A 57115-nucleotide genomic window follows, 5' to 3' on the forward strand; every position below is an offset into this window, starting at 1 on the left:
GCTCTTGCACCACCTCCACTCCTCTTGCTACACCACACCCAGCTCTTGCACTCCGGCACTGTACACATCAAAAAAAAGCGAGCCCGTCTACAATAGACGGGCTCACTTTGAATAGGCACGATTAATGGATCGTTTTTTTAAGTTCATATCCTAAATTTGAAAAAGCATCTGCTAGATTCTGAACGTAACCGACTTCTAATTCAAACAACCGATTGTTAATGTACGAGTGTTCAGCAAGGCTAACAGGTACGCCGGACAACATCACTTGGACACCCATTAGCTTTAATGCATTTACGATTCTCTCAAGTAAATTTATAAACGATTGATCGGTCCGATTCATTTGCGACAAGTCGATGGCGATGTATTGAACCTTTTCGCGGGCAACGTAAGTAAGTGTTTCTTCAATAATCATCAGTTCGCGCTTTTCATTAATGTTCCCTTGTAATGCTAATACGGCCAATTGATTTGACACAGGGATGATTGGTGCGCTAAGAAGTTTCATATCTTCATACGCTTCATCCAATTCAATCATATAACTTAGAACACCTGCGACCGTTTTCATAAACTCCACTTGTTCATTCGAGAAACTTTTTTTCACCGCGATCCATTACACATAATGTGCCAAAGGGTTGACCATTTTTACGAGTTAATGAAACACCAAGGAATGCTTTCACTTGAAACTGCTCAGTTACCGTTCGATCCTTCGTTTCAACATCAGTGAACAAATTAGAAACTGAGCGTACTTGATCAGGGTTCTCTAACACAAGTTTACAATTCGAGTCTTCATAATTTACGACGACATCTGAAGGGACAATTTCTTCTGTCTTGTTATGAGAATTAAGCACCGTCATCACATTGTCATCTCTTCTAGCGACATAAGCTGTGTTTACTCCGAGCTCATCGACAATTAACTCAAACAATTGATTGGAAACATCTACAAGTGATTCATGTGGATTTGGGATCATACTACAGTCGAACTCCTTAGAATAAGTTACACACAGTATAACACTTTATACTTCAACTGCCTTTTTAAACGATTTGTTTTTTTTCTTCATTCTTGAAAAATCATACCGAACTCTAGATCAAAATAAAGAAAGGCTAATGATCAACTTCCCACCACTAGCCTCTTTTTTTACCCTTGTGCATCAACATTCGACCTCTTTTGCTTATCCCAATACGACTTTTTCCATTGTGGTTTTATAATTCGGTAAAAACCTATTGTTAGTAATGGTAAGCCGAAGATGGCAATCATTGCGTAAGCCATGAACGTATAGCCGTAAGCAATGAGATCAATAATCCCAACTTGCGCGAGCAAAAAAGCTGACACGAGTGTTCCAACTGACACAATCGCGCGCTTTTTCCCAGAGAGTGGTGCCTTCCCAAACTCCTCGAATTGCTGGTCAACTCTCGTAATAAAAGCATGAATCATTCCAGTAGCCGTTTCGATCAATGTCCATCCGACGATAAAACCAAAGAGTATCATGACCCATAACCCATATCCATCAAGCATCACGAGCCACGGAACAGAAGAACCGAGTACCGCTTCATCTGGGTAGAATCCGAGCAATGCAAAATATGTGAGAAACCACGGGCTTGTCATTAAAAAACCTGCAAATAAACCAGAGACAACCGTTTCTTTCAGTGATTTCTGACGTTTTATTGTAAAGAGGGCTGCAGGATAAACGGCTAAATTGTACCCGACGTAAATAACCCCTGTCCACAACACCATCCAAATGCTAATTTCACCCGGGATAAAGCTCGTATCACCAGTCCGCAATACTTCAGCTGCGTTTTCCCACGTCGAGGAAATAACGAGAATGCTAAAGAATACGTAACCTACCATTAGCGAGATCGTTCCAATTGTTTTGAACTTCTCAATGAGGCGATCACCATAGAAGTTCAACCAACCGACGAGCACCATCATAATGACGATTCCAATCCAATTCGGAATTCCCATCGTCTGATTCAGAATTTCTCCTGTTGCTGATGCAACAATTGAAATGATTAATACGGCAAGTAAGAGATAGACGATATCAAACAAAAACCAAAAGGGTCCGATCAATTGCTTTAGAAGCGACCGATAATCAAAGACTTGGAATTTTCTTGCCATTTCAAATGTAAGTATGGCCATTACAGAAAACCCGATAAAAATCATGATGCCCGTAATCCAACCGAGTGCCCCAAATCCTGCACCGTACTGCACAATTTCTCGACCGGTTGCGTAACCGCCACCGATCAATACACTTTGAAGTAAGATGGCCGGTAAAAAAATAACGGCCAAATCCCCCATCCATAAATGAAGCTCTCTCTTTTTTTCTGAGCCAACGGGCTCTCCCCCTTATGATGTCTTACGTCCTGTTGTTAGTCTAGCTCAATGGTTGAACAATTCACCGTAAATTCTTCAAGTGCTTCTTCATTAATGTCATAACCAATTCCCGCTCCTGTCGGAACTTGAATAACCCCATTTTCAGCAACGACTTCTGGTGAAATGATGTCCTTATGCCAATAATTTGCTGAACTAGCTGTATCCCCAGGTAAAATAAATTGTGGCAACGTCGTCAATGCAATGTTGTGAGCACGCCCGATTCCTGACTCTAACATCCCCCGCACCAGACTGGAATATCTTGTTCTTTGCAGTAGTCATGAATTCGCTTCGCTTCAGTTAACCCGCCAACTCGACCAATTTTTATATTAATAATTTTGCAGCTTCCGAGTGCGATTGCCTTTTTCGCATCCGCTAAAGAGTGAATGCTTTCGTCTAAGCAAATCGGCGTTGTCATCGCTTCTTGCAGTAGACGATGATCAATAATATCATCGTGTTCAAGCGGCTGTTCAACCATCGTTAAGTTCAATTCATCCAGTTGTTTCAAATGATCCAGATCTTCAAGCGTGTATGCTGAGTTTGCATCTCCCATCATTTGAATGGTAGGAAATTGCTTCCTTACTTCACGAAGCACATCGATGTCCCAGCCTGGCTTGATTTTAATTTTTATTCGCTTATACCCTGCATCAACATGGGATTGGACCGTTTCAATTAAGTCCTCAACTGAATCTTTAATTCCGATACTCACGCCAACGTCGATTTGCTTCGCAACGCCTCCTAGCACTTCTGCTAACGGTTTATTTTGTTGCTTTGCATACAAGTCCCAAATGGCCCCTTCTACCGCTGACTTCGCCATGTTATTACGTCTAATAAACGCAAATCGCTCACTTACTTCTTCTGGATGAGTGATCGGTTTTTCTTGTAATGCTGGCACGAGAAATTTCTCGATCATATGAACGTTCGTATCAACGGTTTCTTCGTTGTACCACGGGCTTGCAAACGCAACCGACTCCCCGTAGCCAACCTTTCCATCGCCATCACGTACTTCTATAATTAGAAATTCACGATCCGTGAATGTTCCAAAGCTCGTCGTAAACGGAGCTTTTAAGGCCATGTTAAGTCGTCTAATTGTTACTTGTTTAAGATTCATTGTATCGCCTCTATTTCGTCAGTTTGTAGTAGGTCGTCTCGTTGTTAAGATCATTTTTAACACCGGTTGCAACGTAGCCCGCTTGAAACAATTCCACAAAGCGCTGTTGTGTTTCAAACCGCCACGCTTTTGCAAGTTCAAAGTTCTCTTCTTTAATTTGTTGGAAGTTACTCGGGACGGCGATGTAGTACGGTTCATTCGACTCTCGGTCAAAAGAGTTGTGCTTTTTTTTGGATGGCCGTTGTTATTCCGTAGCAGAAGATGAGTGTCGTTGATCACGACTTCTTCAACAGCCGTTGACTTCGTTAAATCCCACTCAATAATCATTCGATCTGTCGGAAGGCCTGTATTAAATTCATCTGCCATCTCACCATAATGATTGACCTTATAATAAGCACCGATTGCTCGTAGCTTTTGGATGTTTAAGTACGCATTTGGTGTTTCCAACGGGTCAAACGTCCACGTAATTTTTGATAGCCTCGATCCTTGGCAAGCTCGGCTTGTCTTTGCTTCATTAAGACGCCAATGCCACGCTTACGATAGTCCGGAAGAAAACCTAACATATGAGAACATAAGTACACGTCCCCTTCGACAAACCCTGGAAAGCTATACAAAAACCCAATCATTTTCTCATCATCATAAGCACCGAGAATAATCCCACCATTTTTAAGTACCGTGAACGTTTGATGGACTTGTAACGGCTCCATTTGCCAGACCGCTTCTTCTACGTCCATCATCTCTTCTAATTCTTCCATCGTCGTAAGTTCTCGGATGGTAATCATGCTTGTTCCTCCTAAATATCTACCGTAGTCATCGCTTCTGTTAGGATCTTAATTGCTGGCTCCATTTGTTTATGATCGAATGTCATATGAGGGTGATGTAACCCTGGAGATAAATCGCAACCAACTCCTAACATCGTCGCTTGTAATTCGGGATTTTTTTATCGTGTAAAAATGAAAATCATCGCCCCCCGTAGTCACAAGACGTGGCTTCAATGATTCTTGTCCAACAGTTGATACAATCGCTTCTGATAATGCTTGCTCCGCATGAGTAGAAATGACAGCTGCTGCGACATTTGCGCTCGTTGTTAATTCTATCTGTACGTTATGTAGCGTTTCAAGTGAAGATCTAAATCGTTCGATATGAGCGATCACTTCTTCCATTGTCTCATTCGTCTGTGCACGAACGTCGATTGAGAACGTTGCGCTTCCCGGAATTATGTTCGGGCTTTTCCCACCTGCATGGAACGTCGTTAACTTCGCTGAGTACGGGTGCATCGGATTAATCTGCATTGAATTTAGCTGATGAAACAAATCCATACCAACTTGAATGCTGTTTGCCGTCAAGTGTGGCCTCGCACCGTGAGCGTCTTCTCCACGAATCGTGCCGTTTATAAAACGAGCTGCTCCGTGCTGAATGGCTGGTGCGAACTCCCCTGCACGCAACTCTTGAATTGGTCTAAGGTGCATACCGAACAAGATATCTACGTCATCGACGACACCTCTCTCAATCAATGCTAATGCTCCTGTGCCTTTTTCTTCTGCTGGTTGGAAAATAAACCGGTACGTTCGATCAAGGGATTTTCGTTCAAGAAGCTCAAATAGCACCCCTAACACCATTGTCATATGAGCGTCGTGCCCACACGAATGATTTGGTCTCCACTCACCGTCAACTTCTTGATAAACCGCATCGATGTCAGCTCGCAGTGCGACAACGGGTCCGCCACTGCCTACATCGACAACAAGACCTGTAAGATCATCAAACGTCTTCACCTTAATGCCCGCTTCTTCAATAACTTTCTTCAAAAACGCTGTCGTATTTACTTCCTCATTACTCATTTCAGGATTTTGATGCAAATATTCAAACATCTCTTGCAGTCGAGTTTTACGTTGTTCACCCATGATCGTCACATACCCTTCTCAACTTTCACTTTTTTTCTGATAAAGATAATGTCTATCTTACCTCAATTATTAATTCTGGTAAATACAGTGCTATACTTTTGTTGAATAATAGTTTACTGGGCACACTTTTGATATGAATTCATAAGGAGGAAACATCGCAATGACTAAATTAATGGAAAACAAAGTTGGAATCGTTACTGCAGGAGGAAACGGCATCGGTCATGCAAGTGCACTTCTTTTCGCAAAAGAAGGAGCAACTGTCGTCGTTTCGGACATTAACGAAGAGATGGGGAAAGAAACGGTACAGTTAATTAAAGACGCCGGTGGCGAAGCAACTTTCTTCCCATGCAATGTGGCAAATGAAAAAGAAGTAATTCAACTCGTTCAGACGACGGTTGACACCTACGGAAGGCTAGATTTCGCTCATAACAATGCTGGTATTGGAGTGCCTCAAGCGAAAATTGTTGATTCAAAAGGCGAAGACTGGGACCGCGCGATGGACGTGACAGCAAAAGGCACGTATTACTCGATGAAACATGAGATTCCAGCGATGTTAAAGTCTGGAGGTGGCGCAATCGTAAACACCGCTTCTACTGCTGGTCTACTAGGCGTTGAAAACATGGGTGGCTATAGCGCGTCAAAATGGGCGGTCAATGGACTTACGAAATCAATTGCACTAGAGTACGGCAAACAAGGCATTCGAGTGAACTCCATCTGTCCGGGAATGACGATGACTGCAAGTGTCAAACAATGGGAAGAAGCGGCTCCCGAACAAGCCGAACATGTAAAGAACGCCATTCCACTTGGCAGAATTGGAGAAGCAGAAGACCAAGCTCAAGCAGCAGTCTGGCTCTGTTCAGACCGCGCTGCTTACATCACCGGCGTAAACTTAGCTGTTGACGGTGGACAAACTGCGCAATAAACAGACCAAAAAATCCCTTCTACGTAGAGCACAACTACGTTGGAGGGATTTATCATCTAACTTGAATCATGTAACGAGTCCGTTCAATTTATGATTGAAGCGGCTTAGCATTCGTCACAGTAATGGATCGTGGATAAAAAAACGATAAAAATCACAACGATCAGAAGCAAGTAAAGAATAAAAGACCAAAACGGCAAGGACATCCATAAATTCAATAGACCGTAAACGATTAACATGATGAGAGGGAAAAAGATCCACACCTTGTTGCGTTTGAGTGACTTCGCATCCAAAAATTGTAATTCATCACAATAAGGACAGTTCATTCCTAAATCCACATCAATGGCACTCGTTTTGACGATCGTTTGTTTAAGACGCCAACGCTTGTTGCACGATTCACAACGGGGCACACCGCTCACCACCTCTTTTTGTTGCCTCAAAACTTAGCGATTTGCTTTATGAATGATCTCTTCCACAACTTCAGATTTTGCATCCGCGTAATGTTGAACATGTCGCCATGTACGCGTTGATAATTCTTGCTTTTTCTCTTTATACTTTATGAAATCTTCTTCATTTGTCCGTAAATGATCACGAAAAGTGAGCATTCGTCCGGTTTCCTCACAACCCTCACTAAAGACATGAAGATTTACACCTTCGTCGTTTCGTTTTAACAGGCGATGTTCATACCAATCGGGTTCACGTATGACAAGTTTATAACCGATGGATTCGAGTGCCTGTACATAACGTGATTCATTCGCTGAGTCATGAACGACCAATAGGATATCAATAATCGGCTTGGCACTCATCCTTGGAATTGACGTTGAACCGACGTGTTCAAGCTGAACAACCACGCTCTGAAGCGCACGATAAATCTTCTCTTCTTCTGCTTGATACTGCGTGGACCATGTAGGGTCGTATTCATGTAACTCAATCGTGTTATTGTGAGGCTTCCGCTCACCAACTGTTACCGCTTGTAACTCCTCATCGCTTCTTACTTGGTCACTCATCACGAACCTACGATTTTATGTTTTACGTTTCGCATTCTTCATAGGTTTCGCGTCGAAATTAAATTCAACTTTTCCTTCTTTTAACGTCAGCCCTGCTCGGAATGATTTACCTGCCTTGCTTTTAAATCCCCTCAGCTGACTCGTGCTACCTTTTGTTAGTAATCGCTTGGCGCTCGCTTCACTTAATGTTTTCTTCGCAATCATTTTTGGTAATACGAACTTACACTTCGTTTCGCGATAGCCAGAACATCCGTACACACGACCTTTACTAATGACTGGTGAGCCACATAATGGACACGGTCCGATCCCTTCTGATTTCGCCTCTTGCATGAGTGATTCCTTTTTAAACTTCACTTCTTTTAATGACGCAGGGGCATTATGGATCAATTGATCGATGAATTGATGGATATTTGCGATGAACGTTGTGCCTTCTTTTTCTCCTTTTCCAATTTGTCGCAAGAACAACTCCCATTCCGCAGTCATATCAGCTTTACTTAATAAATTCCCCTCTACCGCCTGGCAAAGGATTTTTCCTTTTTCAGTAACGTTGACTCGGTTTTTTTGAAACGGTAATGTACGTGCGACTTTTAAGCGTTTCAATAATACTTGCTCGTGTCGCACCTGTACCGATCCCTGTTACTTCGTCGAGTATTGCTGTATTTTCTTCATCTTCAACATGCTTGCCCGCAGACTTCATTAACGGAATTAATTGACCCTCCGTGTACAGTGACGGTGGCTTTGTCTCGTCGGCTACGGTTTTCATGACTGTATCGACTCGTTCACCGACTTCCATCACTGGTAGAGATGGCTCTTCTTGTTTTTGTCGTGGTGAAAGTAACGCTTTCCAGCCCTTCTCACGATCAACTTTCCCCTTCGCATGTAAACGCAGTCCACATAGATCGACTTCAACGTTCGTTTCTTCAAATTTATAAAGCGGCGCGAACATCGCAAGTGTTGTAAGGACAACTTCTTTATAAATGTTCTGTTCTTCTGTTCGCAATGACGCAAGCCTTTTCTCTGTAGGAATCGTCTTTGTAGGAATAATTGCGTAGTGTTCCTGCACTTTCTGATTGTCCACATACCGCTTGCGCGGTTGAAGAAAAGCCGGTTCAAAGTTGACACCGACCGCATTCATGTACGCAGACAACTTCGACTTTAAGTACGAGAATTCAGCAGTCGTAATATGATTACTTTCCGTCCTTGGGTATGATAGTAACTTTTTCTCGTAAAGGCTTTGCATCACCTTAAGAACCTTAGACGGACTGTACTTCCATTTACGGTTAGCTGTTGCTTGAAGTGTCGCTAGGCTGTGTAACACAGGTGAGGGTAGTTGCTTGTCCTTTTTATTTAGTACAGCAATACTTCCTTCGTTCTCACGCTCAATGCCATGTTTTTCGTACAATGCCAACACTTCTTGTTTCGTCTTTAAGCGCTCTTTATACTTCGCTTTAAATGTTCCGTTTTTGGCAGTAACGTCCGCTGTAATTTCAAAATACGGTTCTGGCTTGAAGTTCTCAATCTCACGTTGACGTAAGTAAATTAAATACAACGTTGGCGTTTGTACACGCCCAACAGAAAACGTGTCATGAACACCTTGTTCTTGCAGTAACAGTGAGTACAAAGGGCTGGCATTCATTCCGACGAGCCAATCACCAATTTGACGAGCTTTCGCTTCTTCGTACAATGACACGTACTTTTCGCCAGGTTGCAAGTTTTTAAATCCTTCTCGAACGACGTCATTTTCTTGTGAATTGATCCACAACCGTTTAATCGGTACCGAGCGTTTCACAGCTGCTTTATCGATGATTAGCCGCGCAATGTTTTCCCCTTCTCGGTCTGGGTCGGTCGCAATGACAATCTCAGACGCCTTCTTTAACCATTGCTTTACGATTTGAAACTGCTCTTGCTTACTACGTGGTACTTGAAACTCTATTTTCTCTGGGCGAATCGGTAAGCTTGCTAAACTCCAACGCTTCCATTCTTTCTTGTAATAGCCTGGCAAACAAAGTTCAACGAGGTGACCGACTCCCCACGTTAAAATCGCTTCTCCTTTAAAAAAACGTTCATCTTCGATGATGATGTACCCTTTTTTTCTTAGTTGTCTTTGAAAATACCGCCGCATAACTTCGTGCTTGGTCTGGTTTCTCTGCCAAAATTACCGTCGTCAAACATATTCCTCCCTGACGTGACTCTATTGTTGTCATTATACTAGACAGCTAGACGTTGAAACATCTAAATTCAAAAACAAACGGTGGTAACTCATGGGTCACCACCGCATTAATGCTTTATGCAAAATTCATATACTGTGCAACCATTAAAAACACGACCGCTAGCAAGTACCAGACGAGTAGCAGTGGCCAAATGAACTTCACCCATTTGTCCCAGCCGACTTTAGCAATCGCCAAGGTTGCCATAAAATAACCTGACGTTGGGTACAAAATGTTAGCGAATCCATCTCCAAATTGAAAAGCTAACACCGCGGTCTGACGAGTAATGCCAACAAGATCTGAAAGGCCACTCATAATCGGCATCGTAATAACCGCTTGTCCACTACCTGACGGAACGAGGAAATTAAATCCACCTTGTACGATCATCATAAATACTGCAGTTAGCGCACCAGGCATTGCACTCACAACTTGACTCGTTCCATTTACAATTGTATCTAGAATCTGACCGTCTTCTAAAATGACGGACACTGCTCTCGCAAAGCCAATTACCATCGCCCCGAGCAAGATCGTCTTAAATCCATCATTAAACGTCTCAGCAATTTTACTTACGTTTAGACCAGTAATTAATCCAATCACGATACCAATCGTTAAGTACAATCCTCCAAGTTCACGGAAGTACCAACCCCATTGAATAAGTCCAAAAATCATCAGCAATATACCAGCGAACAATACAACGATTGCGACCATTTGTCGCTTCGTCGCTTTCACTTCAGTAATGTCATCACGACCGACAAACGTCTCATCGATGCCGTCACCGTATACGAGACTTTTTGTTTTATCTTGCTTAATTTTACGTGCATAACGACTTACGAAGATAATTCCAATTGTCGTAATGATAAGAAAAATGAGCGCACGATACTCATACCCAGAATATAAAGGCAACTCACTTACTTCATGGGCCACACCCACTGTCGCTGGCCCCGTAATCGCTGCTGTAAATCCTGCTACGGTACTTACTAAGACAGCTGCAAGTGCGGTTAATCGATCAAAGCCTAATCGAACCATAAGGGGGATGACGGCTGGTGCAAATACGATCGATAACTCTATTGCACTCGTAAATGTTGTTAAAAGCGCTAATGGAAACATTAATACGGCAATAATCATAACAGGTCGATCGTGGAACGTTCTCCCTAATTTACTAACCCCAATATCAACGAGTCCACTACGTTCTAAAACGGCAAACATTCCGCCAATCATAAGAACACCAAAGATAATTTCGCCAGCAGCAATCAATCCTGACGGAACAGCAAACATTAAATCAAAGAAAGATAAGTACGTTTTGTCTACTTCCGTAAACGTGCCGGGAATTAACACTTCTGTGCCGTTTTCATTTACTTCTCGGTCAAACTGACCTGACGGTACAATAAATGTTGCAACAAATGCCAATAGTAAAATCGTGAGTAAGATCACATAAATATGTGGGATCTTCAGTCTACCTTTTGACTTGTCTTCATTTTGCTCACTCATTGTCTCCTACCTCTTTTCTGTAAACGATCTTCTTGATGTTCCTGCGCTTTATTGCAACTTTCTAAAAAAACATAGTATTTACTATACCAGTAAATTGAGGTTGTTAACATACGACAAAAAGAACTACTCGTATCAATTTAACGAGTAGTTCTTTAGAATACCTATGCTCTTTGCGTTGCAATCCCATATAGTTCTAGTGTTTCACGAATTTCTTTTTGCAAAGCTTCTGTCGGTAAATCCATCGGCAATCTTAAGACGGGCTCAATTTTACCCATCATGCCAAGTGCCGCTTTTACTGGAGCTGGGTTTGTATCTTTGAATAGCACATCGTTTAACTGCATTAGCTCAAAGTGTAGATCTTGTGCACGCTTTAAATCCCCTTCTTGCCATGCATCGTGCATTTCTGCAACTTTACTTGGTAACACGTTTGCGGTTGCGCTAATTGATCCTGCTCCCCCAATCGCTAGCATTGGGTAACAGAGAAGCTCAATACCAGAGAAGAGTAGGAAATCACGTCCACACCTTTGCAATACACGATTCACATGTTCAAAGTCTTTGTTCGACTCTTTTGCACCGATGATATTCGGACAATCTTGCACAAGCCTTGCCATCGTATCAACTTCCATATTCACCGCGGTTCGTCCTGGAATGTTATAAATGATAATTGGAATGGAGACAGAATCGGCAACGGTCTTGAAATGTTTGTATAGCGCATGTTGATTCGGTTTATTGTAATACGGGACGATGACCATCGCTGCGTCTGCACCCATCTCTTCCGCTCGCCTCGTTAAATACATCGTTTCATCGTGGTTCGTCGAACAGTTCCTGGAGCAAATGGCACCCTGCATGAATCGTACGCATGGCATTCTCCATCACTTGGACTCGCTCCTCAATCGTAAGAGAGCTCGGTTCACCAGACGTGCCTGTGACAGAAATAGCATGTGTACCATTGTCGAGCTGGAATTCAATTAGTTCGGATTGTTTTTCGAAATCAATGTCATAGTTTTGCTTAAATGGTGTGACAACGGGAGTGATTGAACCTCTTAACCTTTGTTTAATGTCCGTATAATCCTTCATTTGATACGCCTCCTATGTCAGAAAAATTAAACTTTAAAGTGATTATATATATAATCATATATGATTTCAATGGCTTTTCGTCAGAAATGATTGAAATCATATATGATCTTCTATACAATTTAAGCTATGAAACGAGAAAAAAGCTCAAAGAGCACTCAAGCATATGAAGTTATGAAAATGAGAATTTTAGATGGAACGTATGCTCCAAAGGAACGAATTATCATCGATCAAATTGCAAAGGAAATTGGCTCAAGTCACATCCCTGTCAGAGAAGCAATACGTCGCCTCGAAGCTGATCAATTGATTGAATACCGAGCGAATGTGGGCGCTGTCGTTCAATCATTAAACGATGATGCGTACAAAGAAACATTAGAATTCCTCTCTGTACTTGAAGGCTATGCAACCGCAATGAGTGCTTCATCATTAACAAAAGAAGACCTCTCACAGCTTCATGACTTGAACAGTCAAATGAAAGAAGCATTGCACACGTTTGATTTGCAACGGTTTGGACAGTTGAACAAAGCCTTTCACTATGTCATTTATGATGCTTGTACGAATGAACTACTCGTCAAATCGATCAAAGATGCGTGGGACAAATTAGATACTGTGCGTACGCGAGGATTTCATTCCTTCCCGTTGCGCGCAAATGATTCTGTTCTTGAACATGATCAATTACTTGAAATGCTTGAACAAAAGCAACCCATTGATCGTATTGAGAAATTCGCACGACAACACAAACAAAATACGTTACGTGCTTCTAAACAAACGTAGAGAACCGCTCTACGTTTGTTTGGAAACGTCGAACACAAAGGAGCGGGTCACTTTGGTTAACGCATACGGTCGTATTCAAGGAACAGCTCAAGTTCAAAACCTTTGGCTTCAATCGTCTTCGTACACGGGAATTTTTGCTACAACGACTGCACCTTTTGATTGCCCTGTCGAAGGCTGTGTTTATGGAACAGCACTAAACTATCAAGGAGAGCTAACTAAACTCGGTCCGAAGCTCCACGAAAAACCTTACCTTGCCCCACCGAACGCACCGATCCTGTACATTAAACCAAAAAAATACATTCATCGCGCACGAAACACCAATACCGTTTCCAGAAGATTCGAACTACCTAGAAGTTGGTGCTGCACTTGGAGTTGTATTCAAAGAGCATGTTACAAATGTCTCTGTGGAAGAAGCGTGGGGTACAATTCTCGGATTTACAATCGTAAATGACTTATGTATTCCCCACGACAATATGCACCGCCCTGCTGTGAAATACAATGCTCGTGACGGCTATTGTCCAATCGGCCCATGGATTGTTGATCGTGACGATGCTCCAAATCCCGATCAAGTCGTCATTCGCGTCTATGTAAACGATGAGCTACAACAGACCGGTCATACGAAACAGCTTGTTCGTAACGTCCGCCAACTCATTTCAGATGTGAGCGCCTTTCTCTCATTCAATCCTGGGGATGTATTGCTCGTCGGCACGCCTGAAAATCGACCACTCATTCAACACGGCGACACGGTTTCAATTGAAATTGAAGGAATTGGGAAGTTGACGAATACGACTGTCTCTTTGAAGGAGGGTGTACGATGAAACGAGCTAGAGTCGTCGTTGACGGCGCCATTCATGAAGCTGTTAAACACGGAGAACAATTGCAATTACCTAGCGGTCGAATTGTGGCAACAAAAGAGGTTCAGTGGCTTCCCCCAGTCGTTCCAGGAACGGTTTTTGCACTTGGTCTAAATTACGCAGATCATGCCAAAGAACTTGCTTTTCAGGCACCTGAAGAACCTCTCGTTTTCCTAAAAGGACCAAATACGTTCATTGGACATCATGGGAAAACCGTGCGACCTGACGAAGCGGAACATATGCATTATGAATGTGAACTTGCCGTTATCATCGGCAAACAAGGAAAGAACATCCCCCGCTCAAAAGCGTATGATTATGTTGCTGGTTATACAATTGCAAATGATTACGCCATTCGTGATTACCTAGAAAATTATTATCGTCCGAATTTACGTGTGAAGAGTCGAGATACGTGTACACCAATTGGACCGTATCTCGTTGATGCGTCTGACATTCCAGATCCAATGAACTTAACACTCAAGACAACTGTTAACGGGACTGTGACACAAAGCGGTACGACCGAGGATATGGTCTTTTCAGTACCTGTATTAATCGAGTATCTGAGTAGTTTCATGACCTTAAACAAAAACGACATCATCCTCACTGGAACACCAGAAGGACTCGCAAAAGTATATGAAGGTGATCATGTAATCACAGAAATTGAAGGTCTCGGACAGTTGCACAATACGATTATAAGCGATCGTTTAGAAAGGTAAGGTGCTCATGCCACACTTTATCGTTGAGTATACGGATAACCTTAAAGAAACGGGTCAAATTCGCGAATTATTAATGAAAGTGAATAGCGTACTTCGAAACCGTTCAAATCTTTTCCCAATCGGGGGCATTCGCTGTCGAGCAATGATGGTTGAGGATTATGTGATTGCTGATGGTCTAGAAGACGATGCATTTGTGCATGCAACATTAAAGATTGGCAGTGGACGGACGAACGAAGAGAAAACCGCAGTTAGCGAAGCGATTTTCAAAGAATTAAGCGACCACTTTCAGCCGTTATTAGACACCCGTTACCTCGCCCTCTCTTTTGAACTACAAGAATTTACTGGTACAGGCACGTACAAGCTGAACAACATTCATACTCGATTTAACCGCCCAGACTGAACAACACGTTCAGTCTTTTTTTTATGGTTACATGTAGCAAATTCAATGCCACAATATTTAATTGACGACTCTCTCCTAAATGAAAACCCTTCTGGAACACTGGTTTACTACTATCTATATTCTTTTCGTATGTAACACGAAGTTTAATAATATTTAACCTATGATTATCCACATGCTATATTGAAAGCGTTTACAAGATATTGTAGGTAAAGGAGGCCATTTATGTCTACGCTACGAAATGATGTAAGTGAAGACGGAAACAAAGTCATCCAGAATATATCAACGATTCAACAGTATATAAACGGTGAATTTGTCAATTCATCAAGTCATCAAACGTTTACGAATTACAACCCTTATACGAACGAACCGATTAACGAAGTCGCTTCTGGAAATGATCGCGATATCGACATCGCTGTTGCTGCAGCAAAGAAAGCTTTCAACGGTGAATGGGGACGTTTATCGATTCAAAAACGAATGGTCTATTTAAATAAGATTGCCGACCTCATCGATGAGCATATTGAAGAAATTGCTCCCCTTGAATCCTATGACACTGGTTTACCATTAAAGCAAACGAAAAAAAATGGTCGCACGCGCGGCACAGAACTTTAGATTTTATGCAGAGATGGTGTCATCGAGGCTTGTCGGTGAAGTCTACCAAGTCGATGATGAGTTTCTAAATTATACGATTCATAAGCCCGTTGGTGTTGCTGGCTCATTACGCCTTGGAACGCGCCGTTCATGCTTGAGACGTGGAAGATCGCCCCTGCCCTTGCAACAGGCAATACCGTCGTATTAAAACCAGCAGAATGGTCACCACTTACTGCAAATCGTCTCGCTGAAATTATTCATAAAGCGGACCTTCCAAAAGGTGTCTTCAACGTCGTCCACGGCTACGGCGAAACTGCAGGTGCGGCACTCGTAAGGCACCCCGACGCCCCGCTCATTTCATTTACTGGTGAGACGAAGACGGGTGTAGAGATTCAAAAAAATGGTGCGGAAGCGATGAAACAATTCTCGATGGAGCTTGGCGGTAAGTCACCGATTATCGTTTTCGAAGATGCGGATCTAGACCGAGCACTCGATGCGTGTACGTGGGGTATCTTTTCCTTTAATGGTGAGCGTTGCACAGCTAATTCACGTCTATATATCCATGAATCTGTTGCAGAAGAATTTATCGAACGGCTCAAAACACGCGTTGATCACATTCAAGTTGGCGATCCACTAGATCTTAAAACCGAAGTCGGTCCACTCATTCACCGTGAACACTACAACAATGTGAAACAGTATTTGAAAATCGCCACAGAAGAAGGAGCAGAACTCTACCAGACGACGGTTCCTGATGAACTACGACAAGGATGTTACGTTCCCCCAACACTACTCTTAAATGTTGAGCAAGATATGCGTGTCGTTCAAGAAGAAATCTTCGGCCCTGTTCTTTCTGTCATGACTTTTCGTGATGAAGCCGATGTGATTGAGAAAGCAAATGCGGTTCGGTACGGCTTAGCCGGTTACGTCTGGACGAAAGATTTACAACGGGGGCACCGAGTTGCTCATGCCGTTGATGCTGGAATGCTTTGGGTGAATTCACAAAATGTTCGGGATTTACGCACCCCATTTGGTGGGTCCAAGCATAGTGGAATCGGCAGAGAAGGCGGACATTACGCTTTTGAATTTTATACTGAAGTTCAAATCATACACGTTGCCATGGGCGACCACCACATTCCGCAATTCGGAAAACCAACGACAAGGAGCTGAATCAAATGCCTGCCAAAACTGGAGCACAATATAAAGAACGATTAAAAAAAGCTCGCAACAACGTTTTTATCGATGGGGCACGCGTCGAAGATCCAACGACACATCCAGCGTTCAAGAATGTCATCCAATCGATGGCCAATTTATACGATCTCCAATATGACCAACAAGAGACACTTCTTTACACATCACCAACGTCCGGAACGCAAGTAGGCATGACATTCTTGCAGCCAACGTCGATCGATGACCTCATTCGCCGTCGTGAAGCAATTCAAGCTTGGGCGAAAACATCTGGAGGCATGATGGGACGCTCACCAGATTATTTGAATGCTGAAGTAATGGCAATGGGCATGAACAATGAGCTATTTAAAGAAGCGGACCCAATGTTTGCAGACAATGCCCGTGCTTATTATGAATACGCAAGAGAAAACGACATTAGCCTCACCCATACACTCATTCATCCCCAGGTGAATCGAGAAAAGGCGCAACACGAACAAAAAGATGCCAACATGGCCCTTCACCTCGTCGAAAAGAAATCTGACGGAATTGTCGTTGATGGCGTACGATTGCTCGCAACTCAAGGGGGAATCACAGATGAGATTCTCGTTTTCCCTTCAACGGTCAAACCAGCAGGCGAGTTGGATGATCCGTATTCACTCGCATTCGTCGTTCCAAACAATACCGAAGGGTTATCATTTATAAGCCGAGAATCGTTCGACCAAGACAAGTCGACGTACGACCATCCATTAAGCAGTCGCTTTGAAGAAGGTGACGCGATTGTTCATTTTGACAACGTGTTTGTTCCTTGGGAAAAAGTGTTTGTATGTGGCAATTCGTCCATTTGCAACCGTACGTTTAAAGAGACAAATGCAGTCGTTCATATGTCTCATCAAGTCGTTGCCAAAAATGTTATTAAAACCGAATTCCTTCTCGGAACAGTGTTAAACATTATGGACTCGATTGGCATTGATGGCTTCCAACACGTGAAAGATAAAGGGACCGAAATTATGCTCACACTTGAGACGATGAAGTCTCACTTGTACCGCTCTGAACAAAATGCAACACTCGATCGTTCAGGTACGATGACTCCCGACTTTGAGGCTTTAAACGCTGCGAGAAACTACTATCCAAGAGTGTACCCTCGTCTCGTAGAAATCCTACGTATTCTTGGGGCCTCTGGTTTAATGGGAATTCCAAGTGAAGCCGATTTCCAAAGCCCTGAAATCGGAATGATAGTGAATCGCGCACTCCAATCCAAAAACCTTCAAGGTTACGAGCGCGTGCAATTGTTCCGTCTCGCTTGGGATATGACATTAAGTGCATTCGGCAGTCGTCAGATGCATTATGAATATTACTTCTTTGGAGATCCAATAAAGATGGGCATGGCTTACTTCGATCAATATGACAAAGAACCTTACAAACAGTATGTTCAAGACTTTTTACAGCAAACGACCGCTGTGAAGCCTAACTTTTCTTAACGGGGAGTGATCTAATGATGAATCCAAACATTATCCGTGCGAGCCGTGCCGTGCTGCATGTCACAGACTTAGAGCAATCCTTTGCGTTTTACGATGCACTTGGATTTATCGAAACCGCTCGAGATGAAAACCACCTCTACTTGCGAGGACTTGAAGAACATAATCATCATAGCCTTTGTCTAAAAAAAAGGCACGGAGCCCTTGGTTGAAGCGATTAGTTACAAAGTAGAAGCTGAAAATGATTTAGAAACACTCGCAAAGCTTTTTAAAAAGCATAACCGAGACGTCCGTTGGCTGCAAAAGGGAGAGCAAACCGCGATGGGGCGCGCCCTTCGTGTGACTGATCCTAGTGGACTAACCGTTGAATTCTATCATGAAATGGAAACGGTCGATCGATTATTGCAGCGATATGACCTTTATAAAGGAGCAAAGGTGCAACGAATCGATCATTTCAATTGCATGGTCGAAGACGTAGAAGCGGCTCACAACTTCTACCTTCGTGAGCTCGGCTTCCGTTGTTCTGAATACACCGCAACTGAAAACGAGAACATTTGGGCTGCATGGTTACATCGTAAACCGAGTGTACACGACGTGGCGTTTATGAACGGATTAGGACCTAGACTTCATCACGTTGGTTACTGGTTGAAAGATCCGATGAGCCTCATTGATGCGTGTGACGTTCTTGCTTCGATCGGCTATGGTCCGAACATCGAACGTGGTCCTGGTCGTCACGGACTATCTAATGCCTTTTTCTTGTACTTGCGCGACCCTGATGGTCACCGAATTGAACTATATAACGGCGATTATTTAACGTCTGATCCTGACTTCAAACCGATTCGCTGGGACCTTGACGATCCAAGACGTGCAACGTTTTGGGGGCATGAAGCCCCGGATAGTTGGTTTGAAGAAGCGTCCCACTTCCTTACATTGCAAGGCGATCAAACAGTATCCCTTACGGAGCCTAAATTAGAAAAGAAGAAACCGACGTTTATCATCTAATCCAAACCCACCCACTTAGAAAGGAGCACTCGCTATGATGGACGATCATCAATTTCGTACAGCAATGAGCAAGTTTGCGACAGGTGTGACCGTCATTGCTGCTGAACATGATGGTGAAATTCATGGCATGACGGCAAACGCCTTTATGTCTGTGTCACTTGATCCAAAACTTATTCTTATTTCGATCGGTCACCACGCAAGATGCGTAAAATGATTGAGTCGTCAGGAACATTCTCAGTGAATGTATTGTCTCGAGAACAAAAGGATACTTCCATGCTTTTCGCAGGCCAAAAGCAAGCGACACAGCCATACTCGTTTAATACGTTCGCAAATTTGCCTATTGTGCAAGAATCGCTCGTTTCGTTAGCATGTACCGTTCATAACACCCATCGTGAAGGTGATCATACGCTCTTTGTCGGGAATGTCTACAACTTACTCATTAATGATCATGCCGAACCTCTTACATTCTACAACGGTCATTATAAGAACCTACAGTTTGAAGGAGTATAAATCAGCAGTTAACTTTTTTTTGGGAAATCAGGAGGAAATAAGGCATTTTTATAGAACGAAAAGAAATAGACGTTGTGATCACAGCGTCTATTTTTAATGAGGTGATCGATGGTGAATGTCATTCAGGCTTACTACATATTAAACATGAAGATTTTACTAAAAGAAAAGCTGCCGTTACTCTGGTCAACGGCACTCCCTGTCATCTTTCTTTTCATCAATGGTCAGTACGTACAAGATACGATGTTTTTAAATTACTTTTGGGCAATCATTATTTTTGCCTGTTACATCTTTGGAGTTGGACTTCAAGCGGTACGGCTTCGAGAAGCAGGACTACTCAAAACGTATTTTTCAATGAACCTTCACGGATGCTGTTTTTTATTTCGCTCGTTCTCACACAAATGACGTCTGCTTTCTTTAGCATGGTCATTCTTAATAGCGTTGCTGCAATGTTTTTTTCACGTAAACTTTTTGGAAGCGATGATGTATTCAACCTTACTGATCTTTCTTGCTTTGCCTGTTGCGTTTTTATCAGCGAATTTGACGATGCTTCATAAGAGCAGCTATCAAACACTTAGCACAGTCATTGCGATCATTTTCTTCATCTCATTGTTTACGTTAACGTTTGAGCACATGATTAACTATGTAAATCCGCTCGTATACCTTTCTCAAATTTTATTTATGCAAGGCGTTTTCGACTATCTTATTTATGTCATTGGGTCGGCGCTTTGTATTATTACAGGAGTGTATAGCTTACGAAACTACCGAGTAAATTCTATCATGAGAAGGTGAACCGCATGATTACCATTCAGAATTTATCCTATGCATCGATGATCGAGAATACGAACGTGAGCTTTCAACTTGGATTGAACTATATCTACGGGAAAAATGGATCTGGGAAGTCGACCTTCCTCGATTGCCTATCTGGCATTATTCACAATTATTCTGGAACGATTACCGGTAACGATGATCTGGTTTATATGAACCAAAACTTATATTTCTCGATGAAACTTAAAGTAAAAGACTACGTTCAATTTGTTTTAACTCTTGATCGTGTAAAACATACATACAATGATTATTTCGCTTATATTAAAAGCATCGGCCTGAAAACGTTTCTTGATGAAGCGTGGAACAAAGAAGTATCTATGTTGTCTGGTGGGGAACGCCGCAAGCTGTTTTTCGTTACTACGTGTTATCTTGATCGTGAATGGTACGTATTTGATGAACCGTTTGCAGGTGTTGATGATGAAGGGAAACAGCTATTAACTACAATCTTAGAGCGTTTAGTCGCCTCTAAAAAAGGTGTACTCTTTACTTCTCATGAGCGAATCTCGTTTGAAAACATGGATGCGACCATGTATACGCTTGAGAACAAACAGATTTATACACCGTTTGAGCAGAAACAAACCGCTACTTCCAATCACTAAAAAGAAGCGTAGGCACATTGAACTCGTCTTTCTTAGTTAGTAAACCTTCCCAAGTTGACATCATTCGTTTCAGTCCATACAATTTAAGTAATTGAAATGGAGGTTTTTGTTTGTATAACTTATGTTCATTACTGGGGTGTAAACGTTCTTAATACGCTTTTTTTATTAAGAACGGATGTTATCTTATTTCCACTCAACGTAAAGGAGAATCATTGTGACGATTTCCATACGAGAGGAACGCCCTTCTGACTATAAAGACAATGAATGTGTCATTGAACAAGCTTTTCGACACGCAGAGCATACGGATCACCAAGAGCATAAGCTCGTCGAGAAAATTCGTGAGACCGATGCGTATCAACCTGATTTAACGTTTGTTGCAGTTGATGACGAACGTATTGTAGGACACATCGTACTATCTAAGATTATAATTAAAAACAACAATGGTCGTGCTGACTCCTTAGCACTCGCACCTGTATCTGTCATACCTGATTATCAAGGTAGGGGTATTGGTAGCCAGTTAATTCAGCATGCATTATCAAAAGCAACTGAAACTGGTCATGAATCGGTGATCGTTCTTGGGCACGAGGCGTACTACCCAAAGTTTGGGTTTACACGTGCAAGTGAATGGCAGATTACAGCACCGTTTGACGTGCCTGATGAGTCCTTTATGGCAATTGAATTACAACCAAACGCACTACAACATGTGCACGGAATTGTTCATTACTCACGTGCATTTAACGAATAGAAACGATAAGGGGAATATTTATGTTACTGGCGGTTCTTAACTAATCCAGCAATTGGATACGAAGCATACGTTTAAAATTGCGTCTACTAGGCGCTTCTTTGTTGTGCGTATGTTTCTTGTTAAGAACTCGTTCTAAAACTAGCGTACCCATCATCAGACTGCGGGAAGACCCGTAAGTCTATTTGATCGCTGTGAACGATTGTTCACAGCGATTTTTGTTTATACTGTGTTCAACCGTTCCGGCGATCTTCAACAAGATCTTAGGAGGATATAACATGAACAACCAAACACTAGACGTCTTAGGCTATAACAAAGTCATTCAAGATATTAAGGACTATGCAAGAACAGAGCGCGGGAAAGAAACGATTCACCAATTAAAGCCAATGGTTAACGAACGACGAATCTCTCAGTTACTCACTGAAATTGAAGAAGCGATTGAAATCTTAAAAATCAGCAGTAGTGTACCGATTCACACGGTCGATGACATTGAACAACTCATCACCCAAGGAAAGAAAGGTTTATTCATACGAGCAGATCAGTTCTCACGTGTCCTTTCTTTTCTTGATCATTGCACGAAGTTAAAACGATTTATGAAGGATAAAGAATATGCTGCACCTACAGTAAGTGCATATGCCTTTTCGATCGAAGATGTCTCACAACTTGAAGAGACCCTTTCGTCTGCACTTCGAAATGGACGTGTTGATGATTACGCATCGAAGTCATTAACGGACTTAAGAAGACAAATTAGTGAACTTGAGGACCGCATGAAAGCACGAGTGCAAGACCTTGCCCGTGGCAAGAAATACGCCACCTATTTGCAAGATACCGTCGTGTCAGAACGACAAGGACGATTTGTTTTGCAAGTTAAAAAGGAATACAAAGGCAAAGTTCCAGGGAGCGTCATGGACACGTCCGCTTCTGGTTCTACCGTCTTCGTTGAACCTGCTGAGATTTCTTCCATTCAAGAAGAGCTCAACCTATACAAAATGATGGAAGAAGCTGAAGTTGAACGGATCCTTTTTGAACTGACTGCTGAGTTCTTGGATTATGAGCATACGCTCATGCTTGCACTAGACGTGATGCACAACTATGATGTTCTCTTTGCGAAAGCAAAGTATTGCCAATCGATTCAAGGAACAAGACCAATTCTAACTGACGACAAAACGATGAACCTCATTGAGGCTCGTCATCCTGAACTAAAAGACAACGCCGTCCCCCTTTCGATTGAATTCGGCGAAGAAGAACGGGCACTCGTTATCACAGGACCGAACACGGGCGGTAAAACCGTGACTCTTAAGACCGTAGGTCTGCTCACGTTAATGGCTCAAGCAGGATTATTAATCCCAGCAAAGAGCGGTAGCAAAACGGGAATTTTCCAGCAAGTCTTCATCGACATTGGTGATGGACAGAGCATCGAAGACAATTTGAGTACGTTCAGCTCGAGACTCGTCTCGATTATTCAAATTCTCGAGCAGGCAAACGACCACTCTCTCGTCTTCCTCGATGAGCTTGGTTCAGGGACAGATCCAGCTGAAGGAATGGGCCTTGCGATTGCGATTTTAGAGCAACTATATAAAAAAGGTGCGACGCTATTCGCAACGACTCATTATAATGAAATGAAATCCTTTGCAGAGGAGTCCGAGGGCTTTCTAAACGGCTCAATGGAGTTCGATTTAGAAACCTTAAAACCGACGTATCGCTTACTACTTGGAGAAAGCGGCAAAAGCCAAGCATTTGAAATCGCCTTAAAACTCGGTTTGCACCCACAAATCGTCGAACAAGCACACGAACGAGCATACAAGGAAAGTGGCAATTATAAAGAACGCTTTACGTCTGAGTCATTAAATAAAGACGCATTAAAACGGCAAATTACGATTAACCGCTACGCCGATTATAAGAAAAAGAAATCCGTTGGCGACGTGAAACAATTCGATCAAGGTGACAATGTAAAAATCCAAGCGTCAGATGAGATTGGCATCGTCTATACAGGACCGGATGAACGTGGCAATTACGTCATTCAAGTTAAAGGTGGAAAGAAAACGTACAATCATAAACGATTAACGCTTTATATCCAAGCTGAAGATTTGTATCCCGAAGACTACGATTTTGATATTATCTTCAAAAGCAAGTCGTATCGGAAAATCAAAAATGACTTGTCACGAAAACATGTGGATGGATTAATTCTCGAAGACGAAGAATAATCATTCAAAAAGACGAAACGGCATTAATTGAGCCGTTTCGTCTTTTTTAGTTTAGTCTTTATCGGTTGTGGAAGGTTCGTCTTCGTCGTCCTCTCTGGATTGTTTACGAACAACAAGTTGTGGCTGGTTCGTAGAAAACTGGCTTCGTTCTGACCTAAGTGATTTGATTAGTGAAAAGACCATCATGAGTAAGATAATTGAGAAAGGAAAAGCCGCGATGATCATCACATTCTGTAAGGCTTGTAGACCCCCGCTATAAAGAAGGGCAATTGCTGTAACTGAGAGTACCATCCCCAAACGAACTTAATTCCATTCGGTGGATTATTCGAACCATTCGTTGAATGCATCCCGAGTACAAACGTTGCCGAGTCTGCAGATGTAATAAAGAACACGGCAATCAGCACAATCGTAACAATCGACGTAATCGTACTAATCGGCATCGTACTTAACATCCCGAACATCATTTCTTCATTTGTTAATGCACTCAAAGTGATGACTTCATTCAATTCTAATGACATTGCTGTTCCCCCGACGAATGAAAACCAGATAAATCCTACAATCGACGGAACGATTAAGACTGCAATTGTAAACTCTCGTAATGTACGCCCCCGTGAAACCCGGGCGATAAACGTCCCAACATAAGGAGACCACGCAATCCACCACGCCCAATAGAAGATTGTCCAATCATTAATCCACTCCCTCGCATCTGGCTACCTGGCGCAATTCTAAAACTAAGCTCTGGCAACGTTTGCAAGTAAGTTCCTAGCGTATTCGTAAACAAGTTCAATGAAAACATCGTCGAACCAAACGTTGCGATAAACATAAGCAAAATTAATGCAAGAATCATGTTGAAATTACTAAGATTCGAATCCCTTTGTTTAACCCAGTCATTGCAGACGTTAAGAACAAGACCGTTACAATAACAATAATAATGGTTTGAATCCAAAAATTAATCGGTAGATCAAATAAAAATGAGATCCCACCATTCATCTGAACAGCACCAAATCCAAGACTCGTCACAATACCCGTTACGGTCGCGACTAACCCAAATCCGTCAATGAACTTCCCCTTTAGACCATCCGTATTCATTAAAGGAGACAACGTACCGCTAATTAACCCCGGCTTTCCTTTACGGAAGTTAAAATACGCTAAACATACGGCGATAATCGCATAGATTCCCCAAGCGTGAATGCCGTAATGAAAAAACACAAACCGCATCGATTCACGTGCTGCTTCAATCGTTCCTTCTTCAACCGTAGGTGAATTAATCGCAAAGTGTGACATCGGTTCTGCTGCACCGAAGAACACAAGTCCAATCCCCATCCCTGCACTAAACAACATCGCAAACCATGTTAAGTACCCGTACTCTGGTTTGTCATCATCTTTGCCGAGCTTAATTTTTCCGTATGGACTAATGATAATAAACAAACAGACGAGTGCGAAAAGAGTTACGGCAATCAAGTAGTACCAGCCAAATGTACTTGAAATAAACTGCTGGACCGTTGCAGTAATTTGTTCGAGTTGGGTCGGTAAAAGAACTGCGGCTAAAATGACGACGAGTAACGCACCTACAGCCCAATAAAACACTGGTTGTATTCGACCATGTGCTGTTTTCATAACAATCCCTGCTCCTTTATGTTCCATTCCTTCTGCTAGTGTGGTCGTTCTCCCCTTCGAACATGTAAGAGAACCATTATGTAACATTTACCTATCTTTACTAAGATGTGGCTTAGGATTCTTAGTAGGTTAAGTACGATTATTTATTCAACACCACATTGACCTTCTGCTCTTGTTACTATAGGCTGTATAGTGCGTTTCATTTTGTGCAACACTAAAATGGAAACTTGTCCCACCTACTACACGATCCATACGGAGTGAACAAATGCTTACATACAAAGATGCGTGGAAAGTCATCGACTTTTGCGAAGAACAAGGGTACGTTACCCATAAAGAGACGTTACAACTTGAAGTCGTGCGCTCAAAGAATGAAATTAAGAACCATCCAGACCATATTCAAGAAGACCTTCAAAGGGTAGGTGGTGTAAGCACCATCGATCCTCGAAGCTTAATTAGCACGATCTACTTATATCCCCAACAAGTGGCTGAAAATGTAAAAGCTCACGGCCACAATTCTAACGTTGGGACCGCTGTAACCGTTCAATTATTGCTCCATGAAATGCGCCACCACGTCCAACGTACGGAACTACGCGATTACGGATGGGAATTGCAACAAGATTATCAGCTTTATCACGAACACGATCGAGCCAATGATCATTGGACTGAAAAAGATGCGGATGCCTTTTCGACAAACCTTCTGTACGACCATGCAACTGAACTTGCGAAATTGCTAAAAATCCGAGAAGAGCGCATGCAGATTTATGAAAATCGCGCACACGATGCATTCCCTGATTTTGACCGCTTTAAAGAACAGTACCAACAAATTCGCGAAAAAAAATCATTGAGTTAAACAAACAGGAAAACGCCTAAAGCTAGGCGTTTTCCTGTTTTATATTTCTGCAATTGTTGCCACGTAGAAGGCACAAGCTTCATGAATTTTTTTCACTTCACAACTTTCATTGTTCATATGCGCAAGTTTGTATTCGCCAGGGCCAAAACCGATTGTCGGAATCCCCTCTGAAACTGGAGTCACCGCGTTTGTCCCAAAATCCCAAAAATCAAATGCTGGCGGTTTGGAGAATACTTTTTCATAGGCGTTTACTAAGTACTTTGTGAGCGGATGGTCATCGGCAATCTTCCACGGTTCATGTAAAGGTTCATAGTGAATATTCTCGCCTGTCCAACTTGTGCGATGCAAAGAACCGATTTCCCACGTTGCATCCAACCCGTTCACGATGTGATCCATCTCTTTTTTTGACTGTCTCTTCATTTTCTCCGAGTACTAGTCGGCGATCGAGATAAATTTCACATTCAGAAGGAACGGCATTTAACGATGCACTCGTGCTTGATATGTTTGATAAGACGAGCGTCCCTGACGCAATTTCACGATGCATCAATTGATGATTTTGCCCTTCTACTCTGCGAATGACTTCTGCCATTTTATAAACGGCATTATCTCCTTTTTCAGGAGCAGAACCATGGGCAGACGTGCCGAACGTTTTTACTCGTAATTGTGCTTTTCCCCGATGACCTAGGACAATTTTGTTGTCTGAAGGTTCGCAAATAATCATATAGTTTGGTTTCGTTTGAGGAAATTCTTTAAACAATTGTTTTAAGTTCTCACCATCACAGAACTCTTCATCAACGGTGCATGTGATATAGACGGTCTTTCCATTCAGAAGCTGTAAATCTTTCGCCAATTTTGCAGCATACATTGAAGCCGCAATTGATGATTTCATGTCAACAGACCCTCGTCCGTAAATTCTACCTTCTCTAAGCTCGCCTGCAAAAGGTGGCAACTCCCATTCGTCTTCCTCATGCACTTCTACTGTATCCATGTGTGAATCAAACATCACAACGTTTTCACCATTTCCAACTCGACCCACGACGTTTCCAAGTGAATCGATCCATACTTCATCAAAATCTAGCGATTCCATCTTAGCTTTGATCGTATGTGCGATTTCTTTCTCATCGCCTGAAAAGCTCTTAATCCGAACGAGCTGTTGTACAAATCCAACCATCTCTTGTTCATATTCACATAGCGCTTCATACAAGTTCTCCATGTAATGCTCTCCCCTTTCGTTCATCAATCGTAAGCGTCGATCTTACAATTACGACGCTTACGTTCATTTGTTATGAATGTTTCCCTTCCCAAACGACTTCACGATACGTTTGAACATCAGTGTCACCTTCCGTATTAATGAGCAACACCCGCGAAGTTTCATTAAGACCCATTTGGTCTTTGAACGATTCCAACTCCTTGTTGTGCAGAAGTCGATAAAGTAGCCCTAACGTCACTGCGCCTGATTCTCCTGATGTAATTCGTTCATCCTCTTTAAGCGGGTTAGCGTACATTCTCATCCCGAGCGCCGCCACATCGTCCGTACACGAAAAGGCACCTTCGGCAAGCTCTTGAAGCAACTCAAACGCAATCGTACTCGGCTCACCACACGCAAGCCCTGCCATAATCGTTTCCATATCTCCATTCACAATGGTACGTTCGCTTTGATTCTTGAACGATACATAATAGCAATGTGCTTGTTCCGGTTCGACGAGTATAACTTTCGGTGACTGATCACCATATGCATGATGCAAAAATGTTGCAATCGCAGCAGCGAATGATCCAACACCTGCTTGTAAAAACACGTGAGTTGGGGGGTTCTGAGCACTTCTTGCCAACTCTTCAACAATTTCATGTGCAATCGTTGCATAACCTTGCATAACCCTTAATGGAATGTCTTCATACCCTTGCCATGCGGTATCCTGCACGAGAGCATAGTTGAACTTCTCAGCAGTATGGGATGCGACTCTTACTGCCTCATCATAATTAACGTCAGTAATCTCTGCATTCGCACCTTCGGTTTGGATCGCTTTTAGACGCTCTTGCGAGGAGCCTTTAGGCATATAGACGATTGAGTTTTGACCGAGTTGACTTGCTGCAAAGGCAACACCACGCCCGTGATTTCCATCTGTAGCTGTAATAAACGTCAGTGGATGGTGCTCGTTTGCGAGTACACGTAGGTCGCTAAATGTGAGCTCACTCAAGCTTACACCAAGCGCATTAGCTAATTCTGCACTGACTGCATACAACCCACCAGTCGCCTTAAACGCATTTAAACGAAAGCGTTTCGACTCATCTTTTACGAGTATTGACTCCACACCTAGTTCTGTTGCGAGTCGTTGCAATGAACATAGCGGTGTCGGCTTATAATCAGGAAAACTAGCAAGAAATTGAGTCACTTCTTCAATAGCCTCTTTCTCGAAATATCTGCTAAATGAAGATTGTATCTCTCTTTTTTTATGATTTCGTTCATAGTGAATACCCATCGGTCCCCTCCCTTATTAATATGTAATATATTACTTTATTCGTTATTCGTCAATCACTTGACGAATAACAGCTATTACAATGTGACAATTCCTCTGAACCCTCTCGAACCATAATAAGAAGAAGCGCCGTTATGATAGACAAACACCTGACCGTAGCGATAATCGCAGAACAATGCGCCACCAAGTTCACGTACCGAAGACGGCGTTTCAATCCAACTCGACGTCTTCTGATCAAACGGTCCATATTTCTGGAGGTTTCGGTACTCTGATTCAGTTAGCAATGTAACGCCCAACTCCGCTGCTAAATCTTGTGCAGTATTCTCTGGTTGATGCTTCTTACGCGCTTCAAGACCAGCGCGATCAAAACATACACTTCTGCGACCTTTTGGGCTTTCTTGTGAACAATCGATAAAGTGAAGTGCTTCTGGTTCCTCTTCAAAAGTCACCAAATCAGGCTCGCCTTCGGTGCGTTCCATCTCATGTAAGACGTGGAGTTTTTCAGGTTGTGCTTCTAACTTCGTGACAACTTCTGACCATTGCCGTCCAGGATGACGATGCATGTTTTGTTCAAATCGACTTTTCAAACGTTCTAAAAGCTGCACTTGTTGTTCTTCAGTTAATTGCTTCTTTGACACAATCATTCCTCCTTTTTTTCTACTTATCATTATTATCTTCTATTCTGATATGGAAGGCTAGTTCACTTTTAGCATAGTATAAGACAAATCCCGTTTTGCATTCTTGCGTTTATAGCCGAGAAAGTAGACCGTACAAAACACATGTACTATGATAATAGTGAACTGAAAGAGTGGGGGTATGGTTTTGGAACAAAGGGTAAGCGATGAGCAATGGCAGGCGATTAATGAGAGTGATCAGACATATGATACGATCTTTTACTACGGGGTAACTTCTACGAAGATTTTTTTGTCGACTCTTGTCATTCTAGAACGCCAAAACGGGAAAACATTCGCATATTCACATGCACAACAACTGCAGAAAAAGTTGGTTTTAGACCTTGCAAACGTTGTAAACCCGACTTATCCGAACGACCAGAATCGGCCTTGATCAATAAGGTAACGCAACACTTAGATTTTCATTATATGAATTCAATTACGCTTGAACAATTAGGAGAGCATTTTCATGTAAGCCCCTATCACTTACAGCGAACCTTTCAAAAACGAGTCGGCCTAAGCCCGAATGAATACATTACAAAACGACGCTTAGACGAGGCGTGCAAGTTATTAACACGTACCGACAGACCAGTGAACAGCATTGCTAAGACGGTCGGGATGCCTAACGCTGCACATTTTATTACTCGTTTTCGTGACTATTACGGACTTACCCCGAAACAATACCGAGAAAAGCAAAGGTAAAGGAGCGATCCATGTTGGACACTTATACACATCAAATCCACACACCCTTTGGACGAGTCACTGTATCGAGTGACGGTCACGCACTGACAGGATTGTGGTTTGACGGCCAAAAGTATTACGGCAAGACATTAGGAGATCACACGATTGAAAACCAAGACTTAGCACTGTTTACTCAAGTTGAAGCTTGGTTAAACGACTACTTCTCAGGTAAACAACCGACACTGGATTTCGAAGTTAAACCTGCAGGTACTGAATTTCGTAAAACGGTTTGGAACGAACTTCTTTCCATTCCTTACGGAAATCTCATAACATACGGCGAAATCGCTCAACGTTTTTATGAGACTCAAGGCAAAAACATGTCCGCCCAAGCAGTCGGCGGTGCTGTTGGACACAACCCCATTTCTATTATTATCCCTTGTCATCGTGTTGTAGGTTCAAATGGTAGTCTCACAGGTTACGCTGGTGGAATTGGCGTCAAAAAGAAGCTGTTACAACTTGAAGACATCGACCTCACTCATTTACACGAACCAACCAAGGGTACAGCACTTTAAAGGTTCAATTCGACAATTTACGTTTCTTTAACGTCAACGAATAAAGAAGTAACGAACTCCAAATCAAACCGAACGCAATCCACTCCACAACGGCAACAGTGCTCTGAAAAACAAAAACACCCATTAAAAATACAATGGTCGGTGTAATGTATTGGAAAAAACCGACCGTTGTTAGCGAGACTGTTTGTACACCTTTTGAAAACCATAACAACGGCAAAACTGTAAGTAAACCCGCTAATACAAGCTTCGTAGACACTTGAATCGATGATCCGAACACCAATGAATGTTGTGTATAAAAAAACAAAAGAATGCCTATTGCCACAGGAGTAGCGATCATCGTCTCCACCGCCATCCCTACGACCGCATCGAGTTTGACCTTTTTCTTGGCAAGCCATATACTCCTGATGTTAATGCCAGCAGCAATGCGATAACGGGAAAAGTCCCGAGACCATATGTGACTAAGATCACCCCTGTGAATGCCAAAGCGATCGCCGTAACTAAACGTCGATTCACTCGGTCATGAAAGACGATCACTCCGATCAAAATACTGACAAGTGGTGTGATATAAAGACCAAGGCTCGCTTCGATTGCCGCACCATTCATCATTGCGTAGATAAAGACAAACCAGTTCATACTAATCGCTATTGAAGCGACACATAATCGAACAAGCTCCCCTCTGTTTGCATGAATTCCTTTAATGAAATGAATCAGTTTCACCCGCTTACTCGGAATCACACATGCAATGGCTATGATGACAACAAAACCCCAAACAATACGATGTGCCATCACTTCAAATTCATTGACAGGATGCAACAGATTCCAATAAATTCCGAGCATTCCCCACAATACGTAAGCAGCTAGAACGTATACGTAACCTGACACAATGGATCGATCAGGATTTACACACGAACGTCTCAATTGTGATTCATTCACACGCCTTTTCTACCTGTGGTTGATCTATCATGAATTGATAAAATGCCAAATCAAGCCAGCGCTCAAACTTATAACCAACGTTTTTCATTGTTCCTGTATGTGTAAAATTGAACTTTTGATGCAATCGAATACTTCCTTCATTTGTAGCATCAATCCCTGCAATGATTGTTTTATAGTTCTCGCTTGTTGCATCCTTAATAATTGCTTGTAGTAAATCTGTTGCGACACCCTTTTGACGATGATTTATATCTGTGTAAATTGAATGTTCAATGGTGTATTGATACGCAGGCCAATCGCGAAATGCTCCATACGTTGCAAAGCCAGCAATTTCTCCACCTCTTTCACAAACAAAAACTGGATAACCGGACTCAAGCTTTTGGTTATACACTGTTCTCTCTCTATGATTGTCTCCGGTTGATAGCTATAAACCGCTGTTGTATGCAGAATCGCATCGTTATATATCGCTAAAATCTTCTGTAAATCATCTTTACAAGCTTTTCTAATCACCTATAACACTCCTTTACGCTTTCCATCATTTTCTATTCCAAGTGTATCGCCTGCATTTATCATCGTAAAATTGAAAAAAAATCATCGCCTGTTATAGTATAAAGTTATATCAAATAGCTATAGGTGATCACTTTGACGTTACAACAATGCCGTTATCTTATTTCAATCGCAAAATATCAATCATTTAACAAAGCCGCCACTGCGCTTTATGTCACTCAACCTAGCCTTAGTAAAGCAATCCGTAACCTCGAAGAAGAACTATCCATCACAATTTTTGAGCGAACGAATAGAGGCGTCTTATTCACAGAAGAAGGACGGGAACTTCTCTTTTACGCACAAAAGTTAGTTGCACAAGCAGAATCAATCATCTACCAATTCACCCAAAAACCAGAGACTAAATTAAAATATACGATCTCTTCGCAACACTATAGCTTTGCAATTGAAGCATTCACTCATTTTATGAACCTGTTTCATCAAGACTATGAACTTTCGCTTCACGAGGGAAAAACGACAGACGTCATTGACGACGTTTACGCGAGTCGCAGTATTCTTGGTGTAATTTCCATTACAGACTTAAATGAACACTTTTTCGCACGTTACTTTACGTCCAAATCATTGACATTTCAGCAACTGGGGACCGTAAAACAACAGGTTTTCTTGCGTGAAGAACATCCTTTAGCAACCCAATCGGTCATTCAATTAGAAGACTTGGAACCTTATCCGTACCTTACGTATCAACAAAACGATATGATGCTGCATTTTGCTGAAGAAACCTTAAACTTACATAATCAGAAACAACTCATCTATGTAAACGATCGTGGTACGATGAACAACATGCTCTCTCATACAGATAGCTTTAACCTTGGCACGGGATGTATTGTAAAAGGGTATATGAATGCTAATATTACATCTCGACCTTTGATGGACGGATCTACGATACGCATTGGCTATATTAAGCGAGATGACACCGTCTTCCCAGAAGAAATTATTCAGTTTATAGAAGAGCTTAACAAGTCTTTGCACCTTTCTCTTCCTAAATAAAGTAAAGCAACTGCCCATAGACGCAGTCGCTTTAATCGAGCATTTATTACTCTTTCGCCGGGGCATCACATGGACAACAACGCACCCTAACGTGGTTCGTAATCATTTGTCCATCGCCAGATGCACCACCTGTTTCCCTGTAGCGTGCATAGAGAACGATGTCTCCAACTGTTCCTTGTGGGATGATGGTCACTTGATTGCCAAGCTCATCGAACCAACCGATAAATTCATATCCTTCGACTGGATTAGGATCCTGCAACACAATCGGGAGGTCCTCAGGTCGATAACTCGTTGGATTCGGGTTGATTGTACTTAATACGCCAACATACGTGATCGTATATTGAAGTGGTGAAGGGTTAAAAACGAGGACAACTTGATTGTTGAGAAGTTGAATCTCCCAATCTTCAAAACCAGTGACAGGTTTCAAGAATGCATCCGCATCGGATTGAGATAATACAGGATACTCTGGTGTAGGAATCGCAATAACAATAGGGCTTCGTTCTGGATCTGGAAAAACGTATTCAGAAGTATCTAGTTGAAACACTGAACCTGCAAACAAAGGGTTAATGATTCGAATCACGTTCTCGGCATCTACAATATAAACACCGTTGATATCCGTCGTTAAATCTTCAACATTCATCTCTCCAGCATTAAAAATTCCAGGTGCAATAGGCGCTTCATTAGAGCCAATTGGTCCAAAATCAACGCGATTAATTAACGTTAATGCTCCAAAATTATTAATGGCACCTGCACGTACACTAGCGTTATTATCAATAATTCTACTGTTTGTAATCATCATGCTTCCATTTGTGTTAATTGACACTGCTCCACCGATTGCCGCTTCATTACCATTCATTTCTGCATTTGAAACAGTCGCATTCGCAGTAGAATTAACATAGATTCCTCCAGCTTCATTTCCCGCTATATTTGAATCAATAAGACTGTTTTCCAACTGCAAGGTCGCCCCAATGTTCGCATACATTGCCCCTCCATTAACGGTTGCTACATTTGCACGAGATGTACACGCTGTAATCGTCGACTGCGTATTTGTATTCATAAACAAGGCTCCTGCATTATTTGATGCAACGTTATTCGTAAATGACGTGTTATCGAGATTCATCGTTGCAGCATTATTAACAAACACTCCAGCCCCATTTATTGCTTCGTTTCGCTCAAACGTGTTTCTTGATAGTAAAGAGTTGCTATCGTTGTTCAAATAAACAGCTCCACCATTAGCTCTGGCAATGTTCTCCGTGAATACGGTATCAACGATTTCTGGTGTTGTACTCGCATTAGCAAAGATCGCTCCCCCGTTACTCGCTACATTCATCATACATTGACAGTTTGTGATGGTCGTAGTTGTATTGATATTGGCAAAAAGCACTCCTCCATTTGTAGTTGCTTCATTTTCTATAAACGTAACCGCTGTACAACTTAACGTTGCGGTTTGATTTGTATAGATCGCTCCCCCATTACTACCAGAAAAGCTACCACTAATCGTGGAGTTTGTAATACTACTCGTTTATTTGTCCCCCCAACATAAATCGCTCCGCCAATTCCTACAGCGCTACAATTTGATATGATAGAGTTATTAATAACATTGACAGCGCTAGCTCCTCCGACCATTAAAGCACCGCCACGAAAAGTTGAAGATGAATTTTGCAATGTCACATTGTTAGTATTCAATGTTCCTGTCGAATTAATTAAAGAAGATCCATCTTCTAAACCAATCGTACTGCCACCATCAACAATTAAATCTTGCAACAATAACTGACCGTTTGCCGTGATATTAAAGACGTATCCTGAATGAGCTGTTGAACGTTGAAGTAGCGTCGTTCTTTCAATCCCTTGAATAGCCACAGCATAATTTATTGTAATTTGTCCCTCTATAACAATATCGTTCGTAACAATGATTACAGGTGCATTCATCGCTAAAGCGGTTAACAGCTCTTGATAACTTGAAACATTCATCCCAAATGCCCCCCCTTTTTCTTGAATGTTTGCCTTATAATTAAACTATGTCCTTATAGAAGATCGCTATTGTGTGCATGTCTACTTCTTATAAAAATGTGCTCTTTAGCCGGATTAATTGACTGCGCGCATAAAAAAAAGTGACTGCAATTGCAGTCACTTTCTCAAAAACATTCTAAGCCCAACTCTTACGCCCCAAGCGACGCCGTCTTCTGATAAATAAAACGTTAACGCTTCCCCGTTTCTTCAATTAGTAATGTGGTTGCGTTCTCCGCTCGTAAATTATGCTTACGACCGTCCATTGTTATAGTGAGCCGATCACTCTCTTCCATGATGTGCGCCTCAGCGTTTCCTTCTCTAACAAAATAAGCACCTAATAACCGCTTCTTTTCTTCATCTGCCATCGTATACTCAGTTTCTTCAATCATTGACTGTTCAAGCGGCAAATCTAACGCCACATTCGCTACCGCTCGCCAAAGGTCGTCTGCCGGTGCATCTGAACAATTGAGCAGTACGACAATGACCGTATCTTCTTCAGGAATAAATCCGAAGTACGAAGAGACGCCTGGTTGACTTCCACCATGACCAACGAGTGTTTTCCCTTCATAATTTGAGACAAGTTGTAAGGCATAACCATAGGAAGAGACATCATTCACCTCAATCAACGGACGCCACATGCTCTTAAGCACATGTTCACGAACCGGAAACCGAGCCTTTCGGAATAACGAATCTGTATAAAGACGACCATAGGTTATTAAATCAATGGCTGTCGAACGAATGCCCCCACCAACTTCATAGTTTCCAAGCTTTGGCCAAGCAACAGCTTCTTGACGTTTTTTTCTCTTTGTTGTATACGTACGGAATCGACACATTTTCTAACCGTTTAAGACGATCTACATCATAAGTTGAGCGCGTGAGACCCAATGGTTTTAGTAGCTTTTCTGTCATGTATGAGCGATATGACTGACCACTGACCTGCTCAATAATCGCTCCGAGGAGCAAAAACGTGTCGTTACAATAACTGAAATAGTCTCCCGGCTCAGCAAATGGTTCATAATCTCCATTTCGCAAATAATCAAGGTGTTCATCGAAGCCATCTAGTTGAACACAACGTCGCAATGGCGGGACACCCGTCGTATGCGATAGCAAATGGGAAATTGTAACTTTATCGGTATTTCCTCCACGTAATGAAAACTGGTGCAAGTGCTGAACAACTGGGTCCTCAATGGATAACTGCTTTTGATCGTGCATGTGCATAATCGCTAGAGCTGTAAACGATTTAGTTATCGAAGCTACACCAAAAATTGTATCTTTCGTAACGGGTAGTTTCTGATCAATATCACGATAGCCGAACCCTTTTGAATAGACTAGCTGATTGTTTTTACTTACAGCAATTGAAGCACCTGGAATTGCGTAGGCTTGCATTTGCGACTGAATGTAGGCTTCAAGTTCGTTCCACTTCCTACGTTCTTGCGGGGAGCTTGCCATACACATTCTCCTTTTTATTTTACGTCTTTAAAGATTTGCTTTTGGATGTTTTGACGCTTCTCGTAAATGTTAATGACGATCACTTTAAGAACGGCATACGTGGGGATTGCTACAATCATTCCGATAAACCCAGCGATATTTCCTGCGGCTAGTACGAGTGTGATCACGGTTAATGGATGAACACTTAGCTTCTTACCCATAATGTTCGGCGTAATGAGGTTGCTCTCAGCTTGCTGTACCGCAAGTGTGATCAGCGATACCCAAATGGTTAACACCGGATCTTGAATGAGCGCAATGACAAACGCAGGGAAAAACGCGAGCCAAGGACCGAGAAATGGAATCATATTTAGTAAAAACGCGAGCAATGCGAGTAATAATGCATATTCAAGTCCAATTAGAGAATAACCGGTAAACAACAAAACAGCGAGTATAAAAGCTGCTAAGACTTGGCCTTGAACATAGCTTTTCAGTGCAAAGTCAATCTCACTTAAAAGCTTCTTAACCCATTCTCTTCGTTCTCCATGAAATAGATTATAAAGAGCAGGAGCAAATTTCTCGTGATCTTTTAACATAAAGAAAAAGAAAAATGGTACGAGAATCAAGGTTAATGCCGCTGAAACGGCCCCACTAAGAAAAGATACGAGATAACTAGAACCAACGATAATGATATCCTCAATCGAATCCAACACCGATCCAAATGTTTGTTCTAAATCAATAGGAAACGTTCCATCATCGTTAAGAAATTGTATAACAATTGCCTCAAACTGTTGGAAAATCATCGGTACATTTTGAATAAACTTATTGGCTTCTTCGATGAGCGGATCGAGAATTAAACTTGCCATAATAGCGATAAATACCGCAACGATTCCCAAAATCGCTAGGGCACTTGCCCATTTCGGCATATATCGAACGAGACGACGTTGCAATGGCTCCGTAATGTAAAATAACAAACCAGCTAAAAGAACTGGAATCATAATCGTCGTCAAAATAATAATTACTGGTTCAAATAAACCACTGATTTCCATAAAGTTCTTCACGATCAGAATGAGCAATAGCAAGCCAATCCCTAATTGAAACCATACTTTATTTAACATTAATTTAACTCCTACCTTTATGTATCGACCATCCGGTATACTGCAATGATGTCTACTCTATCTTTCACACATCTAATCGAAAAGATCAATAGAACAGAAGCCTTCGTAACGATTTGTTCACGTGAGCAAAAATCTAGCATTACGCTCTTACTTCTTATTATTTCCCGGAAAATAATGCACATAACGATGTATTCTAGTAGGCAGTTTCTAACCTTTAGGTCTCCACCTGCCAAACCCACCTTCTGTGTTAATGATTTGCCGGGTAATCCAGCGGGCTTCTGTTGTAAGTAACCAAGCGATCAACCTTGCTGGGTCTTCAGGTTGCCCGTAACGACCAAATGGAAACATCGGCTTCAACTGCTTCCACGTTGTTTCATCCATATAGCCTGTGTCAACAGGTCCTGGGTTAACCGTATTCACTCGAATTTGTTGGTCAGCGAGCTGGTCAGCAATCGTTAACGTAATATCAGCTAACGCCCCTTTCGCCGATGCATATGCAATTTCACCTGGCATCGGTCCTAAACGTTGACCAGACGTCATAAACAAAATTGATCCTTCACGATCTTTGGTCATTTGATTCGCAAATGCTTGAGCAAGAAGAATAGAAGAGCGCGTATTGACTGCCCAATGGTTATCGAGCATTTCTGCAGTTAGCTCCCCAATGGCGCCGTCAGAACCGCTCATGGCATGATTACACACCAAACCATCCACTTGGCCAAATGCATCAACAGCTACGTTCATCACTTGGTCTGGGGTTTCTGCCTTTTGAAAGTCACCAGAAATATCAAGAAAACGCGCATCACCGATAAGTTCTGATTGAATCCCTTTAAAAACCTCACTCAGCTGGTCACTTCCCCACTCTTGTTCTTCATCGTGAGGTTGATAGTGATGGGCAATAATTGATGCCCCGAATGCCGCGCATTGCTTTGCCACAGCATGTCCTATTCCTTGACGGCGACTAACCCCGGTAATCAAAATCACACGACCTTTTAACGGATATTGATCTCTTAACAACTGACTCATCGTTTCACCTCGTCTAGTTAACATTCCATTGATATGAAAAAAAGCGGGGGTGTCTCCCCGCTTTTTCGTTACTCCAATTATAATCAACATGCATCATTCATTCAAAAACGATCCGTTGCATTCGGTTTAATGGCAACCCAAATTTCAACTTCTTCTTCAACACTTCGAATCATTTCAGGAGCTTCGTCCAATTCATACTCAGTCATTGGAATCCATTCAGAATAAACACGCTCCCACGTCTTTAACATCGCTTCAGGCATTGGTCCTTGGGCATGAAAAACTGCCCACGTTTTAGCAGGAATTGTGAAAATCTCAAACTCTTTTGTCGCTTGCTGATCTGTTGCTGTTGCAATCATATACGTAACATCATTTGATTGTTTCGCGTTAGAGATGTGCAAAATCCCAGGGAATGATGAGTGATCATACGGTTTGAGCTGCTTTTCAATCGTCTCAAGCTGTTCCCAGAGCATTGGCTCAAACTCTCCTCCTTCTCCCATTGCAACGTTCTCTTTTTTTCCGACGACTGTAAACGATTCTTTTTCAACAATCCGATATTCCATTTCAACCGCTCCCTTAATCATAAATTGGAAGGTCATTCGCGGAAAAGCCCTTAATGATGCATCTGAATAATAAACTTCACTAGGGGTTATACCGTGTAAAGATTGAAACGCCCTTGAAAATGCATCTGGAGAATCATACCCGTACTTCATTGCTACATCGATGACTCGCACATGATGATGTTTTAAATCAAATGCCGCTGACGTCAAGCGCCTCCTGCGAACATATTCCGCAATCGAAACACCTGTAATAAAGGAAAACATTCTCCTAAAATGATGATCCGAAAATTGAGCGATGCTTGCGACCTCTTTGTAATTCACTTTTTTTGTCCAAGTTTTGTTCAATATAATCAATGGCATCATTCATTCTTTTTAACACGTCCATCGTGATGACCTCCCTTCTACATTAAGAATAACAACCTTAAATGAGCCTCTCCCGCTTGAAATCGTTCCGTTTAGTCGGAATGACGCTAACGTAAATTGCAACATCGACCCATGACAAAACTAGCGCTCCTCTAAAGATCATGCTAAAATGAGAACAAATGTTCTGGAGGGCATGCGATGAATAAGCTTACACCCGGTGGCAACATGCGATGGGAATCGATGCGGATGATTTTGCCTGAACACCGCGAAGCATGGCTTAAACACCAAGAAGAGAACAAAAAGGTTCAACAACCTGTTCTTGATGAACAACATTGGCAAGAATTCGAGTATATTCTTTCAGAAGCGATGGAGTATCACCAGTTATTAACGTTTATCTTTTGGCATGACGGGCACTTTTACGAAATCATCGGTCATTGCCATTTTATTAATAACACCCAGGAGCAATTTCACATCCTTACCGTCGATGAAGAAATCCATTACTTAAAGTTTGACGTCCTCATCAACCTTGCTTTGCACTAAACGCTAAGCTCCACGGTTACTTTGTTCTTTAATGAATTGCATTCGATCATTAAAGAGGGTTGGATAAGAGAAGTAACCGAGCATAATACTTGTAATTACAGCGGTCGTTAACAGTAAGAATAAGATGAGCAATTGAAACATCACTGCCTGAACTGGATCCGCACCAGCAATGATTTGCCCGCTCATCATGCCTGGTAATTGCACAAGGCCAATCGTCTTCTGAGCTTCAATCGTCGGAATAATACTTGCTTTAATCGACGTTACTAAAGGACGATGTACCGCTTGCTTTGGCGTTCCCCCAAGCGATAAGATCAATTCCGTCTCGTCATGTCTTGACCCTACTTCAGCTGTAAAACGATTAAGAAAGAGTATTCCAAGCACCATGGAATTCCCAATCACCATACCACTAATTGGAATGATGTATTGAGCAGTCGCTGGAATAATATTGAGGCTTAAGAGGATGGCTTGAGTTAACACTTGCACGAATAGAAATGTGACGATTAACTTCCAGGTGATTCCCGGAATGCTAGAACCTTTCTTCCTTGCGTTCTCCGTAGCAGCACCAATCATTAAACCAATCATTAAGACAATATACAAAATGCTTTCTGAATCAAAAACGAACTGCAACAAATACCCGACTGCAAGTAATTGAACAATCGAACGAATGGTTGCAACAATCGTATCTCTCTCAAGACCAAGATTTAATGTCTTTGAAAGAACGAGTGGAATCGCAACAAAAACGAGGGCAATCACTAGGGTTATGAAACTCATTCTACTTCCCCCTTTACAAAACGTCGAACGTCTTCATTTTCGGGGTTTCGAAGGAGATTACTCGGTCCTGACTCTACCAACTTGCCATCAATCATCACCCACGTGTAAGCACCGATTTGTAATGCTTGATCAAGGTGATGCGTAATCCAAATAACAGTCGTTTTGTAGCGTTGATTAATATGTACAATGAGTTCTTCAATCTCTTGTGTCGACACACGATCCAATGAGGATGTAATCTCATCTAATAACAAGATTTTAGGGCAGTTTACGAGTGTCCGTGCAATTGATACCCTTTGCTTTTGTCCACCAGACAAATCATGACTGTTCCGTGTTAGAAACTCTTTTCCTAAACCAACAACTTCAATATACTCCTCGGCTTCGTCGTCAGTCAGTGATTCTCCTTGTAGCACTCTTGCTAGTTCCAAATTATCCCTTACCGTGCCTGTCATCATCGTTGCGCTTTGCAACACAATACCAACCTCTCGTCGTAACTGCACCGGTTCATAGTCACCAATCATAACCCCATCAATCCAGATATCACCTGAGCTCGCTGATAAGAGACCATTACATAAACGAAACAACGTCGATTTTCCAGCACCAGAAGGGCCAACTAACGTAGTAATCTCACCCCGTACAAATGAACCTGTAATTGACTCAAGAATCGTCAATTCCTTTGTTGCAAAGCTCACTTCATGAAACTGAATTGCAGCTTCATCCTCCATCATGCTGTCACTTCCTTTTGCATTTAACCCGCTACCTACCATTCCCTTTATTTTCTCGATCAAAGTAAAATTTATCCACTACTATTCTAAATCTATTCTACTCTTGAAATTAAAAAAAACGCCACATTTCTGTAAAGTTAGCGATCTGTCCTGTTTCATACATCACTAAAAACAATGCTGAAGCAACAAGACCGACAAACAAAGAAATGCTACTCGCTTTACCTACGACAGCTCTTGAACGTTCATCTCGCCAATCGTTATACTAGACGATAAAAAGTAGCGAGCCAATCACTATAGCCATTGCAACCCCATTAAACACTGTCATTTTATCCCTCTCTTGATTCAAAACCAGCGTACAAATTCCCAAACATAATGTAGCGGTTTTTCGACAAATAAAAAAATAGATCCACACGTTTGATTGTGTGAATCTACCCCAAAATAAACCTTTATTATGTTTAAATGATTCCCATAAGAATCCCAAGAATAATCATAATAATGCTGAATCCCCACATCCAGAAGAATGAGTAGCGAATGTGTTGTCCCATATTGGCCCCAGCTAAACCGACACCTAACCAAAGTGCTGGAGAGAACGGGCTAACAAATGTACCGATGATATTTCCTGTGAGCATTGCGTAAGCTGTTGACGCTGACTCGATCCCTTGTGTACTTGCGATCGAATCTACAATCGGAAGCAAAGCGAAATAATACGCATCTGTACTTGTTAAAAGATCCATTGGTACCCCAAACAAACCAACTATAATATGAATATAAGGGACAACAAACTCAGGCATCACACTGATTGTTGCGAGTGCAATGTGCTCTAGCATACCTGAATTGTCTAAGATTCCTAAGAACACGCCAGCTGCTAAAATAACTGCAGCCATCATTAATGCACTTGGCGCATGCGCTTTCACTCTTCCCATTTGATCGTTAACCGTCGCATAGTTAATCGGGAGAGCAATGGCTACACCTAACATGAACGCATATTGAGGCGGTAAAAGCGACGAAATCATCGTAGCTAACACTGCGATCGTTAGCAATAAGTTAATCCAAATAATGGCTGGATGTTTACGTGGCTGTTCACTTGCGGCAGCCATTTCATCATTTTGACGTTTTACAAACTCGTCAGCAATTCCCCTTACATTAACATTCTCATTCAAGGTAATTTCTCCAGCTTGAACGCGCTTTTCAATTCTTCTTTTTTTCTCTAATTCCTAACAACGTTGCAAGTCCTAGTATTAACACAAGACCAGCAACTTGTAACGGGATCAGTGGCAAATAGAAAGAAACTGGATCGGTTCCAATAACAGAAGCCGCTCTCGCTGCAGGGCCACCCCAAGGAATCATGTTTACGAGCCCAGCACTGAGTGCAATTAATAGAAGCAACAAGTAACGACTCATATGTAACTCTTTATACAATGGTAACAACGCTGGAATGGAAATCAAAAATGTTGACGCGCCTGCTCCATCAATTTGTGCAACCATCCCAATGATAGCGGTTGCAATTGCAACAACAACGACATTTCCTTTTGTTATTAAAATCATTGATCGAACAAACGGATTAAATAATCCACTATCTTGCATAATACCAAAGAAAATAATCGCAAAGATGAACATAACAACTACGCCCATCACTTGACTTGTACCCGCTTCTAAAAACTCTGTAATCTCTGCGAAGTTAAAGCCAGCAATTAAAGCACCGAGAATTGGAATTAATGTCATCCCTACAATCGGACTGATTTTTCCCCAAATTAATAGACCTACAATTAGAAAGATAATCGCTAAACCGACAACGGTTAGCCAAATCGAGACATCTGGTTGCATTTGAAATCCCCCTACATTGGTTACATTCCGACATTCTAGTAAACCGCTTTCAATATTAGTCACTATAAGGGAATAGAATTTAAGCGTCAATATAATCTGAATAAAATGATTGTTTAAACCATTGATTGTAATTATGTAGATTTAAGTAGACTTTTGTTCATTATGTTCACAGGATTTCGTTTTACAAATATAACAATAACCGTTGTAGCAACGACAACGGTTATTTCAAGAAATATTTACGCTCCGGTCTGCCTACAACACCATACACTGGCATGGCCACAGCACGCTCAAGTTGAATTAAGTATTCTAAGTACCTCCTTGCTGTTGTGCGCGAAGCCCCGAGGTTCTCACCCATCTCTTCAGCGGTGACTCCTTCAGCCATTGCTTTTAATAACTGCTGGACGTGCTGTAAGGTCATCCCATCAATCCCTTTAGGTAAATCGCTAAAATCGCTACTCTCTGGCTTTAATGACCTTTCAAGTAACTGATCGATATGTTCTTGGTCAAAAGGAGCAGAGCGATTCATCAAATTAAAGTACGAAACGTAATTTGCCAATGACTGTTCCAACCGTTCGAATGAATGACTTTTAATAATGTAATCGTACACCCCGTATCGAATGGCCTGCTGTACATGATCTCGTTCATCCGAAGCTGTAATAACAATGATATCTACATTGGGCGCTGCAGCTTTTACGTTCATGATTTGTTCAACGCCAAGTCCATCTGGCAAGTACAAGTCTAGTAAGATTAAATCGATGTCTTGCTCATTTATTTGGTCCATCATCGTTTGCACATTCGTCGCTTTGCCAACACACTTAAATGATGAGAATTGACCGACGAGAGATTCATGAACATTTGCGACACGAAAATCATCTTCACAGATGAGCACTCGAATCATTGCTTTGCCCCCCTCTTAATTGTTTAGGTAAATAAACTGTAAATACCGTCGTTTCCCCTTGGAAACGATGATATTCCAGAAAACCTTCATAACCTTCAACTAACGCTTGTACTATAGCAAGACCATACCCTCTTTTGCTACCTTTTGTGGAGTAGCCTTTTTCAATGACATGATCTAATTCATCTGAAAGTCCTTGTCCATTGTCCGTAACCTCAACAATGATATCTTTACCGTAATCTGAAATCGAAACCGTTACAGCCGGTCGATGATGCGTGAGCGACGCTTCTAACGCATTGTTGATGACATTACCTATAATAGAGATCAATTGTGAATCACCGATGTGAGCAGGCAACTTTTCTAAACGACTCTCTGGGTCCATTGAAAAGTCGACTTTCAATTCCGATGCACGACCATACTTACCAACAAGAATGGCCTGAACCGTCGTATCCTTAATATAATTAGTGACGAGATGGTTTTGCTTATCTTTCACGGATGTTTCATGTGCGATAAACGATTTCGCTTCTTGAAAAAGCCCAAGATGCATATACCAGAAAGTGTGTACAATTTATTCGTAAACTCATGATTTTGTGCTCTTAGGTCTTCTGAATAGCTTTTAATGTCAGACAAAGTGTTCGCCATCTCAATCATCTCAGTTTTATCTCGAAAGCTACTCACAACACCTTGAATGTCAGCACCATGCAGAATCGGTTGGCGATTTACGATCATCGTCTGACCATTAATAAACAATTCATCGTTGTACTCTGCTTTTTTTGTACGTAGTACCCGTGGGATTTTCGTCTCTACTATAACCTCTTGAACGGGTTTACCGACGATATCACCTGAAACGTTTAAAATTTTTCGTGCAGATGAATTGAGCGAAGTGATCACTCCGCTTGAATCTACAGCTATGATCCCTTCACGAATGGCAGCAAACGTCGCTTCACGTTCGTGGTAAAGCGCACCAATATCTTTAGGCTCAAGCCCGTACATATCTTTTCGAATACTTCTCGATAAAAGCATACTTCCTAACGCCCCAATGACAACAATCACCGTTGTAATCAATACAATAACTCCGATTCGCTGCCACATTTCAGCATGGATATCTTGAACGAGAAACCCAACAGAGACAACACCAATAATTTCGCCATCAGCACTATGGATCGGTGTTTTTCCACGTAAGGACATACCTCTAGTTCCTTCTGCAACTGACACATACGATCTCCCTGCAATTAATGCCAAATCATTATCTCCACCAACCATGGCTTCACCAATTTTCCATTCATCGGGATGGGCGTAACGCTCACCTTCATCGTTTCCAATCACGATAAACTCTGCTTCCATATCTCTTTGATAATGATCGGCATACTGTTGCAATAATTCCGAAGGATTGTCATCTGTAAATGCGTCAACCACCTCAGGAGAATTTGCGATGTGAACTGCTGAACTTAACGCTTGATCTCCAAGACGCTCATAAATATTATGATATTCTATATAAGCTAAAAACGCTGCCATGGAAAGCGCAACAATGGCAATCAGTCCGACCATTAATCCGAATATCTTCGTATGCATCTTCACTGCATACCAAGCCACCTTTTCACTTGCGATTAAAATCATTCAGTCTTTTGTCAAAAATGATAACACGTTTGATTTTACCTTATTTTTTTGTCATTATGACGAAAAAAAACATGAACCCATAAAAAAAACCAAATCAATAGATTTGGTTTTCAAAGCATCACACATTCGAAGCTTTCAGTCGTTCATAAGCATCGCGAAGCCAAGGATGAACGATTTTCAGTGATGGACTGTGATACAACTGATTTACAAAATAGAATGACCCTTGCTCTAACGACTGTTGCATCGCTTTGCGTAGCTCATCTCGATACGGAGGCTCTCCACCTTGATCCCATTTCAATTTATCTGCTAGAAAGACGATATGATCGAGCATACTCGGCTGTTTATGCAATGTTGTGTGTGTTTCAATCGCGGTTAATACCCTTTGATCTTCAATATGAAAGATTTCTTTAGCAATGACTTTACTAATCTTTTGATGAATAATCATCGGAACGATGTGCTCTTCTTCATAAAGATCAATTTCTAATTGCGTTGCGACGCTCACTCTGTTTTCGTTCGGGACGATCCCTCCAATATCGTGTAACAACCCCGCACGAAACGCTTCATGTGCATCTTCACCGTACGTTTTTGCCAATGCTTTTGCTTCACGAGCAACTTCCAAACTGTGTTCAAAAATTGGCACGCAATGATACGCAACAAAGATCTTCTGCACTTGCGTTTCAAATGAATCTTCAGCGTTTATGACCCTACGAATCTCCTCAATGAATGAAATGGTAGTCACCCTTTCCTCAAATGTTACAGGTTCTTCTTATAATAAAGATGGTAACGATTCACTTCACTGAACCCCAACTTATTTGCAAGTTGCATTGAAGCTACATTCGCCTCATCACAATCCCAAATAGGGGTGATGTTCCGCTTTCTACATTCTGTTACAAACGCAAGCACGAGTGCAGTTGCAGTCCCTTTTCCTCTAGCAACTTTTCGCGTGTAGATGTCAATATTGGCTTTTTCTCTACTTCGAAAAATGGACGTGCATTCCGCTACAATTTCACCTTTCTCACTTTCAGCATAATAGCCAATGCCATATTTTAAATAAGCTTCTACACTTCCCCATTGTTCAACGTAATAGCATTCATCAAATTGTTGACTCTTTGCGATTGAATGCTTATTAATCTCATAAACCGGCAACTTGAACGAGCTCTGGAGCTGAACTTCCTCGTTCAGATGATGCACAACCCTCGACATTTTCATTGTATTTTCCGTTTGTACGGTTTCAAAAAAATTCACCCCATCCTGTACTCGTTGAAAACAACGTAAACCGTTCATGTCGTTTCTTCGCATAAAAGGACATGAACGCACGCGCAAAACGATCATCCAGTTCTCCTTGAAGAGAATACGTACCGCCCTTAGTAGCAATAAGAACTGCTTTAGGTTGTAACCGATCTGAGTAAACAGCTCCTTCAATGAATCCTTCTACAATCCCAACAGTTTGTGTTGGTGATAAGTCGTCGAGCATATTCATCGCTAATTTAGGATTAATTTGTTCTAACATGAGCCTATACCGGCCACATTTCAAGTGGATTAAGTTCATAGATCCCATTGTCTCGGTACATAAAATGAGCCATCACAAACTCTCGTCTAACCGTTGCGTAATCTTCATAATACGTTTGAATATACTCATTAATCTCTTTTTCTTCATAGGATTTCCCGTGCTCTAATCCACGAAGGATATGCTCTAAAAGAATGAGCTTTTTCTTCCGCTGTGCAGGCAACCTCTTCAATCGCCCGGTTTGGTCGGTGAAGTTCTGTATAATTTTTGCCTTTTCTTCTTGTGATACGGCGTATTGCTCATCCATTGCATTCCCTCCAACTTCAATAATGGCATGTGTAAGACGCTCTAACTTACTTTCATTCAAATAATAATAGATCGTATTTTTATCGCGACGCTGATAGACAACATCAATATCCTTAAGCTTCTTCAAATGGTGTGAGATCGTTGGTGCTCTTAAGCCTAACTTCCCGGCAATAGCTTGACCGTGAAGAGGTCCTGAACGCAACAAGCTAATGATACGTATTCGCGTTTTGTCTCCGACGGTTTTATGAAAGTTAACGATTTTATCAAGTTGCATCATTCCACCCCTATCTAATTAGATTATAATCTAATTAGATAGTTATTTAAATAGTAATAAAAAAACTCTGAAGAACCTGCTTCAGAGTGCCCGCTATTTATCGTTTTTGTTTATTACAAATTGAAGATCACTAATCGTATCAATCAGCGTAACATTCGGTTGCTCATTAGTTACACGAATGCCGTAACCTCGAATCCCTAACTTTGTCGCCAAATCAACATCAACCTTAGAGTCACCTACAATAAAGGAGTGATCCAAACGAATCTCTGGATAGTTCATTAACGCTTGTTCGATCATTCCGACGTTAGGCTTTATACACCTACAGCCTTCATCCCTTCTATGGGGGCAATAAAAGACTTCTTGAATCGAAATGTTATGCTCTTTTAAGACATGAAGCATGCTGCTATTTATTGTTTCGTATTGTTCATATGAAATGTATCCTTCATTAATCAAGTACTGATTCGTGATGATGATAACCGTATATCCTTGCTTTTGTATATGATCTAACGTTTCAATTGCTCCATCCATAAACACAGGCTTCTTCACCCTGGCCCACTCGTGATCCTCATAATCTTCAATAATCGTACCATCGCGATCAAAGAATGCTACGTTCATAGAAACCAACTCCAATGATTGATATGTTATAATACTCACACAAATTAGGAGGGGTAATTTGACGTTATTTAAGTACCGACCTGTCCGACTTATCTTCTTATTTTTTTGCATCGTACGGGGCCTTGGTGTTGTTCCAAGTCCTATTCGGGGAAATTCGCTGGTTGAATAACCTTGGTTAGCACTAACCGCGACTGCGTTTTACACACTCGTTGAATACCACGACCAAATTTTCAAAAAGTATGCTGCACAAAAACAAGCGGATAACAACCAAGACTAGCGACTAACTATGCATCTTCAATTTCAATAATATAAAAGAGCGGGCAATACGTATGCCCGCTCTCCAAGAAGATCATTACATTTTTTGCCTCTGACTAATCAAATACGAGAACAAGAACCCGATGATTAGAAGCAGCACACTCGCAACCATTTGGCCAATTGTCTCTGGTATGCCAATGAAAAGCACAATAATTGACCCCGCTAACAGTCCAACAATTCCTGCATACGTACTCTGTCGGTAATGCTGCAACAAAAATCGTACAAGCTTCCCAGTAATGAGTACACCGATGACAACACCCAATCCAACCACTGCGATTATGTCAATTTGCAATGCTGTAATCGCATTTGTAGCCGTATAAAAGGCACCAAGAATCATAAGAATTAACGCACCACTAATTCCTGGCAGTACTAAGGCTGTACTCGCAAGCCACCCAGCAAAGAAAAGGAACAAGTAATCCGTAAACACTAAGTCCGTCATGATCGTCTCATCTGGTGCAAATACAACGTTGATCATCACAAGGAAGATAAAGAACAACACCATCAGGGCGTAATGTTTGCCTTGATAAGGAATGTTTCTAGCGTTCCCAGCATGGCGCATTCCACTGAACCAGATAAACGGAAGCATCCCAATGACAAGACCGATAAATAAGAAATGCGTCGGAACTGGATAGTTATCTAAAAAGAACTGAACCAGTTGAATTGACAAGAGAAAACCAATGACAATTCCGATTCCAACAGGAATTAAGTAAAGAACACCTCGCCTAAAATGCTTAGACGTCAGGTCACTAATCGACCCAATGATATTTTCATAAATGCCTACTAACATCGCAATGGTACTACTACTCACGCCTGGTACGGTTTCGACCATTCCCATTGCAATGCCTTTCCAAATGTTTTTCCAGTTCATTCGATTCTCCTTCATGAATGTACGAGACTTTATGTCGTCGAAAATTCTTACGTATGTAAGAGTTTTGACATGACATATTCATTGTAAAACACATCGTCGATACGTAGCGACTTTCTTTTTTTCACCTTCGATTGTAAATCCACACTTTTTATAAAGCCGTATTGCCCGTTCATTCACCGTTACAACATCTAATTCCATTCGAACGATCTCACGTTGCTTCGCCCAACTGTCTATGTAGTCGAACAACTCCTGCCCAGTCCCTTGTCCCCTGTAGGACTGTAATACTCCGATGACGAGTCGGACGGAATGCTTAGTTCGGTGCACGTCCCCTCCAATAGCAATCACGTAACCGATAAGCGTAGTTTCAGATTCTGCAAGCACAATCGTCGAATGCTCGCTAGTAAGAAAGTGTTGAATCATTGATCGTTGCTGTTCAATCGTAAGGCTTCGTTCTCCGGGTTCCATGAGCATAAACGATGCTTCTGATTCAACCGTTGAGATGAGCGTACGTAACGCTCAGCATCCTCACGTTGAGCTTCTCTTATGTGCATACGTCTTCCCCTCTCGTTCAAATCGCCCTCCCTATCTAAAAAACAACATGACCTTTCTAGCAAACTTTCTTATCTTATTATACGTCACCTTACTCTATTCGTTTCACCTGTTCCCAAATTCTTTACAATTCCTTCCTGTTAAAAGACACGTTAACTTAGGTCTTAAACCCTTCGTTAACGTGTCTGTTTCACTCGTCGATTTCAATCGTTCGTGCGGTTCGCTTCGCCATCTCCTCATCAAACAACCTCTCGATGACATGCAATGACATTTGAATGCCTGCAGAGATCCCCGCAGAAGTTATGACTTGCCCCGCATCGACATACTTTACTCCACGAATGACTTCAACATCTTCAAAAGTATGTTCTAGCATCGATAAGGCTACTCGGTTCGTCGTCGCTTGCTTACCTGACAATAAGCCTGCTTGCCCGAGGAAAAAGGCTCCCGTACATACTGAAGCGACGAGCTGTTCACGATGAACGTTAATCCAATGAATTATCTTTTCATTCTGCTGCACAAGTTGCATCGCTTTAAGGGGACCACCTGGTACAATAATTATGTCAAAAGCAGGATGGTCACCAAAGCTATAATCCGGTGTTACACGTAAGCCATTGTGTGCGGTTACCGTTTGACCGTCTTCTGATACCGTACTAACGTGGAAAGGCTTTGAATCTAATTGATTCGTAAATAACTTGTTCACATCGCTTTCTTGAAAGACCGTTAAGTTAAACACTTCAAATGGTCCTGCGAAATCTAATACATCAACATCATCAAACAGCAAGATCCCAACTTGATACGTCTTCTGCATCGTTTCACCCCTTTGACTCATAATACCCTATACTGGTATTTTGAAATGAATCAAAACTGTGAATCTTTTCGCGTCCATCTGTCTGAAGGACTACCATACCTTGTCTAATTGTGGTGCATAAAATTCGAGTGCCTTTTTATAACGTAAGATCTCTGCATCGTCCGTCGTTTCAGTAATGCATTGTAGAAGAAGTTGTGTAGAAGCTTCATAGTTTCCGAGGTTATATAACGTTAATGCGTGAAAGACTTTTAACGCATAGTCATCAGGGAACGCTTCTATTCCTTTTCTTAGCGTTTTATCAGATTCCATATACATCCCGAGTGTGCGATATGTACTTCCTAGTCCCAAGTACGCTCCTTGTAAGTCTTCACTTGATAAGCCTTCGTTTAGCGCTTTCTCATAATAGCCAACTGCTTCCCGCTCGTTGCCTTGTGAATCACAGTTTGAAGCATAATGATAGTAAACGTCACCTTGGCAATTCATGTGACTCATAAGGTCCCTAAGAATATCGTTCGATTCCTCGAACTTCCCTTGCTTTTGAAGTTCTAGTGCTTCTTCTAGCTGCTTTTTGCTCATTGTTATCGCTCCTATGTTTCATATCGTAAAACACCATTCACCGTTTTTCATTATAGGAATCTTCTTATTGTTACTCACGCCATAGACATCCATGACTTCATCACCAATCATCACGTCTTGATGAATTGCCGACTCATTCATTCCAATTGCATCTCGTTCACTTGCGTTCATTGAAACTCCTCGAAGCACATTGCTAGCATACGCTTGACCAAGCGCTATGTGAGAAGCTGCATTTTCATCTAAAAGTGTACTGTTAAATACCACTCCCGTCTTTGCGACAGATGAGTGCTTACTAACGAGTGCGACTTCTCCAAGTCTTGATCCACCATCATCAATTCCAATGAGATCTGCAAACTCTTCACTGTATGGTCGAGTTTTACAACTTTACCTTCCTGAAAGTAGAGCGTAACTCCTTGAATTAATTGGCCATTTAAGTTAAATGGTTTTGTTATGCGTACGTGACCAGAAACTCCCCATTTATCAGGCATTGTCCACACTTCTTCTACAGGGATATTTGATAAAAACAAACGACCGTCGTTTGTTTTTCAGCACCCCCAGTCCATACATGTTGCCTGACAAGGCGTACGTACAGTTCTGTATAATCACTCTTAAATTCCAACGCATCAAATTGATAGGCGTTTAACCGACTGGCAATTGTTTTTAACTTTATATTTTGACGATTCCAAGACTCTACTGGGTTTTCTTCGTGCAATTTTAGAATTTCATCTAGAAGTTCACTTAAACGACGAAACGCCTGATCACTCTCTAACTCTGGGAAAATTGCATTTGCCCACGCAACTGTCGGAGCGTTAACCACTACCCATTTGTTGTGATTTTCCATTCCAACTTTACGAATCGGGGCCATTGCTTTTGCTTTAACTTCTATAAGCTTGGCAGCTTTTTTTCCGTAACAAATTAGACTCTAGCTTAGCAAACGACGGTGCAGTTATTGAGACCGTAGAATAACCAGCTTCTAATTCGGCCCACTCGGTTTGGACGAGTGAATCAGGATAATGATGCATGTACAGACTACATATGTAACGAGCTCGAACAAGCTCAACTTCTGGATCACGCAAGTCTAGCTTCACATACGAAGCACCTGACAAATAAGCCTCTTTTGTTACTTCTCGAACCAACGGCATATGTTCAAGATTGAAATTCACTTTAACAAGATCACCAGACTGAACAGCAATTCCATTTTGAACAATCACCTTTGCATACTTAGATAATTGCATTGAACACCCCACAAAAGAATATGGCTTCCTTCCATCTTTCGCTGAATCGCACGTAATTCCTCTTATTCCATAACAAAGTAAGCTCGGCACAACACCGAGCTTACTTTGTTTACTGTTATTGAATTCGTTGCACGGTCGTAACAGGTATTTCATCTTTTTGTGCTACGTCACTGTCGTCGCTCTGGTCCACACCAATCCAACCTTGCAGTGTGTCCCCTGTTTGTAGTTCTTCTATTGAAATAATCTCCTCATCTTCATCTAAGATAACCCCTGATTCAGGGTGAAGCTGAAGGATGATTTCTTCACTTGAACTTTGAGATAGCGTTAGGTGATGAAGAGCTTGATCGTCTTCACTCAATTGAATATTTACAACCGCACCCTCGACTATCGGCTCGTTTGTAGGTGCTGGGCTCCGAATGCGCCACAAGCAGTTAGTAGCAATGCCGTACTTAGGAGAAATAGAATTGATTTACTTCGAATCGGTCGTCACCTTCCATCGTCGTCATTTCTATTCATCTCTACCCGCCTTAATGAGTGATTAACCTTCTTCTAACGAATACGTTGAGAATGATTGTAGCTGAAAATGATGAGTGACAATCTGTGGTACCTCAGACAAGTCCTCGATCACGATATCTGCAAACTGTAACTCTTCTTCTTGAGCAAAATCAAAACGGCAACCAATAGAAAGAAGGTTATTATCCTTAGCCGCTTGAATATCTGACATTCGATCACCAATCATGATTGCCTCTGTTACGAAATGCTTATTCAGAATGGTTTTCACTAAGTCACTTTTACTCAAGGTTTCAATTTGTTCAATGCTATATGTACCTGCAACAAAACGATCCAATGAATAGTGGGAAACGATTGATTGTAAGTATTTCTTCAAACCATTACTTGCAACGAAAATCTGAATATCATTTGCCTTTAATTTTTCAAGTACGTTTACCGCATTTGGATACAATGCTCCTAAACCTTCTCCAATATTACGAATAAGTCGTTCTAAAAAAATACTGATCACAATACTTTCTTGTTGCCCCAGAGCAGTCAGGAAGCAGTGTTTCCCATACTTTGGTAGAGGAACCCCCATAATATCCCGGTACAATTGAAGCGGAGTTTCACCCTCCCATTCACCTTGTAAACGTAACTGTTCGAACGTATCTTCTAATGATGTTTCTAAAATTCGGTCAGTTTGAAATAAGGTCCCATCCATATCAAAAATAACAGCTTTCATTTTCACACCCCATATGGTAATTTCTTTATCTTGTTAATTATAAGGACTTACACTTCTCGTGCAATTACATTTTCATTAGCATTGTGATCATTACGACTTCTTTGTAGTATGCTACTACTAGGAGGTGATCATCATCAAACGACTCCCAGAGTTTCTTTTGCTTGGCGTAGGGCTTACGTTGCAACTATTTGTCACTGCGGTTTTACTTATCAGCTTATTGTTCGCAACAGTTTCAGCACAACTCCCACTGCCGGGTGTCGGCACACAAGCATTCGCCTGGTTCGTATTCGCCGTTCATTTAATCGGACTCATACTCGTAATTATTACTACATTGCACATCAAGAAATCGGCGCGTAAAGCAGGGCTTCGCTTGTTAATCATTGGCGCTATCATGCTCATTGTGACCCTCGGAGCAACGCTCATTCAATCGGTGTTGTTTATTGTTGCTGGCGTATTATTTATGGTGCGACTTCAAGATCGAGTACCTTCAACAGTTGCAGGATCAGCCTAATTCTTTCTTTAACTAAACATACTAAAAACGCTCATGAAGATGCTCATGAGCGTTTTAACGTTCGTCACTTTTTAATGCTTGCATTCCAAACGACTGGGGCTTCAAACAATTCAAAGCCTTCGACATCCTCATGGACTGCGACAAATGAATCGTAATGCCCGAGTACAGTCGAAGAGCCTATTTCATATAAGTACTGCTGCACGTTCGCCCACTCCTCGGCAGCTTCCTCTTGAGATGCTGCTTCGCGAACAGCCATTAACCTGACCTTACTTGTTCATCATCAAGCCCCGCCCATTCTGGTGTAACAGCTAAAAGCTGTGGTGGCGTTAATTGGTAACCCGTACTCGCCAAAAACAAATCCCAGCGACTATGATCATCCTTCGTTTCTAAAAACGTCGCAAAATCAAACGTATCTACAGACACATTCATACCGATGTTACGCAATTGTTCTTGAATAACGAGGGATCCGTTGTACATTTCATTGTAGTCAGGCGTTGTAAGAATTGTAATTTCTTCTCCATCATAACTCGATTCTTCTAAAAGTTGCTTCGCTAAATCAGGATCCGCTTGATTGTAATAGTCGGCTCCTGCATCCGTTGCCCACTGCTCTTGATTTTCGTTCAAATACCCAGGAGCAAGGGAGAACAATTCGGGTAACGGATAACTTGCAAGCATAATCTCCTCGTTGTCGAGCGCCGCAAGCACGACATGGCGAAGCTCTTCATCTGATAAAACGCCTTCGTTCGTATTGAAAAACGCCGTTAACGTTCCTCCCGGTACCGATTCAATCTCAATGCTTTCATCTTCTTCAAGTAAATCGTAGTTTTCTAACGGAATACTATCTGCAATGTCATAAAGGCCCGTCTGCAAGCCCGAAATTCTCGTAAAATGATCCGACACGAAGTGATACGTTAACGTCTCTGTTGGCGCCTTAATTTCTCCTGTGAAACCACTAGGCTCCCCTTCTAAAGACTGAAAATCATCATTTCGAACGAGACGGATGTATTGATCTTGTTGCCAATCATCGAATTGATACGGTCCGGTACCCACGTATTCTTCAAAACCATCTGCGGATGCGGATTCAACAAACTCTTTTGGCATAATCGATGGGAATTGTGCTTGCGAAGCTAACAGAATAAGAACGTCTGACGTGGCTTGTTCTACTATTAATTCTACTGTATAGGATCTACTTCAGTGAACGTCGCACCGTCTAACAATTCTTTCGCTCTAGAGGAAACCGTTAGCCAGCGATTCATCGACGCAACCACATCTTCCGCTGTCATTTCCTCTCCATTATGAAACTGAACGCCTTCACGAAGCGCGATCGTGTAAGTCTTGCCATCATCGCTTAACTCATACGACTCTGCCAACACGGGCTGCGCTCATAGTTTCCATCTAATTGAAACAGTTGTTGATAAATGTTTCCAGCAATGTCGAGTGCAACCGCTGAAACCGTTTGAGCAGTATCGAGCGTAGGCGGTTGAGCCGTTTGGGCAATGTTCAATTCATCTCGAACACTTTGCTCTTGCTCGACTTCGCTGTTTTCACTTGCACTTTCCTCAACTTCACTCGGTGAACTACAAGCGACAAGCGCGCCTAAAACGACCGCTGTTCCAAAAGTTGTTATGCTCCGTCTTTTCATACAATCTCCTCTAATCTATATGTATTCTTACCCATTTAGTAGGCTTAATACGTTCAGTCTAGACAGAAAAGTGAAATAAGTCAATGAGTAACGAACATCTAGAAGGGAGTTGCCCCTGAACGAACAACTCCCTCGTATACCACTATTAATAATAAAGCACTTCTACCTTATTACACGTTAAGCATCGCCTCATTAAATCATCTTCACTAAAACGATGCGTACACTGCTGTTGAATATGTTCAAGCGTTGCTTCAAGTTGCTCAACTTCAACCTTCTTCTCTTCAATGAGGTGCTCGATTTGCTTCACTCTACCATCCATCGATTTCCCTCCGATTATCGGTACAACTTCGCACCAGCATCAACAAACTCATTTGCCTTTTCTTTTAAGCCGGTCTGAATCTCTTCAGACTGTGACGCGGTAAGCTTGCGAATATCATGTGAAATTCGCATACTGCAAAATTTCGGACCGCACATTGAACAAAAGTGAGCTGTCTTTGCTCCTTCAGCTGGCAACGTTTCATCATGATACGCCATCGCCCGATCTGGAT

General features: G+C 41.8%; 65 protein-coding genes and 10 pseudogenes (1 of these 75 cut by a window edge). 21 read left to right on the forward strand and 54 right to left on the reverse strand.

Annotation, left to right across the window (positions count from 1 at the left end; genetic code table 11):
• Nucleotides 1-121 precede the first annotated feature (121 nt).
• The 7 genes and pseudogenes from JCM19055_RS24645 to JCM19055_RS18920 form a co-directional block, all read right to left on the reverse strand.
• On the reverse strand, nt 122-598 hold the full coding sequence (locus JCM19055_RS24645) for an STAS domain-containing protein (protein ID WP_265182364.1): 477 nt from the start codon (nt 596-598) through the stop codon (nt 122-124).
• A complete protein-coding gene (locus JCM19055_RS24650) occupies nt 576-965 on the reverse strand; it encodes a GAF domain-containing protein (protein WP_052366543.1) in 390 nt (129 codons plus the stop codon). The genes JCM19055_RS24645 and JCM19055_RS24650 overlap by 23 nt, the downstream gene beginning before the upstream one ends.
• Before the next feature lie 167 nt (nt 966-1132).
• The gene (locus JCM19055_RS18905) at nt 1133-2290 is read right to left on the reverse strand and encodes a hypothetical protein (protein WP_265182365.1); all 1158 of its coding nucleotides are present in this window, start codon (nt 2288-2290) and stop codon (nt 1133-1135) included.
• Nucleotides 2291-2361: 71 nt separating this feature from the next.
• Nucleotides 2362-3473 (reverse strand): annotated as a pseudogene (menC, locus tag JCM19055_RS18910) (o-succinylbenzoate synthase).
• Between the two features lie 18 nt (nt 3474-3491).
• Nucleotides 3492-3920, reverse strand: coding sequence for a hypothetical protein (locus JCM19055_RS24655; protein WP_052366544.1), 429 nt, complete (start codon nt 3918-3920; stop codon nt 3492-3494).
• Nucleotides 3896-4255, reverse strand: a complete 360-nt coding sequence (locus JCM19055_RS18915; protein ID WP_052366545.1) for a GNAT family N-acetyltransferase — start codon at nt 4253-4255, stop codon at nt 3896-3898. Before JCM19055_RS18915 ends, JCM19055_RS24655 begins: the two co-directional genes overlap by 25 nt.
• A 69-nt stretch (nt 4256-4324) precedes the next feature.
• Complete coding sequence (locus JCM19055_RS18920) at nt 4325-5374, reverse strand: amidohydrolase (RefSeq protein WP_370543229.1); 1050 nt, start codon at nt 5372-5374, stop codon at nt 4325-4327.
• A gap of 160 nt (nt 5375-5534) precedes the next feature.
• Between JCM19055_RS18920 and JCM19055_RS18925 the strand changes: the two genes are divergently transcribed.
• Nucleotides 5535-6296 carry a glucose 1-dehydrogenase gene (locus tag JCM19055_RS18925; RefSeq protein ID WP_042360857.1) on the forward strand — a complete coding sequence of 254 codons (762 nt, stop codon included), beginning with the start codon at nt 5535-5537 and terminating at the stop codon, nt 6294-6296.
• Nucleotides 6297-6400: 104 nt separating this feature from the next.
• On the opposite strand, the gene JCM19055_RS18930 is transcribed toward JCM19055_RS18925, so the two are convergent.
• From JCM19055_RS18930 to hpaI, 6 genes and pseudogenes are all read right to left on the reverse strand, one after another.
• Nucleotides 6401-6703 (reverse strand): TIGR04104 family putative zinc finger protein, encoded by a 303-nt coding sequence (locus JCM19055_RS18930; RefSeq protein WP_042360858.1) that lies wholly within the window; start codon nt 6701-6703, stop codon nt 6401-6403.
• 33 nt (nt 6704-6736) lie between these two features.
• Entirely contained in the window at nt 6737-7300 is a 564-nt protein-coding gene (locus JCM19055_RS18935) for a GrpB family protein (RefSeq protein WP_042360859.1), read from the reverse strand.
• A gap of 15 nt (nt 7301-7315) precedes the next feature.
• Nucleotides 7316-7900 (reverse strand): topoisomerase C-terminal repeat-containing protein, encoded by a 585-nt coding sequence (locus JCM19055_RS30390; protein WP_265182366.1) that lies wholly within the window; start codon nt 7898-7900, stop codon nt 7316-7318.
• Nucleotides 7839-9422, reverse strand: a complete 1584-nt coding sequence (locus JCM19055_RS18940) for a DNA topoisomerase (RefSeq protein ID WP_265182367.1) — start codon at nt 9420-9422, stop codon at nt 7839-7841. The genes JCM19055_RS30390 and JCM19055_RS18940 overlap by 62 nt, the downstream gene beginning before the upstream one ends.
• 163 nt (nt 9423-9585) lie before the next feature.
• Nucleotides 9586-10995 (reverse strand): YfcC family protein, encoded by a 1410-nt coding sequence (locus JCM19055_RS18945; protein WP_042360860.1) that lies wholly within the window; start codon nt 10993-10995, stop codon nt 9586-9588.
• 161 nt (nt 10996-11156) lie between these two features.
• Nucleotides 11157-12072: pseudogene (gene hpaI / locus JCM19055_RS18950) on the reverse strand (2,4-dihydroxyhept-2-ene-1,7-dioic acid aldolase).
• A 126-nt stretch (nt 12073-12198) separates the two neighbouring features.
• Here hpaI and JCM19055_RS18955 point away from each other — a divergent pair.
• The 13 genes and pseudogenes from JCM19055_RS18955 (at nt 12199) to JCM19055_RS19015 (ending at nt 23919) form a co-directional block, all read left to right on the forward strand.
• Nucleotides 12199-12843 carry a GntR family transcriptional regulator gene (locus JCM19055_RS18955; protein ID WP_042360861.1) on the forward strand — a complete coding sequence of 215 codons (645 nt, stop codon included), beginning with the start codon at nt 12199-12201 and terminating at the stop codon, nt 12841-12843.
• Nucleotides 12844-13094: 251 nt separating this feature from the next.
• Nucleotides 13095-13661, forward strand: coding sequence for a fumarylacetoacetate hydrolase family protein (locus tag JCM19055_RS18960; protein ID WP_052366546.1), 567 nt, complete (start codon nt 13095-13097; stop codon nt 13659-13661).
• Complete coding sequence (locus tag JCM19055_RS18965; RefSeq protein WP_042360862.1) at nt 13658-14410, forward strand: fumarylacetoacetate hydrolase family protein; 753 nt, start codon at nt 13658-13660, stop codon at nt 14408-14410. The genes JCM19055_RS18960 and JCM19055_RS18965 overlap by 4 nt, the downstream gene beginning before the upstream one ends.
• A 7-nt stretch (nt 14411-14417) precedes the next feature.
• On the forward strand, nt 14418-14810 hold the full coding sequence (locus JCM19055_RS18970; RefSeq protein WP_042360863.1) for a 5-carboxymethyl-2-hydroxymuconate Delta-isomerase: 393 nt from the start codon (nt 14418-14420) through the stop codon (nt 14808-14810).
• A gap of 222 nt (nt 14811-15032) precedes the next feature.
• Nucleotides 15033-16565: pseudogene (gene hpaE, locus JCM19055_RS18975) on the forward strand (5-carboxymethyl-2-hydroxymuconate semialdehyde dehydrogenase).
• A 5-nt stretch (nt 16566-16570) separates the two neighbouring features.
• Nucleotides 16571-18040, forward strand: coding sequence for a 4-hydroxyphenylacetate 3-monooxygenase, oxygenase component (gene hpaB / locus JCM19055_RS18980; RefSeq protein WP_042360864.1), 1470 nt, complete (start codon nt 16571-16573; stop codon nt 18038-18040).
• Nucleotides 18041-18057: 17 nt separating this feature from the next.
• Nucleotides 18058-19039: pseudogene (hpaD, locus tag JCM19055_RS18985) on the forward strand (3,4-dihydroxyphenylacetate 2,3-dioxygenase).
• A gap of 64 nt (nt 19040-19103) precedes the next feature.
• A pseudogene (locus tag JCM19055_RS18990) lies at nt 19104-19549 on the forward strand (flavin reductase family protein).
• A 108-nt stretch (nt 19550-19657) separates the two neighbouring features.
• The gene (locus JCM19055_RS18995) at nt 19658-19951 is read left to right on the forward strand and encodes a hypothetical protein (protein WP_042360865.1); all 294 of its coding nucleotides are present in this window, start codon (nt 19658-19660) and stop codon (nt 19949-19951) included.
• Nucleotides 19952-20017: 66 nt separating this feature from the next.
• The gene (locus tag JCM19055_RS19000; protein ID WP_042360866.1) at nt 20018-20338 is read left to right on the forward strand and encodes a hypothetical protein; all 321 of its coding nucleotides are present in this window, start codon (nt 20018-20020) and stop codon (nt 20336-20338) included.
• A 5-nt stretch (nt 20339-20343) separates the two neighbouring features.
• Nucleotides 20344-20973, forward strand: a complete 630-nt coding sequence (locus JCM19055_RS19005) for an ATP-binding cassette domain-containing protein (protein ID WP_042360867.1) — start codon at nt 20344-20346, stop codon at nt 20971-20973.
• Between the two features lie 214 nt (nt 20974-21187).
• Nucleotides 21188-21718, forward strand: coding sequence for a GNAT family N-acetyltransferase (locus JCM19055_RS19010; RefSeq protein WP_042360868.1), 531 nt, complete (start codon nt 21188-21190; stop codon nt 21716-21718).
• 275 nt (nt 21719-21993) lie between these two features.
• Complete coding sequence (locus JCM19055_RS19015) at nt 21994-23919, forward strand: endonuclease MutS2 (RefSeq protein ID WP_042360869.1); 1926 nt, start codon at nt 21994-21996, stop codon at nt 23917-23919.
• Between the two features lie 51 nt (nt 23920-23970).
• Here JCM19055_RS19015 and JCM19055_RS19020 read toward each other — a convergent pair.
• Nucleotides 23971-25536 (reverse strand): annotated as a pseudogene (locus JCM19055_RS19020) (BCCT family transporter).
• 265 nt (nt 25537-25801) lie between these two features.
• Between JCM19055_RS19020 and JCM19055_RS19025 the strand changes: the two are divergent.
• Nucleotides 25802-26386 carry a hypothetical protein gene (locus JCM19055_RS19025; protein WP_042360870.1) on the forward strand — a complete coding sequence of 195 codons (585 nt, stop codon included), beginning with the start codon at nt 25802-25804 and terminating at the stop codon, nt 26384-26386.
• Between the two features lie 39 nt (nt 26387-26425).
• Here the strand turns inward: JCM19055_RS19025 and JCM19055_RS30395 are convergent, their stop codons facing one another.
• The 4 genes from JCM19055_RS30395 to JCM19055_RS19040 all read right to left on the reverse strand — a co-directional run bounded on the left by JCM19055_RS30395 (nt 26426) and on the right by JCM19055_RS19040 (nt 29504).
• Nucleotides 26426-26734 carry a M20/M25/M40 family metallo-hydrolase gene (locus JCM19055_RS30395; RefSeq protein WP_265182368.1) on the reverse strand — a complete coding sequence of 103 codons (309 nt, stop codon included), beginning with the start codon at nt 26732-26734 and terminating at the stop codon, nt 26426-26428.
• Complete coding sequence (locus JCM19055_RS19030) at nt 26694-27599, reverse strand: M20/M25/M40 family metallo-hydrolase (protein WP_265182369.1); 906 nt, start codon at nt 27597-27599, stop codon at nt 26694-26696. Before JCM19055_RS19030 ends, JCM19055_RS30395 begins: the two co-directional genes overlap by 41 nt.
• Before the next feature lie 70 nt (nt 27600-27669).
• Nucleotides 27670-28863 carry a diaminopropionate ammonia-lyase gene (locus JCM19055_RS19035; protein ID WP_042360871.1) on the reverse strand — a complete coding sequence of 398 codons (1194 nt, stop codon included), beginning with the start codon at nt 28861-28863 and terminating at the stop codon, nt 27670-27672.
• A gap of 74 nt (nt 28864-28937) precedes the next feature.
• The gene (locus JCM19055_RS19040) at nt 28938-29504 is read right to left on the reverse strand and encodes a DUF4256 domain-containing protein (protein WP_042360872.1); all 567 of its coding nucleotides are present in this window, start codon (nt 29502-29504) and stop codon (nt 28938-28940) included.
• Between the two features lie 178 nt (nt 29505-29682).
• Between JCM19055_RS19040 and JCM19055_RS25840 the strand changes: the two genes are divergently transcribed.
• The 3 genes from JCM19055_RS25840 to JCM19055_RS19050 are packed head-to-tail and all read left to right on the forward strand — an operon-like array spanning nt 29683 to nt 30784.
• The gene (locus JCM19055_RS25840) at nt 29683-29925 is read left to right on the forward strand and encodes an Ada metal-binding domain-containing protein (protein WP_193745509.1); all 243 of its coding nucleotides are present in this window, start codon (nt 29683-29685) and stop codon (nt 29923-29925) included.
• Nucleotides 29832-30233 (forward strand): helix-turn-helix domain-containing protein, encoded by a 402-nt coding sequence (locus tag JCM19055_RS25845; RefSeq protein ID WP_370543230.1) that lies wholly within the window; start codon nt 29832-29834, stop codon nt 30231-30233. The genes JCM19055_RS25840 and JCM19055_RS25845 overlap by 94 nt, the downstream gene beginning before the upstream one ends.
• Before the next feature lie 14 nt (nt 30234-30247).
• Nucleotides 30248-30784 (forward strand): methylated-DNA--[protein]-cysteine S-methyltransferase, encoded by a 537-nt coding sequence (locus tag JCM19055_RS19050; RefSeq protein ID WP_265182370.1) that lies wholly within the window; start codon nt 30248-30250, stop codon nt 30782-30784.
• Nucleotides 30785-30788: 4 nt separating this feature from the next.
• Here JCM19055_RS19050 and JCM19055_RS24660 read toward each other — a convergent pair whose 3' ends face one another.
• The 3 genes and pseudogenes from JCM19055_RS24660 to JCM19055_RS19060 form a co-directional block, all read right to left on the reverse strand.
• On the reverse strand, nt 30789-31136 hold the full coding sequence (locus JCM19055_RS24660) for a hypothetical protein (protein ID WP_052366547.1): 348 nt from the start codon (nt 31134-31136) through the stop codon (nt 30789-30791).
• Nucleotides 31137-31138: 2 nt separating this feature from the next.
• Nucleotides 31139-31717, reverse strand: coding sequence for an EamA family transporter (locus tag JCM19055_RS24665; protein WP_052366548.1), 579 nt, complete (start codon nt 31715-31717; stop codon nt 31139-31141).
• A pseudogene (locus JCM19055_RS19060) lies at nt 31710-32224 on the reverse strand (N-acetyltransferase family protein). Before JCM19055_RS19060 ends, JCM19055_RS24665 begins: the two are co-directional and overlap by 8 nt.
• A gap of 132 nt (nt 32225-32356) precedes the next feature.
• Between JCM19055_RS19060 and JCM19055_RS19065 the strand changes: the two are divergent.
• Nucleotides 32357-33265 (forward strand): LysR family transcriptional regulator, encoded by a 909-nt coding sequence (locus JCM19055_RS19065; protein ID WP_042360874.1) that lies wholly within the window; start codon nt 32357-32359, stop codon nt 33263-33265.
• A 46-nt stretch (nt 33266-33311) separates the two neighbouring features.
• Here JCM19055_RS19065 and JCM19055_RS19070 read toward each other — a convergent pair whose 3' ends face one another.
• The 7 genes from JCM19055_RS19070 to JCM19055_RS19095 all read right to left on the reverse strand — a co-directional run bounded on the left by JCM19055_RS19070 (nt 33312) and on the right by JCM19055_RS19095 (nt 39662).
• Nucleotides 33312-34649, reverse strand: coding sequence for an InlB B-repeat-containing protein (locus JCM19055_RS19070; protein ID WP_152549980.1), 1338 nt, complete (start codon nt 34647-34649; stop codon nt 33312-33314).
• Between the two features lie 50 nt (nt 34650-34699).
• Complete coding sequence (locus JCM19055_RS19075) at nt 34700-35236, reverse strand: hypothetical protein (RefSeq protein WP_042360876.1); 537 nt, start codon at nt 35234-35236, stop codon at nt 34700-34702.
• 227 nt (nt 35237-35463) lie between these two features.
• Entirely contained in the window at nt 35464-36108 is a 645-nt protein-coding gene (locus JCM19055_RS24670; RefSeq protein WP_052366549.1) for a serine hydrolase domain-containing protein, read from the reverse strand.
• Nucleotides 36029-36661 carry a serine hydrolase gene (locus JCM19055_RS24675; RefSeq protein ID WP_265182371.1) on the reverse strand — a complete coding sequence of 211 codons (633 nt, stop codon included), beginning with the start codon at nt 36659-36661 and terminating at the stop codon, nt 36029-36031. The genes JCM19055_RS24670 and JCM19055_RS24675 overlap by 80 nt, the downstream gene beginning before the upstream one ends.
• A 77-nt stretch (nt 36662-36738) precedes the next feature.
• The gene (locus JCM19055_RS19085; RefSeq protein WP_042360877.1) at nt 36739-37818 is read right to left on the reverse strand and encodes an AI-2E family transporter; all 1080 of its coding nucleotides are present in this window, start codon (nt 37816-37818) and stop codon (nt 36739-36741) included.
• Between the two features lie 207 nt (nt 37819-38025).
• Entirely contained in the window at nt 38026-38841 is an 816-nt protein-coding gene (locus JCM19055_RS19090; protein ID WP_052366551.1) for an SDR family oxidoreductase, read from the reverse strand.
• A gap of 101 nt (nt 38842-38942) precedes the next feature.
• Nucleotides 38943-39662 (reverse strand): GyrI-like domain-containing protein, encoded by a 720-nt coding sequence (locus JCM19055_RS19095; protein WP_052366552.1) that lies wholly within the window; start codon nt 39660-39662, stop codon nt 38943-38945.
• A 297-nt stretch (nt 39663-39959) separates the two neighbouring features.
• Between JCM19055_RS19095 and JCM19055_RS24680 the strand changes: the two genes are divergently transcribed.
• The gene (locus JCM19055_RS24680) at nt 39960-40301 is read left to right on the forward strand and encodes a YolD-like family protein (protein ID WP_052366553.1); all 342 of its coding nucleotides are present in this window, start codon (nt 39960-39962) and stop codon (nt 40299-40301) included.
• Between the two features lie 3 nt (nt 40302-40304).
• On the opposite strand, the gene fetB is transcribed toward JCM19055_RS24680, so the two are convergent.
• The 20 genes and pseudogenes from fetB to JCM19055_RS19195 all read right to left on the reverse strand — a co-directional run bounded on the left by fetB (nt 40305) and on the right by JCM19055_RS19195 (nt 54414).
• Complete coding sequence (gene fetB, locus JCM19055_RS19105; protein WP_042360879.1) at nt 40305-41072, reverse strand: iron export ABC transporter permease subunit FetB; 768 nt, start codon at nt 41070-41072, stop codon at nt 40305-40307.
• Entirely contained in the window at nt 41069-41797 is a 729-nt protein-coding gene (locus JCM19055_RS19110; RefSeq protein WP_042360896.1) for a phosphate ABC transporter ATP-binding protein, read from the reverse strand. The genes fetB and JCM19055_RS19110 overlap by 4 nt, the downstream gene beginning before the upstream one ends.
• Before the next feature lie 452 nt (nt 41798-42249).
• Nucleotides 42250-43618 (reverse strand): annotated as a pseudogene (locus JCM19055_RS19115) (CitMHS family transporter).
• Nucleotides 43619-43838: 220 nt separating this feature from the next.
• Nucleotides 43839-44516, reverse strand: coding sequence for a response regulator (locus JCM19055_RS19120; protein ID WP_042360880.1), 678 nt, complete (start codon nt 44514-44516; stop codon nt 43839-43841).
• A complete protein-coding gene (locus tag JCM19055_RS24685) occupies nt 44494-45006 on the reverse strand; it encodes a sensor histidine kinase (protein ID WP_052366554.1) in 513 nt (170 codons plus the stop codon). Before JCM19055_RS24685 ends, JCM19055_RS19120 begins: the two co-directional genes overlap by 23 nt.
• Nucleotides 45003-46085: a sensor histidine kinase gene (locus tag JCM19055_RS19125; protein ID WP_265182382.1), complete on the reverse strand. Its 1083-nt coding sequence runs from the start codon at nt 46083-46085 to the stop codon at nt 45003-45005. Before JCM19055_RS19125 ends, JCM19055_RS24685 begins: the two co-directional genes overlap by 4 nt.
• Before the next feature lie 163 nt (nt 46086-46248).
• Nucleotides 46249-46869, reverse strand: a complete 621-nt coding sequence (gene yqeK, locus JCM19055_RS19130; protein ID WP_052366556.1) for a bis(5'-nucleosyl)-tetraphosphatase (symmetrical) YqeK — start codon at nt 46867-46869, stop codon at nt 46249-46251.
• Between the two features lie 14 nt (nt 46870-46883).
• On the reverse strand, nt 46884-47375 hold the full coding sequence (locus tag JCM19055_RS19135) for a GNAT family N-acetyltransferase (protein WP_052366557.1): 492 nt from the start codon (nt 47373-47375) through the stop codon (nt 46884-46886).
• A complete protein-coding gene (locus tag JCM19055_RS27675; RefSeq protein ID WP_042360881.1) occupies nt 47362-47640 on the reverse strand; it encodes a hypothetical protein in 279 nt (92 codons plus the stop codon). Before JCM19055_RS27675 ends, JCM19055_RS19135 begins: the two co-directional genes overlap by 14 nt.
• Nucleotides 47641-47644: 4 nt before the next feature.
• Nucleotides 47645-48217 carry a metalloregulator ArsR/SmtB family transcription factor gene (locus JCM19055_RS19145; RefSeq protein WP_042360882.1) on the reverse strand — a complete coding sequence of 191 codons (573 nt, stop codon included), beginning with the start codon at nt 48215-48217 and terminating at the stop codon, nt 47645-47647.
• A 93-nt stretch (nt 48218-48310) separates the two neighbouring features.
• On the reverse strand, nt 48311-48832 hold the full coding sequence (locus JCM19055_RS19150; protein WP_042360883.1) for an HAD-IIIA family hydrolase: 522 nt from the start codon (nt 48830-48832) through the stop codon (nt 48311-48313).
• Nucleotides 48833-49184: 352 nt separating this feature from the next.
• The gene (locus tag JCM19055_RS19155; RefSeq protein ID WP_042360884.1) at nt 49185-50015 is read right to left on the reverse strand and encodes a DUF368 domain-containing protein; all 831 of its coding nucleotides are present in this window, start codon (nt 50013-50015) and stop codon (nt 49185-49187) included.
• A gap of 78 nt (nt 50016-50093) precedes the next feature.
• Entirely contained in the window at nt 50094-50486 is a 393-nt protein-coding gene (locus tag JCM19055_RS19160) for a GNAT family N-acetyltransferase (RefSeq protein ID WP_265182372.1), read from the reverse strand.
• 268 nt (nt 50487-50754) lie between these two features.
• Nucleotides 50755-51372, reverse strand: a complete 618-nt coding sequence (locus tag JCM19055_RS19165) for a DJ-1/PfpI family protein (protein ID WP_042360885.1) — start codon at nt 51370-51372, stop codon at nt 50755-50757.
• A gap of 90 nt (nt 51373-51462) precedes the next feature.
• Entirely contained in the window at nt 51463-51948 is a 486-nt protein-coding gene (locus JCM19055_RS19170; RefSeq protein ID WP_042360886.1) for a tetratricopeptide repeat protein, read from the reverse strand.
• An 18-nt stretch (nt 51949-51966) separates the two neighbouring features.
• Nucleotides 51967-52290 (reverse strand): aminopeptidase, encoded by a 324-nt coding sequence (locus tag JCM19055_RS25850; protein WP_081833837.1) that lies wholly within the window; start codon nt 52288-52290, stop codon nt 51967-51969.
• Nucleotides 52188-52813, reverse strand: a pseudogene (locus JCM19055_RS32250) (aminopeptidase). The gene JCM19055_RS25850 and the pseudogene JCM19055_RS32250 overlap by 103 nt, the downstream one beginning before the upstream one ends.
• A 10-nt stretch (nt 52814-52823) precedes the next feature.
• A complete protein-coding gene (locus tag JCM19055_RS19185; RefSeq protein ID WP_042360889.1) occupies nt 52824-53183 on the reverse strand; it encodes an aminopeptidase in 360 nt (119 codons plus the stop codon).
• Nucleotides 53184-53298: 115 nt separating this feature from the next.
• The gene (locus tag JCM19055_RS19190) at nt 53299-53610 is read right to left on the reverse strand and encodes a hypothetical protein (RefSeq protein WP_265182373.1); all 312 of its coding nucleotides are present in this window, start codon (nt 53608-53610) and stop codon (nt 53299-53301) included.
• Between the two features lie 111 nt (nt 53611-53721).
• Nucleotides 53722-54414, reverse strand: coding sequence for an HAD hydrolase-like protein (locus JCM19055_RS19195; RefSeq protein ID WP_081833840.1), 693 nt, complete (start codon nt 54412-54414; stop codon nt 53722-53724).
• Nucleotides 54415-54538: 124 nt separating this feature from the next.
• Between JCM19055_RS19195 and JCM19055_RS19200 the strand changes: the two genes are divergently transcribed.
• Complete coding sequence (locus tag JCM19055_RS19200) at nt 54539-54925, forward strand: hypothetical protein (protein WP_042360891.1); 387 nt, start codon at nt 54539-54541, stop codon at nt 54923-54925.
• A 64-nt stretch (nt 54926-54989) separates the two neighbouring features.
• On the opposite strand, the gene JCM19055_RS30400 is transcribed toward JCM19055_RS19200, so the two are convergent.
• From JCM19055_RS30400 to thiC, 6 genes and pseudogenes are all read right to left on the reverse strand, one after another.
• Nucleotides 54990-55181, reverse strand: a complete 192-nt coding sequence (locus tag JCM19055_RS30400; protein WP_265182374.1) for a hypothetical protein — start codon at nt 55179-55181, stop codon at nt 54990-54992.
• Complete coding sequence (locus JCM19055_RS30405; RefSeq protein ID WP_370543231.1) at nt 55181-56092, reverse strand: ABC transporter substrate-binding protein; 912 nt, start codon at nt 56090-56092, stop codon at nt 55181-55183. The genes JCM19055_RS30400 and JCM19055_RS30405 overlap by 1 nt, the downstream gene beginning before the upstream one ends.
• A 5-nt stretch (nt 56093-56097) precedes the next feature.
• Entirely contained in the window at nt 56098-56295 is a 198-nt protein-coding gene (locus JCM19055_RS30410) for an ABC transporter substrate-binding protein (protein WP_265182375.1), read from the reverse strand.
• Nucleotides 56274-56567, reverse strand: coding sequence for a hypothetical protein (locus tag JCM19055_RS30415; protein WP_265182376.1), 294 nt, complete (start codon nt 56565-56567; stop codon nt 56274-56276). Before JCM19055_RS30415 ends, JCM19055_RS30410 begins: the two co-directional genes overlap by 22 nt.
• A 145-nt stretch (nt 56568-56712) precedes the next feature.
• Entirely contained in the window at nt 56713-56886 is a 174-nt protein-coding gene (locus JCM19055_RS26710; RefSeq protein ID WP_152549981.1) for a serine protease, read from the reverse strand.
• 14 nt (nt 56887-56900) lie between these two features.
• Nucleotides 56901-57115: pseudogene (thiC, locus tag JCM19055_RS19210) on the reverse strand (phosphomethylpyrimidine synthase ThiC); it runs 1553 nt beyond the window's last position.

Source organism: Geomicrobium sp. JCM 19055 (assembly GCF_000698185.1).
GTDB lineage: Bacteria > Bacillota > Bacilli > Bacillales > Marinococcaceae > Geomicrobium_A > Geomicrobium_A sediminis.

Excerpts from the sequence above, each read along its gene's own strand:
- JCM19055_RS24650 (WP_052366543.1), bottom strand. The coding sequence starts at position 965 with ATGATCCCAAATCCACATGAATCACTTGTAGATGTTTCCAATCAATTG.
- JCM19055_RS18905 (WP_265182365.1), bottom strand. The coding sequence starts at position 2,290 with ATGGGGGATTTGGCCGTTATTTTTTTACCGGCCATCTTACTTCAAAGT.
- JCM19055_RS18915 (WP_052366545.1), bottom strand. The coding sequence starts at position 4,255 with ATGATTACCATCCGAGAACTTACGACGATGGAAGAATTAGAAGAGATG.
- JCM19055_RS18920 (WP_370543229.1), bottom strand. The coding sequence starts at position 5,374 with ATGGGTGAACAACGTAAAACTCGACTGCAAGAGATGTTTGAATATTTG.
- JCM19055_RS18925 (WP_042360857.1), top strand. The coding sequence starts at position 5,535 with ATGACTAAATTAATGGAAAACAAAGTTGGAATCGTTACTGCAGGAGGA.
- JCM19055_RS18935 (WP_042360859.1), bottom strand. The coding sequence starts at position 7,300 with ATGAGTGACCAAGTAAGAAGCGATGAGGAGTTACAAGCGGTAACAGTT.
- JCM19055_RS18940 (WP_265182367.1), bottom strand. The coding sequence starts at position 9,422 with ATGCGGCGGTATTTTCAAAGACAACTAAGAAAAAAAGGGTACATCATC.
- JCM19055_RS18945 (WP_042360860.1), bottom strand. The coding sequence starts at position 10,995 with ATGAGTGAGCAAAATGAAGACAAGTCAAAAGGTAGACTGAAGATCCCA.
- JCM19055_RS18955 (WP_042360861.1), top strand. The coding sequence starts at position 12,199 with ATGAAACGAGAAAAAAGCTCAAAGAGCACTCAAGCATATGAAGTTATG.
- JCM19055_RS18965 (WP_042360862.1), top strand. The coding sequence starts at position 13,658 with ATGAAACGAGCTAGAGTCGTCGTTGACGGCGCCATTCATGAAGCTGTT.
- JCM19055_RS18970 (WP_042360863.1), top strand. The coding sequence starts at position 14,418 with ATGCCACACTTTATCGTTGAGTATACGGATAACCTTAAAGAAACGGGT.
- hpaB (WP_042360864.1), top strand. The coding sequence starts at position 16,571 with ATGCCTGCCAAAACTGGAGCACAATATAAAGAACGATTAAAAAAAGCT.
- JCM19055_RS18995 (WP_042360865.1), top strand. The coding sequence starts at position 19,658 with ATGGTGAATGTCATTCAGGCTTACTACATATTAAACATGAAGATTTTA.
- JCM19055_RS19005 (WP_042360867.1), top strand. The coding sequence starts at position 20,344 with ATGATTACCATTCAGAATTTATCCTATGCATCGATGATCGAGAATACG.
- JCM19055_RS19015 (WP_042360869.1), top strand. The coding sequence starts at position 21,994 with ATGAACAACCAAACACTAGACGTCTTAGGCTATAACAAAGTCATTCAA.
- JCM19055_RS19025 (WP_042360870.1), top strand. The coding sequence starts at position 25,802 with ATGCTTACATACAAAGATGCGTGGAAAGTCATCGACTTTTGCGAAGAA.
- JCM19055_RS19030 (WP_265182369.1), bottom strand. The coding sequence starts at position 27,599 with ATGGAGAACTTGTATGAAGCGCTATGTGAATATGAACAAGAGATGGTT.
- JCM19055_RS19035 (WP_042360871.1), bottom strand. The coding sequence starts at position 28,863 with ATGGGTATTCACTATGAACGAAATCATAAAAAAAGAGAGATACAATCT.
- JCM19055_RS19040 (WP_042360872.1), bottom strand. The coding sequence starts at position 29,504 with ATGATTGTGTCAAAGAAGCAATTAACTGAAGAACAACAAGTGCAGCTT.
- JCM19055_RS24660 (WP_052366547.1), bottom strand. The coding sequence starts at position 31,136 with ATGGCGGTGGAGACGATGATCGCTACTCCTGTGGCAATAGGCATTCTT.
- JCM19055_RS19075 (WP_042360876.1), bottom strand. The coding sequence starts at position 35,236 with ATGAATGTTTCAAGTTATCAAGAGCTGTTAACCGCTTTAGCGATGAAT.
- JCM19055_RS24670 (WP_052366549.1), bottom strand. The coding sequence starts at position 36,108 with ATGTGTCGATTCCGTACGTATACAACAAAGAGAAAAAAACGTCAAGAA.
- JCM19055_RS24675 (WP_265182371.1), bottom strand. The coding sequence starts at position 36,661 with ATGCAAGCCTACGCAATTCCAGGTGCTTCAATTGCTGTAAGTAAAAAC.
- JCM19055_RS19085 (WP_042360877.1), bottom strand. The coding sequence starts at position 37,818 with ATGTTAAATAAAGTATGGTTTCAATTAGGGATTGGCTTGCTATTGCTC.
- JCM19055_RS19090 (WP_052366551.1), bottom strand. The coding sequence starts at position 38,841 with ATGAGTCAGTTGTTAAGAGATCAATATCCGTTAAAAGGTCGTGTGATT.
- JCM19055_RS19095 (WP_052366552.1), bottom strand. The coding sequence starts at position 39,662 with ATGTTTTCCTTTATTACAGGTGTTTCGATTGCGGAATATGTTCGCAGG.
- JCM19055_RS24680 (WP_052366553.1), top strand. The coding sequence starts at position 39,960 with ATGAATAAGCTTACACCCGGTGGCAACATGCGATGGGAATCGATGCGG.
- fetB (WP_042360879.1), bottom strand. The coding sequence starts at position 41,072 with ATGAGTTTCATAACCCTAGTGATTGCCCTCGTTTTTGTTGCGATTCCA.
- JCM19055_RS19110 (WP_042360896.1), bottom strand. The coding sequence starts at position 41,797 with ATGATGGAGGATGAAGCTGCAATTCAGTTTCATGAAGTGAGCTTTGCA.
- JCM19055_RS19120 (WP_042360880.1), bottom strand. The coding sequence starts at position 44,516 with ATGATTCGAGTGCTCATCTGTGAAGATGATTTTCGTGTCGCAAATGTT.
- JCM19055_RS19125 (WP_265182382.1), bottom strand. The coding sequence starts at position 46,085 with ATGCATACGAAGATATTCGGATTAATGGTCGGACTGATTGCCATTGTT.
- JCM19055_RS27675 (WP_042360881.1), bottom strand. The coding sequence starts at position 47,640 with ATGTTAGAACAAATTAATCCTAAATTAGCGATGAATATGCTCGACGAC.
- JCM19055_RS19145 (WP_042360882.1), bottom strand. The coding sequence starts at position 48,217 with ATGCAACTTGATAAAATCGTTAACTTTCATAAAACCGTCGGAGACAAA.
- JCM19055_RS19150 (WP_042360883.1), bottom strand. The coding sequence starts at position 48,832 with ATGAACGTAGCATTCTTTGATCGCGATGGTACGATTATTGAAGATTAT.
- JCM19055_RS19155 (WP_042360884.1), bottom strand. The coding sequence starts at position 50,015 with ATGAACTGGAAAAACATTTGGAAAGGCATTGCAATGGGAATGGTCGAA.
- JCM19055_RS19160 (WP_265182372.1), bottom strand. The coding sequence starts at position 50,486 with ATGCTCATGGAACCCGGAGAACGAAGCCTTACGATTGAACAGCAACGA.
- JCM19055_RS19165 (WP_042360885.1), bottom strand. The coding sequence starts at position 51,372 with ATGCAGAAGACGTATCAAGTTGGGATCTTGCTGTTTGATGATGTTGAT.
- JCM19055_RS19170 (WP_042360886.1), bottom strand. The coding sequence starts at position 51,948 with ATGAGCAAAAAGCAGCTAGAAGAAGCACTAGAACTTCAAAAGCAAGGG.
- JCM19055_RS19185 (WP_042360889.1), bottom strand. The coding sequence starts at position 53,183 with ATGCAATTATCTAAGTATGCAAAGGTGATTGTTCAAAATGGAATTGCT.
- JCM19055_RS19195 (WP_081833840.1), bottom strand. The coding sequence starts at position 54,414 with ATGAAAGCTGTTATTTTTGATATGGATGGGACCTTATTTCAAACTGAC.
- JCM19055_RS30400 (WP_265182374.1), bottom strand. The coding sequence starts at position 55,181 with ATGGCTGTTCGCGAAGCAGCATCTCAAGAGGAAGCTGCCGAGGAGTGG.
- JCM19055_RS30415 (WP_265182376.1), bottom strand. The coding sequence starts at position 56,567 with ATGAAAAGACGGAGCATAACAACTTTTGGAACAGCGGTCGTTTTAGGC.
- JCM19055_RS26710 (WP_152549981.1), bottom strand. The coding sequence starts at position 56,886 with ATGGATGGTAGAGTGAAGCAAATCGAGCACCTCATTGAAGAGAAGAAG.